The organism is Sphingosinicella sp. (assembly GCF_013911755.1).
Taxonomy (GTDB): Bacteria; Pseudomonadota; Alphaproteobacteria; order Sphingomonadales; family Sphingomonadaceae; genus Sphingosinicella.
In genome coordinates this window covers 1-54,729 of record NZ_JACESP010000010.1, presented here as the reverse complement: position 1 = coordinate 54,729, position 54,729 = coordinate 1, and the positions used below count along the sequence as shown (strand labels likewise).

The 54,729-nt window shown below is 65.1% G+C and carries 61 protein-coding genes (1 of these 61 only partly in view); 42 read left to right on the top strand and 19 right to left on the bottom strand.

Annotated features, from left to right (window positions below; genetic code table 11):
* Window positions 1-105, top strand: partial view of a histidinol-phosphatase gene (gene hisN, locus H2052_RS08840; protein WP_293780364.1) — the 3' portion only. The gene continues 666 nt to the left of window position 1, outside the view; only the last 105 of its 771 coding nucleotides appear in the window; its start codon lies beyond the left edge, outside the window; it ends in the stop codon at window positions 103-105.
* Here the strand turns inward: hisN and H2052_RS08835 are convergent.
* Window positions 102-2,045 (bottom strand): AsmA family protein, encoded by a 1,944-nt coding sequence (locus H2052_RS08835; RefSeq protein ID WP_293780361.1) that lies wholly within the window; start codon window positions 2,043-2,045, stop codon window positions 102-104. The genes hisN and H2052_RS08835 overlap by 4 nt on opposite strands.
* Window positions 2,046-2,176: 131 nt before the next feature.
* Between H2052_RS08835 and H2052_RS08830 the strand changes: the two genes are divergently transcribed.
* Entirely contained in the window at window positions 2,177-2,734 is a 558-nt protein-coding gene (locus tag H2052_RS08830) for a methylated-DNA--[protein]-cysteine S-methyltransferase (RefSeq protein ID WP_293780358.1), read from the top strand.
* Between the two features lie 2 nt (window positions 2,735-2,736).
* Here H2052_RS08830 and H2052_RS08825 read toward each other — a convergent pair whose 3' ends face one another.
* Complete coding sequence (locus H2052_RS08825; RefSeq protein ID WP_293780355.1) at window positions 2,737-3,360, bottom strand: LysE family translocator; 624 nt, start codon at window positions 3,358-3,360, stop codon at window positions 2,737-2,739.
* A gap of 50 nt (window positions 3,361-3,410) precedes the next feature.
* Entirely contained in the window at window positions 3,411-3,587 is a 177-nt protein-coding gene (locus tag H2052_RS08820; protein WP_293780352.1) for a hypothetical protein, read from the bottom strand.
* A gap of 170 nt (window positions 3,588-3,757) precedes the next feature.
* On the opposite strand from H2052_RS08820, the gene rpmI reads away from it, so the two are divergent.
* From rpmI to H2052_RS08785, 7 genes are all read left to right on the top strand, one after another.
* A complete protein-coding gene (rpmI, locus tag H2052_RS08815; protein WP_121050721.1) occupies window positions 3,758-3,964 on the top strand; it encodes a 50S ribosomal protein L35 in 207 nt (68 codons plus the stop codon).
* 11 nt (window positions 3,965-3,975) lie between these two features.
* Window positions 3,976-4,341 carry a 50S ribosomal protein L20 gene (gene rplT / locus H2052_RS08810; protein WP_293780343.1) on the top strand — a complete coding sequence of 122 codons (366 nt, stop codon included), beginning with the start codon at window positions 3,976-3,978 and terminating at the stop codon, window positions 4,339-4,341.
* An 85-nt stretch (window positions 4,342-4,426) separates the two neighbouring features.
* Entirely contained in the window at window positions 4,427-5,509 is a 1,083-nt protein-coding gene (gene pheS, locus H2052_RS08805) for a phenylalanine--tRNA ligase subunit alpha (RefSeq protein WP_293780340.1), read from the top strand.
* Window positions 5,506-7,878, top strand: a complete 2,373-nt coding sequence (gene pheT, locus H2052_RS08800) for a phenylalanine--tRNA ligase subunit beta (protein WP_293780337.1) — start codon at window positions 5,506-5,508, stop codon at window positions 7,876-7,878. Before pheS ends, pheT begins: the two co-directional genes overlap by 4 nt.
* Window positions 7,879-7,994: 116 nt before the next feature.
* On the top strand, window positions 7,995-10,304 hold the full coding sequence (locus tag H2052_RS08795) for an EAL domain-containing protein (protein ID WP_293780334.1): 2,310 nt from the start codon (window positions 7,995-7,997) through the stop codon (window positions 10,302-10,304).
* Between the two features lie 315 nt (window positions 10,305-10,619).
* Window positions 10,620-11,921, top strand: coding sequence for a cystathionine gamma-synthase family protein (locus tag H2052_RS08790; RefSeq protein ID WP_293780331.1), 1,302 nt, complete (start codon window positions 10,620-10,622; stop codon window positions 11,919-11,921).
* The gene (locus tag H2052_RS08785) at window positions 11,918-12,586 is read left to right on the top strand and encodes a haloacid dehalogenase-like hydrolase (RefSeq protein ID WP_293780328.1); all 669 of its coding nucleotides are present in this window, start codon (window positions 11,918-11,920) and stop codon (window positions 12,584-12,586) included. Before H2052_RS08790 ends, H2052_RS08785 begins: the two co-directional genes overlap by 4 nt.
* 30 nt (window positions 12,587-12,616) lie before the next feature.
* Here H2052_RS08785 and acnA read toward each other — a convergent pair whose 3' ends face one another.
* On the bottom strand, window positions 12,617-15,298 hold the full coding sequence (gene acnA, locus H2052_RS08780) for an aconitate hydratase AcnA (protein ID WP_293780325.1): 2,682 nt from the start codon (window positions 15,296-15,298) through the stop codon (window positions 12,617-12,619).
* A 267-nt stretch (window positions 15,299-15,565) separates the two neighbouring features.
* Between acnA and H2052_RS08775 the strand changes: the two genes are divergently transcribed.
* From H2052_RS08775 to yghU, 15 genes are all read left to right on the top strand, one after another.
* Window positions 15,566-17,218: an ATP-binding protein gene (locus H2052_RS08775; protein ID WP_293780322.1), complete on the top strand. Its 1,653-nt coding sequence runs from the start codon at window positions 15,566-15,568 to the stop codon at window positions 17,216-17,218.
* Window positions 17,215-17,511: a hypothetical protein gene (locus tag H2052_RS08770; RefSeq protein ID WP_293780319.1), complete on the top strand. Its 297-nt coding sequence runs from the start codon at window positions 17,215-17,217 to the stop codon at window positions 17,509-17,511. Before H2052_RS08775 ends, H2052_RS08770 begins: the two co-directional genes overlap by 4 nt.
* Window positions 17,512-17,716: 205 nt before the next feature.
* Window positions 17,717-17,923, top strand: coding sequence for a cold-shock protein (locus H2052_RS08765; protein ID WP_293780316.1), 207 nt, complete (start codon window positions 17,717-17,719; stop codon window positions 17,921-17,923).
* Window positions 17,924-18,226: 303 nt separating this feature from the next.
* Window positions 18,227-18,451, top strand: coding sequence for a hypothetical protein (locus tag H2052_RS08760; RefSeq protein WP_293780313.1), 225 nt, complete (start codon window positions 18,227-18,229; stop codon window positions 18,449-18,451).
* On the top strand, window positions 18,448-18,705 hold the full coding sequence (locus H2052_RS08755; RefSeq protein WP_293780310.1) for a hypothetical protein: 258 nt from the start codon (window positions 18,448-18,450) through the stop codon (window positions 18,703-18,705). The genes H2052_RS08760 and H2052_RS08755 overlap by 4 nt, the downstream gene beginning before the upstream one ends.
* A 133-nt stretch (window positions 18,706-18,838) precedes the next feature.
* Window positions 18,839-19,168, top strand: a complete 330-nt coding sequence (locus H2052_RS08750; protein WP_293780307.1) for a DUF1508 domain-containing protein — start codon at window positions 18,839-18,841, stop codon at window positions 19,166-19,168.
* Window positions 19,169-19,195: 27 nt separating this feature from the next.
* Window positions 19,196-19,477 (top strand): hypothetical protein, encoded by a 282-nt coding sequence (locus tag H2052_RS08745; RefSeq protein WP_293780304.1) that lies wholly within the window; start codon window positions 19,196-19,198, stop codon window positions 19,475-19,477.
* A gap of 65 nt (window positions 19,478-19,542) precedes the next feature.
* Window positions 19,543-21,612 carry a prolyl oligopeptidase family serine peptidase gene (locus H2052_RS08740; protein ID WP_293780301.1) on the top strand — a complete coding sequence of 690 codons (2,070 nt, stop codon included), beginning with the start codon at window positions 19,543-19,545 and terminating at the stop codon, window positions 21,610-21,612.
* A gap of 180 nt (window positions 21,613-21,792) precedes the next feature.
* Window positions 21,793-22,323, top strand: coding sequence for a PEP-CTERM sorting domain-containing protein (locus H2052_RS08735; protein WP_293780298.1), 531 nt, complete (start codon window positions 21,793-21,795; stop codon window positions 22,321-22,323).
* A 69-nt stretch (window positions 22,324-22,392) separates the two neighbouring features.
* Window positions 22,393-22,872: a hypothetical protein gene (locus H2052_RS08730; RefSeq protein WP_293780295.1), complete on the top strand. Its 480-nt coding sequence runs from the start codon at window positions 22,393-22,395 to the stop codon at window positions 22,870-22,872.
* Between the two features lie 33 nt (window positions 22,873-22,905).
* Window positions 22,906-23,463, top strand: coding sequence for a heme ABC exporter ATP-binding protein CcmA (ccmA, locus tag H2052_RS08725; RefSeq protein ID WP_293780292.1), 558 nt, complete (start codon window positions 22,906-22,908; stop codon window positions 23,461-23,463).
* Window positions 23,460-24,065: a heme exporter protein CcmB gene (locus H2052_RS08720; protein WP_293780289.1), complete on the top strand. Its 606-nt coding sequence runs from the start codon at window positions 23,460-23,462 to the stop codon at window positions 24,063-24,065. The genes ccmA and H2052_RS08720 overlap by 4 nt, the downstream gene beginning before the upstream one ends.
* Before the next feature lie 64 nt (window positions 24,066-24,129).
* The gene (locus H2052_RS08715; RefSeq protein ID WP_293780286.1) at window positions 24,130-24,312 is read left to right on the top strand and encodes a DUF1508 domain-containing protein; all 183 of its coding nucleotides are present in this window, start codon (window positions 24,130-24,132) and stop codon (window positions 24,310-24,312) included.
* A gap of 124 nt (window positions 24,313-24,436) precedes the next feature.
* Window positions 24,437-24,988 (top strand): cytochrome b, encoded by a 552-nt coding sequence (locus H2052_RS08710; RefSeq protein WP_293780283.1) that lies wholly within the window; start codon window positions 24,437-24,439, stop codon window positions 24,986-24,988.
* Between the two features lie 71 nt (window positions 24,989-25,059).
* Entirely contained in the window at window positions 25,060-25,935 is an 876-nt protein-coding gene (gene yghU / locus H2052_RS08705) for a glutathione-dependent disulfide-bond oxidoreductase (protein ID WP_293780280.1), read from the top strand.
* A gap of 3 nt (window positions 25,936-25,938) precedes the next feature.
* Here the strand turns inward: yghU and H2052_RS08700 are convergent, their stop codons facing one another.
* The 3 genes from H2052_RS08700 to H2052_RS08690 form a co-directional block, all read right to left on the bottom strand.
* Window positions 25,939-26,352: a CHRD domain-containing protein gene (locus H2052_RS08700; protein WP_293780277.1), complete on the bottom strand. Its 414-nt coding sequence runs from the start codon at window positions 26,350-26,352 to the stop codon at window positions 25,939-25,941.
* Window positions 26,353-26,434: 82 nt separating this feature from the next.
* The gene (locus H2052_RS08695) at window positions 26,435-26,926 is read right to left on the bottom strand and encodes an SRPBCC family protein (protein ID WP_293780274.1); all 492 of its coding nucleotides are present in this window, start codon (window positions 26,924-26,926) and stop codon (window positions 26,435-26,437) included.
* Complete coding sequence (locus tag H2052_RS08690; RefSeq protein WP_293780271.1) at window positions 26,923-27,294, bottom strand: metalloregulator ArsR/SmtB family transcription factor; 372 nt, start codon at window positions 27,292-27,294, stop codon at window positions 26,923-26,925. Before H2052_RS08690 ends, H2052_RS08695 begins: the two co-directional genes overlap by 4 nt.
* Before the next feature lie 159 nt (window positions 27,295-27,453).
* On the opposite strand from H2052_RS08690, the gene H2052_RS08685 reads away from it, so the two are divergent.
* Together H2052_RS08685 and H2052_RS08680 are read left to right on the top strand one after the other, a co-directional pair.
* On the top strand, window positions 27,454-28,560 hold the full coding sequence (locus H2052_RS08685; protein ID WP_293780268.1) for a DUF47 family protein: 1,107 nt from the start codon (window positions 27,454-27,456) through the stop codon (window positions 28,558-28,560).
* Between the two features lie 12 nt (window positions 28,561-28,572).
* Window positions 28,573-29,586, top strand: a complete 1,014-nt coding sequence (locus H2052_RS08680; protein WP_293780265.1) for an inorganic phosphate transporter — start codon at window positions 28,573-28,575, stop codon at window positions 29,584-29,586.
* 20 nt (window positions 29,587-29,606) lie between these two features.
* On the opposite strand, the gene H2052_RS08675 is transcribed toward H2052_RS08680, so the two are convergent.
* On the bottom strand, window positions 29,607-30,695 hold the full coding sequence (locus H2052_RS08675; RefSeq protein ID WP_293780262.1) for an amidohydrolase family protein: 1,089 nt from the start codon (window positions 30,693-30,695) through the stop codon (window positions 29,607-29,609).
* 130 nt (window positions 30,696-30,825) lie between these two features.
* On the opposite strand from H2052_RS08675, the gene H2052_RS08670 reads away from it, so the two are divergent.
* Window positions 30,826-31,410, top strand: a complete 585-nt coding sequence (locus tag H2052_RS08670; RefSeq protein WP_293780260.1) for a TetR/AcrR family transcriptional regulator — start codon at window positions 30,826-30,828, stop codon at window positions 31,408-31,410.
* Between the two features lie 4 nt (window positions 31,411-31,414).
* On the opposite strand, the gene H2052_RS08665 is transcribed toward H2052_RS08670, so the two are convergent.
* Genes H2052_RS08665 through H2052_RS08650 form a run of 4 tightly spaced genes read right to left on the bottom strand, consistent with a single transcriptional unit; the run spans window position 31,415 to window position 32,972 of the window.
* Window positions 31,415-32,032: a glutathione S-transferase family protein gene (locus H2052_RS08665; RefSeq protein ID WP_293780257.1), complete on the bottom strand. Its 618-nt coding sequence runs from the start codon at window positions 32,030-32,032 to the stop codon at window positions 31,415-31,417.
* 59 nt (window positions 32,033-32,091) lie between these two features.
* Window positions 32,092-32,256 (bottom strand): Flp family type IVb pilin, encoded by a 165-nt coding sequence (locus tag H2052_RS08660; protein WP_293780254.1) that lies wholly within the window; start codon window positions 32,254-32,256, stop codon window positions 32,092-32,094.
* 58 nt (window positions 32,257-32,314) lie between these two features.
* On the bottom strand, window positions 32,315-32,479 hold the full coding sequence (locus H2052_RS08655; RefSeq protein WP_293780251.1) for a hypothetical protein: 165 nt from the start codon (window positions 32,477-32,479) through the stop codon (window positions 32,315-32,317).
* A 55-nt stretch (window positions 32,480-32,534) separates the two neighbouring features.
* Window positions 32,535-32,972, bottom strand: coding sequence for an addiction module antidote protein (locus H2052_RS08650; protein WP_293780248.1), 438 nt, complete (start codon window positions 32,970-32,972; stop codon window positions 32,535-32,537).
* 106 nt (window positions 32,973-33,078) lie between these two features.
* Between H2052_RS08650 and H2052_RS08645 the strand changes: the two genes are divergently transcribed.
* Together H2052_RS08645 and H2052_RS08640 are read left to right on the top strand one after the other, a co-directional pair.
* Entirely contained in the window at window positions 33,079-35,259 is a 2,181-nt protein-coding gene (locus H2052_RS08645; RefSeq protein ID WP_366484358.1) for a TonB-dependent hemoglobin/transferrin/lactoferrin family receptor, read from the top strand.
* 17 nt (window positions 35,260-35,276) lie between these two features.
* Window positions 35,277-36,284 (top strand): DUF6607 family protein, encoded by a 1,008-nt coding sequence (locus H2052_RS08640; RefSeq protein WP_293780245.1) that lies wholly within the window; start codon window positions 35,277-35,279, stop codon window positions 36,282-36,284.
* Here the strand turns inward: H2052_RS08640 and H2052_RS08635 are convergent.
* Together H2052_RS08635 and H2052_RS08630 are read right to left on the bottom strand one after the other, a co-directional pair.
* On the bottom strand, window positions 36,271-37,542 hold the full coding sequence (locus H2052_RS08635; protein ID WP_293780242.1) for a DUF4010 domain-containing protein: 1,272 nt from the start codon (window positions 37,540-37,542) through the stop codon (window positions 36,271-36,273). The two genes, H2052_RS08640 and H2052_RS08635, sit on opposite strands and share 14 nt — an antisense overlap.
* Window positions 37,539-38,063: a DUF2061 domain-containing protein gene (locus tag H2052_RS08630; RefSeq protein WP_293780239.1), complete on the bottom strand. Its 525-nt coding sequence runs from the start codon at window positions 38,061-38,063 to the stop codon at window positions 37,539-37,541. Before H2052_RS08630 ends, H2052_RS08635 begins: the two co-directional genes overlap by 4 nt.
* Window positions 38,064-38,219: 156 nt before the next feature.
* On the opposite strand from H2052_RS08630, the gene H2052_RS08625 reads away from it, so the two are divergent.
* On the top strand, window positions 38,220-39,278 hold the full coding sequence (locus tag H2052_RS08625) for a hypothetical protein (RefSeq protein WP_293780236.1): 1,059 nt from the start codon (window positions 38,220-38,222) through the stop codon (window positions 39,276-39,278).
* A 42-nt stretch (window positions 39,279-39,320) separates the two neighbouring features.
* On the opposite strand, the gene H2052_RS08620 is transcribed toward H2052_RS08625, so the two are convergent.
* From H2052_RS08620 to H2052_RS08610, 3 genes are all read right to left on the bottom strand, one after another.
* Window positions 39,321-40,769 (bottom strand): DEAD/DEAH box helicase, encoded by a 1,449-nt coding sequence (locus H2052_RS08620; protein WP_293780233.1) that lies wholly within the window; start codon window positions 40,767-40,769, stop codon window positions 39,321-39,323.
* A gap of 291 nt (window positions 40,770-41,060) precedes the next feature.
* Window positions 41,061-41,663: a PEP-CTERM sorting domain-containing protein gene (locus H2052_RS08615; protein WP_293780230.1), complete on the bottom strand. Its 603-nt coding sequence runs from the start codon at window positions 41,661-41,663 to the stop codon at window positions 41,061-41,063.
* 154 nt (window positions 41,664-41,817) lie between these two features.
* Window positions 41,818-43,956 carry a M3 family metallopeptidase gene (locus tag H2052_RS08610; RefSeq protein ID WP_293780227.1) on the bottom strand — a complete coding sequence of 713 codons (2,139 nt, stop codon included), beginning with the start codon at window positions 43,954-43,956 and terminating at the stop codon, window positions 41,818-41,820.
* 169 nt (window positions 43,957-44,125) lie between these two features.
* On the opposite strand from H2052_RS08610, the gene H2052_RS08605 reads away from it, so the two are divergent.
* The 7 genes from H2052_RS08605 (at window position 44,126) to H2052_RS08575 (ending at window position 49,224) form a co-directional block, all read left to right on the top strand.
* The gene (locus H2052_RS08605; RefSeq protein WP_293780223.1) at window positions 44,126-44,848 is read left to right on the top strand and encodes a heme ABC transporter permease; all 723 of its coding nucleotides are present in this window, start codon (window positions 44,126-44,128) and stop codon (window positions 44,846-44,848) included.
* Window positions 44,845-44,979 carry a heme exporter protein CcmD gene (ccmD, locus tag H2052_RS08600; protein ID WP_293780220.1) on the top strand — a complete coding sequence of 45 codons (135 nt, stop codon included), beginning with the start codon at window positions 44,845-44,847 and terminating at the stop codon, window positions 44,977-44,979. The genes H2052_RS08605 and ccmD overlap by 4 nt, the downstream gene beginning before the upstream one ends.
* Window positions 44,976-45,434, top strand: a complete 459-nt coding sequence (gene ccmE, locus H2052_RS08595) for a cytochrome c maturation protein CcmE (RefSeq protein WP_293780217.1) — start codon at window positions 44,976-44,978, stop codon at window positions 45,432-45,434. Before ccmD ends, ccmE begins: the two co-directional genes overlap by 4 nt.
* Window positions 45,435-45,759: 325 nt before the next feature.
* Window positions 45,760-47,652, top strand: coding sequence for a heme lyase CcmF/NrfE family subunit (locus tag H2052_RS08590; RefSeq protein ID WP_293780214.1), 1,893 nt, complete (start codon window positions 45,760-45,762; stop codon window positions 47,650-47,652).
* Window positions 47,649-48,188, top strand: coding sequence for a DsbE family thiol:disulfide interchange protein (locus H2052_RS08585; RefSeq protein WP_293780210.1), 540 nt, complete (start codon window positions 47,649-47,651; stop codon window positions 48,186-48,188). Before H2052_RS08590 ends, H2052_RS08585 begins: the two co-directional genes overlap by 4 nt.
* Window positions 48,185-48,556, top strand: a complete 372-nt coding sequence (locus tag H2052_RS08580) for a cytochrome c-type biogenesis protein (RefSeq protein WP_293780208.1) — start codon at window positions 48,185-48,187, stop codon at window positions 48,554-48,556. The genes H2052_RS08585 and H2052_RS08580 overlap by 4 nt, the downstream gene beginning before the upstream one ends.
* Window positions 48,553-49,224 carry a hypothetical protein gene (locus H2052_RS08575; protein ID WP_293780206.1) on the top strand — a complete coding sequence of 224 codons (672 nt, stop codon included), beginning with the start codon at window positions 48,553-48,555 and terminating at the stop codon, window positions 49,222-49,224. Before H2052_RS08580 ends, H2052_RS08575 begins: the two co-directional genes overlap by 4 nt.
* A gap of 67 nt (window positions 49,225-49,291) precedes the next feature.
* On the opposite strand, the gene H2052_RS08570 is transcribed toward H2052_RS08575, so the two are convergent.
* The gene (locus tag H2052_RS08570) at window positions 49,292-49,450 is read right to left on the bottom strand and encodes a DUF465 domain-containing protein (protein WP_293780203.1); all 159 of its coding nucleotides are present in this window, start codon (window positions 49,448-49,450) and stop codon (window positions 49,292-49,294) included.
* A gap of 246 nt (window positions 49,451-49,696) precedes the next feature.
* Here H2052_RS08570 and H2052_RS08565 point away from each other — a divergent pair, with 246 nt between their 5' ends.
* The 3 genes from H2052_RS08565 to H2052_RS08555 all read left to right on the top strand — a co-directional run bounded on the left by H2052_RS08565 (window position 49,697) and on the right by H2052_RS08555 (window position 51,110).
* Window positions 49,697-49,894 (top strand): DUF465 domain-containing protein, encoded by a 198-nt coding sequence (locus tag H2052_RS08565; RefSeq protein WP_293780200.1) that lies wholly within the window; start codon window positions 49,697-49,699, stop codon window positions 49,892-49,894.
* A gap of 61 nt (window positions 49,895-49,955) precedes the next feature.
* The gene (locus tag H2052_RS08560; protein ID WP_293780197.1) at window positions 49,956-50,513 is read left to right on the top strand and encodes a tetratricopeptide repeat protein; all 558 of its coding nucleotides are present in this window, start codon (window positions 49,956-49,958) and stop codon (window positions 50,511-50,513) included.
* A 126-nt stretch (window positions 50,514-50,639) separates the two neighbouring features.
* Entirely contained in the window at window positions 50,640-51,110 is a 471-nt protein-coding gene (locus H2052_RS08555; RefSeq protein ID WP_293780194.1) for an Lrp/AsnC family transcriptional regulator, read from the top strand.
* On the opposite strand, the gene H2052_RS08550 is transcribed toward H2052_RS08555, so the two are convergent.
* Window positions 51,107-51,748, bottom strand: a complete 642-nt coding sequence (locus tag H2052_RS08550) for a TetR/AcrR family transcriptional regulator (protein ID WP_293780191.1) — start codon at window positions 51,746-51,748, stop codon at window positions 51,107-51,109. The genes H2052_RS08555 and H2052_RS08550 overlap by 4 nt on opposite strands.
* A 326-nt stretch (window positions 51,749-52,074) precedes the next feature.
* Between H2052_RS08550 and H2052_RS08545 the strand changes: the two genes are divergently transcribed.
* Window positions 52,075-53,484, top strand: a complete 1,410-nt coding sequence (locus H2052_RS08545) for an aldehyde dehydrogenase family protein (RefSeq protein ID WP_293780188.1) — start codon at window positions 52,075-52,077, stop codon at window positions 53,482-53,484.
* Window positions 53,481-54,729, top strand: a 1,249-nt coding sequence (gene paaK, locus H2052_RS08540) for a phenylacetate--CoA ligase PaaK (protein WP_293780185.1), incomplete at its 3' end; no start/stop codon positions are given. The genes H2052_RS08545 and paaK, both read left to right, overlap by 4 nt.

Genomic DNA, 54,729 nt, shown 5'->3' with positions numbered 1-54,729 from the left:
ACGGACTGGGAAGGCCGTCCCCTCGACCGAAACAGCAACGGCAGCGTCATCGCGCTGGGCGACCCATCGCTGCTTCCCGAAGTGTCGCGGCGCCTTCTGGGTTAGCTGTCCGACTTTGTCTTCTCGGCAGCCTTGTCTGCCGCCCGCACCGCCGCGCCGCTCGCCCCAGCCAGCACTGGCGCGCAGTCCGTGTCGTCCTCGTCGCCGAGGTCAATGAACGCGACAAGCGCGGCGAGCGGTGAGATCAGCGCCCCCAAGATGCCGCCTACCGCCGCGCGGCTCGCCAGTTCGCCCGAGATCGGGTTTACTGTCGGCGCCGCGAACCAACCGCCGACGCTGATCGGCGACTGGCCGGAAAATAGGCTGGGGTTCTTGGCATCGGCCTCCACCGCGAGGTTGAGGCTTTCGTCCTTGAAGCTGATGTGCCCGCCGCCGCGGATCACATTCTTGCGCGTATCGATGAAGATGGGATCGGCGCGTCCCACTCCGTCTTTCACCGTGAAGGCAATGAGCCCGCAGCGGATGCGCGCAGGTTCCTTCAGCTTGTCGCCGAGCGCGGCTTCCACGAAGTCGCCAATGTCGAGTTCGAGAAGCTCCGCATTGCGAATCCAGAAATCGCCCTGCGGCAGGACCACCGCGATGCGTCCGCTCGCCGATCCCAGCGATTCGCGCACGTCGTTGCCGTATCCGGTTAGATCCAGCCGGCCTTTCAGAACACCATTCGTTCCGGTGCTTTCGACATCGAAGCCGCGCAGCAGCTCGGCGATGCGGACGGGGGTCAGGCTGATGTCATAGCGCGTCACCACCGGCGACCGGCGGGCGTTGAGGTTGATATTCCCGGTCAGCGTGCCGCCCGCGAAATCGAACTGCACCGGTTTCAGCGTCAACAGCCGGTTATCGAGCCCGAGCGAGAGGCGAAGGTTTTGCAGCGGGATGGTGCCCGTGCGGACGTTCGCGGCGCGGTACGCGATGCGTGCGTCGAACCGGCTCAGCCCTTCGGCGTTCAGCGGCGCGTTCGGCAGCACGCGGGGCCGCCCGCCCTCAGTGGTGATCGCGCCCTTGCCGCCCATGCTCTCCAACCGTTCGGGCGGTATGCCGATCCAGGGGCCCGCATCCAGAATGTCGAGCGCGCGGCTCGCGAGGTCTGCCGCGATGAACAGTCGTTTGCCGCCGGTCCGCACGGTCATGCTGCCGGAAAGGTCGCTCTCGCCGAACGTTCCTGCGATCTTGGTCATGCGCCATTCGTTGCCCACGGGCCGCAGCTCGCCGCCCAGATCGAAGCGTCGCGTTTCGGGCACGGCGACGCCGAGCAGCAGGAAGGGCGTTGCAAGATTGCTGCCCTGGGCGCGGAGGTTCAGCACTGCGCCGTCCAGTTCCGTCGCGCCCGGCAGCATTCCCGCGACGTCGATGCGGCTGTCGCCCACGTCGATCCGCGCCGTCAGATCGTTGCGCCCGCCTCCCGCCGTGGCGTCCGGGCTCTCGAGGCGGCCCGTCACGCGGAACGCCTCGCCCATCGAGGTGCCGCCGCCCTTGAAGCCGATCGCCTCCCCGAACCGGCTCGAGCGCGCCGCGATTGGCGCAAAGGCGAGATCGGCGATCAGCCGCCGCGGCGGGTCACGATAGGCGAGCGTCGCGCCGGTGATGGCCGCGCGTCGGATTTCGGGAAGCCGGAAGGGCTCGCCGCGTGTTTCGCCGAAGGTCCAGCTGTTGCGCGCGCCCGCCTTGTCCCATTCCAGCGCGAAATGCGTATCTTCCAGCGTGGCTTGCCGGAACAGCATCTTGCCAAAGATCAGCCGCAGGATGTCGATCCGCAGGTCGATCAGCTTCGAATCGACAAAGCGCTCGCCTTCGGTCCAGTCCGGATTGTCGATAACCAGTCTTTCGGCGCGGAATTTGATGTGCGGGTTCGAATAAAGCTGGAAATCGCCGCCCACGCGCACCTCGCGCCCGACGATGCCGGTTGCGATCCGCTCGAAGGGGCGTTCGAGGAAGCGCCCCTTGGTGATGAACAAGACCAGCCATAGCAGGAACAGAATGCCGATCACCCACGCTACAACTTTCAGGGCGAGTTTCACCGGACCGGGAAACCGGTCCCATGTGTCGCGGCCGGATCGGCCCCAGGTCCGACCCCTTGTGCGGATGGACGACGTCTGCATGAGGGGGCTAACGTGCGGCGATGATCTCGCGTTCCCCTAGGCACACTCTTGCCGCCGCGGCAATCGGCACGCCGACCGGCGACATGCTCTGCGTCTGGGGCGCGGACGGCCGCGTGCGTGCGCTCGAATGGGCCGACAAGGACGATCGTTTTCAAACGTTGCTCGCCCGCTATCAGGGCGCGGATGTGGTGCTCGAAATGCAGGAAGCGGCGCCCGCGGTCGTGTCCCGTGCGCTCGCGGCCTACTTCGCGGGCGATTTCGCGGCGGCGGCAGGCGTCGAGGTCGATCCGGGCGGCACGGCGTTCCAGAAGGAGGCCTGGGCGGCGCTCAGGCGTATCCCGCCAGGCGAAACCCGTACCTATGCGGAGCAGGCCGCCGCCATCGGACGTCCGGCCGCCGTTCGGGCGGTCGGCGCGGCGAACGGCGCGAACCCCGTGGCGATCATCGTGCCCTGCCACCGCGTGATCGGTGCGGACGGCTCGCTCACCGGCTTCGGCGGCGGCATCGAACGCAAACGCTGGCTGCTCGCGCACGAAGGCGCGGCGGTGGCAGCCGTGCAGCCAGGGCTATTCGGATAGGCTCAGCCCTGCCGTGAAAGCGCCAGTTTCAGCCCGAACGCGATGAAGACGCCGCCGGTCAGCCGGTCCATCGTCTTTACAACGCGCGGCCGCGCAAGGAACCGGCCGAGCGGCACGGTCGCGGCGATCAGCACGGCGAACCACAAGGTGCCGAGCACGACATGCACGCCTGCAAGAAGGAACGAATACCCCGCGGGATCGACCCCGGTCGGGATGAACTGCGGCAGGAAGGTGATGTAGAAAACGCCGATCTTCGGGTTGAGAAGATTCGTGACGAGCCCCCGCGTGAAGGCCTCGCCCGCGCTGCCGTCGGTCGAGGCACTGCCCACGGCAAGCGCGCTGCGCGGTTTCAGGAGCAGGCCGACGCCGAGATAAAGAAGATACGCCGCGCCGGCCCATTTTACGATCATGAAGGCGGTTTCCGAGGCCGCAAGCAGTGCGCCGAGGCCGAGCGAGACGGCGCCGCCCCAGATCAGGCAGCCAAGCCCGATGCCGAGCGCTGCGAACGCCGCGCTGCGTGGACCGGTGGTGGCACTCCGCAGCACCATCGCCGTATCGACGCCGGGCGTCAGTGTCAGCACGGTCGCGGCGGCGGTGAAGGCGATCAGGGATTGCATGATGGTCATGCCGCGCATCTAGCGCGATTGACGATCCACGGGAATCGTTCCGTTGCGGCCTATTGGCCGGGAAATGGCTCGACGTGGATTTCGGCTGTGCGTCCGATGTAAAGCGCGCGGCGGCCGGAGAAGGATACGATGTAGCCCGCGCACCCGGCGGCAAGGCAGGTTCGGGCCGTGGTCTTCTGATGATCGTTCATCGTGTCTTCGTGGTGTTGAGTCGTTGCCGAGGTCATTCGGACACGCCTTTCTGCAAGCAGGTTTCGATCCTGTCATGCCTTTGCCGAACACGCAGGCTGCTCTTGCCCTTCTCGCGTGTCCCCGCTATAGCGCGCGCTTCGAAAACGTGACCGCCCGGCCAGTGTGGGCTGCCGAGGCGGTCTTATAGCGTTTCAAGGAGACGGAAATGCCCAAGCTCAAGACGAAGAGCGGCGTCAAGAAGCGGTTGAAGATCACCGCGACTGGCAAGCTCAAGCATGGTGTCGCCGGAAAGCGCCACCGGCTCATCAGCCATAATTCCAAGTATATCCGCCAAAACCGCGGCACCGACGTGCTGGCCGACTGCGAGACCAAGAAGGTCTTGAAGCAGTGGGCGCCTTACGGCCTGAAATAGGAGGATAACGCATGGCACGTGTCAAACGCGGCGTCACCACGCACGCCAAGCACAAGAAGATCCTGAAGGCAGCCAAGGGCTATTTCGGCCGCCGGAAGAACACCATCCGCATCGCGCGTCAGGCGGTCGAAAAGGCCGGCCAGTACGCTTATCGCGACCGGAAGGTGAAGAAGCGGAATTTCCGCGCACTCTGGATTCAGCGCATCAACGCCGCTGTCCGCGAAGAAGGCCTCACCTATGGCCGGTTCATGCACGGCCTGAAGCTGGCCGGCGTCGAGCTGGACCGCAAAGTGCTCGCCGATCTCGCCGTCCACGAGGGCGACGCGTTTAAGGTCATCGTCAAGCAGGCAGAAGCTGCGCTCGCGAAGGCCGCGTAACAAACGCGAACCAAAGCAATGGTAAGGCGCGGCGCTGCTTACGGCAGCGGCCGCGCCTTTTTCTTTTGAAAACCGGGGTTCAATGATGTCCGACCTTTCCGCCGAGCAGGGCGAGTGGCTCGCTAAAATCGCCGCCGCACCCGATGCCGCCGCCGTCGAGGCGCTGCGCGTCGCGGCACTCGGCAAATCGGGGGCGATCACGCAGAAGCTGAAGGCGCTGGGCGGCATGGACCCGGAAGCCCGGAAAGTCGCGGGCGCGGCGCTGAACGTGCTGCGCGAGGCGGTTTCGGACGCGCTTTCCGCGCGGAAAGCGGAGCTTGAGGCTGTCGAACTCGATGCCAAGCTCGCCGCCGAGGCGGTGGACGTCACGCTTCCCGTCGAGCCCGCCCGGTTTGGCACCGTGCATCCGGTCAGCCAAGTGATGGACGAACTTGCCGAAATCTTCGCCGATCTCGGCTTCGCGGTCGCGACCGGCCCGGAGATCGAGGACGACTGGCACAATTTCACCGCGCTCAATATCCCGGAATCGCACCCGGCGCGCGCGATGCACGATACGTTCTACTTCCCCGAACAGCTCGCGAAGGAAGGCCGCCGCTTCCTGCTGCGCACGCACACATCGCCCGTGCAGATCCGCACGATGATGAGCGAGCAGCCGCCGATCCGCATCATCGCGCCGGGCCGTGTCTACCGTTCGGATTCGGACGCCACGCACACGCCGATGTTCCACCAGCTCGAGGGGCTGGTAATCGACCGGAACATCCACATGGGGCACCTCAAGTGGACGCTGGAAACATTCATCAAGGCCTTCTTCGAGGTCGATGACGTGACGCTGCGCTTCCGCCCCAGCTACTTCCCGTTCACCGAACCCTCGGCTGAGGTCGATGTCGGCTGCTCTTGGGAAGGCGGCACGCTCAAGATCGGCGGTGAGGCCTCGTGGCTCGAAATCCTCGGTTCCGGCATGGTGCATCCGCGCGTCATCGCGGCGTGCGGGCTCGATCCCGCCGAATGGCAGGGCTTCGCTTTCGGGGCGGGGATCGACCGTCTGGCGATGCTCAAATACGGCATGACCGACCTTCGCGCCTTCTTCGACGGCGATGTGCGCTGGCTGAAGCACTACGGCTTCTCGCCCCTCGCCGTACCCACGCTTTCGGGAGGAGTCGGCGCATGAAGTTCACGCTTTCGTGGCTGAAGGACCACCTCGACACCGCCGCCACGCTAGACGAGATCGTGCTTGGCCTCACCCGCGTCGGGCTCGAGGTTGAAGGCGTCGATAACCCCGCGGATCGCCTCGCGCCGTTCCGCGTCGCGAAGGTGCTGGAAGCCGCGCCGCATCCGCAGGCCGACAAGCTCCAGGTCCTGAAGGTGGATACCGGCGCGGGCGAGCCCCTGCAGGTCGTCTGCGGCGCGCCCAATGCGCGCGCGGGCCTCTACGGCGTGTTCGCGGCGCCCGGTACGCACGTTCCCGGCATCGACGTGACCTTGAAGGTCGCTGCCATCCGCGGCGTCGAATCGCACGGCATGATGTGTTCGGAGCGCGAGCTTGAGCTTTCGGACGCACACACCGGCATCATCGACCTTCCCGGCGCGCCCGCAGTCGGCACGCCCTTTGCGCAAGTGCTCGGCCTCGATGATCCCGTTATCGAGGTCGCCGTCACGCCGAACCGGCAGGATTGCATGGGCGTGCGCGGCATTGCGCGCGACCTCGCCGCGCTCGGCCTCGGCACGCTGAAGCCGGGCACGGTCGAAGCCATCGAAGGTGGCTACGATTGCCCGATCGAAATCCGCACCGACGATCCCGAAGGCTGCCCTGCCTTCTTCGGCCGAGTCGTGCGCGGCGTGAAGAACGGCCCGTCCCCCGACTGGCTGCAGCGCCGCCTCACCGCGATCGGCCTGCGTCCGATCTCGGCGCTCGTCGACATCACCAACTTCATCACCTTCGATCGCGGCCGGCCCTTGCACGTCTACGATCTTGCGAAGCTCTCCGGCGCCATCGTCGCCCGCCGCGCGGCTGAAGGCGAGAGCGTGGTTGCACTCAACGGCAAGACCTACGCGCTCGATCCCGAAATGACCGTGATCGCCGACGACCGTGAGGTTCACGACATCGCGGGCATCATGGGCGGCGAGCATTCGGGTGTCGAGACCGAGACGACCGATATCCTCATCGAGTGCGCCTACTTCGAACCGGCGCGCATCGGCCAGACCGGCCGCGCCCTCGGCCTCACCTCGGATGCCCGCGCCCGCTTCGAACGCGGTGTCGACCCGGCCTTCCTAGAAGGCGGGCTCCAGCTCGCCACCCGCATGGTCCTCGACCTGTGCGGCGGTGATCCCAGCCGCGAACTCCGCGCGGGCCAGCCGCCCGAGGTCGCTCCCAAGGTGGACTACACGCCGGACCTCACCGAGCGCCTGACCGGCGTCGCGGTCGATCCGGCGAAGCAGGCAGAAATCCTCGCCGCCCTCGGCTTCGCGGTCGAGACCGGGGACACTTGGCGCGTCACCGCCCCGTCGTGGCGCCGCGATGTGGACGGCGCCGCCGACATCGTCGAGGAGGTCGTCCGCATCTCCGGCTTCGACGCGATTCCCTCAACACCGCTGCCGCGCGCCGAGGGCGTCGCGAAGCCCACGGCAACGCCCGCCCAGCTTACCGAGCGTACCTTCCGCCGTGCCGCCGCCGCGCGTGGTCTCGACGAGGCCGTGACGTGGAGCTTCATTGCGCCGCAGGAGGCCGAGCGCTTCGGCGGCGGCGTATTCATGCTGGAAAACCCGATCTCGGCCGACCTCGCGGTCATGCGGCCCTCGCTGCTCCCCGGCCTCATCGCCGCCGCACAGCGCAACAGCGATCGCGGCGCGGCCGCGATCCGTCTGTTCGAACTTGGCCGCCGCTATCTCGGCGAAGGCGAGCGGCTCACACTTGGCATCGTGCTGGCAGGCGCGAAGCAGGAGAAGGACTGGCGTGAAGGTGCGGCGAAGGGCTTTGACGTCTTCGACGCCAAGGCCGAGGTGCTGGCGCTGCTCGCCGCCGCCGGTGCGCCCGTGGAACGTGCCCAGGCCTTCACGGGTGCGAGCGCATGGTATCATCCGGGCCGCTCAGCGAAGCTCGGTCTTGGCCCCAAAACGATCCTTGCCGAGTTCGGTGAGCTTCACCCGCGCCTTGCCCGTGCCTTCGATCTTCAAGGCCGCGTCGCCGTCGCAGAGATCTTCCTCGACGCCATCCCTGCACCGCGCGGCAAGCGCAGCCGGCCCGTGTTCGCGCCGCCTGCGCTGCAGGCGGTGACGCGCGATTTCGCATTCGTTGCCGACAAAGCGCTTGCGGCGGACGCGCTGCTGCGCGCGGTGCAAAAGGCCGAGCCGAAGCGCATCGTGGCGGTTCGTCTGTTCGACCTGTTCGAAGGCGCAGGCATCGAACCGGGAAAACGCTCGCTCGCCGTGCGCGTAACGCTGCAGCCCGACGAGCGCAGCTTCACCGAAGAGGAACTCTCCGCGATTGCCGGTAAGATCGTCGCGTCGGCGCGCGCGGCTGGTGCCGAGCTTCGCGAATAGGCGTATCCGTTTCGCGGGTACCGGCCCACGGTGGAGGCCGGATTTGCGCGCTTTTTTGCCGTCCTCGCAGGGCATCTGGTAGCTTTTCTTAAGGTTCAGTCGGTAACCATGCCGACATGTCCCTGTCGCGCGCCCTCGAGCCGATCACGGCGCTTGCGCAAAAGCGCAAGCCTTTGCTGTGGCTGATGCTCGTGTCGGGCCTCATGGGGATTGCGGCTTTCATGGAACCGGCGGACCTTGCGCTTCTGACGCTGCGCAACAAGATCCGCGCCCAGCCGGTGAGCGGGGAGGTGGTCGTTGTCGGCATTGATGACGAGTCGATCGCGGCGAAGGGCCCCTGGCCGTGGAACCGTGCGCGCCTTGCCGCGCTGACCGATCGGCTCTTTGCGTCCGGTGCCGACCGGGTGTTCTTCGATCTTTATCTGCCGCCGCTCGATCCGGAGGGAGACCGCGCGTTTGCGAAGGTCATAGACCGGCATCCGGGCGCCGTGTTCCTGGCCAGCACGAACGATTACAGCGCCGATGGAAAGACGCGAGTCCTTGAGCCGTCGAGCCTTGGCGACACCGCCGAGGTGGTCTCGACGATGAAATTCCTGCGCTACTGGAACGGCATACCCGATCTTGCCTATCGGCAGGTGATCGGAGACCGGGTGCGCAGGTCGATGGAGACGGCGATCGCTGGCGTGGATGGGCCGCTGGGCGAGCGGTTTCCGGTCGACTATTCCTACACACTGGCATCGATCCCCTATGCGAGTGCGGCCGATGTTCTCGCCGGGCAGTCGGAACTCGACATCAAAGGCCGTACGGTCGTGGTGGGGCTCAATTCGAAAACGCTTTCGACACGCCTCGCGGTGCCGGGGCAGGGGCACGCCACGAGCGTTTTCGTCACGGTTCTCGGCGCGGAAACGTTGAAGGTCGGCCGGCCGACGGTTCTCGGCTGGTGGCCGCTGTGGCTCCTGGCTGCCGCTGTGTCCGCAGTGCTGCTTTACGGCAGCAATCGGTTCAAATGGATGCTCGGCGTGCCGGGCCTCGCCGCGCTTCTCATGCTGCCACTGGTCCTCGAACACGCGCACGTGTTCGTCGAAGTGGCGCCCGCGCTGTTGCTGGCCGGCGGCTCGCTCGTCGCCTTCGCGTGGCGGCAGGTGCTCGAACGTCGGCGAGAGCTTGGTCTCGTGCATCCCGTTTCGGGTCTCCCCACCGTCAACGCGATGCTACGCCGCGAGGATCTCGTCTCGTCGGAGCTTTTGGTCGCCGCGCGCGTGCGCCGCTTTGCGGACATCGTCAGCACGCTGCCCCCCGATTTCGAACACGAACTTACCAAGCTCATCGCTGCGCGCCTGTCGATCGGTACGACCGGGGCGCAGCTCTGGCATGGCGACGACGGCAATTTCGTTTGGCTCACCAACGCTTCGGAACTTGAACTGGTCGTGGACCAGTTCAAGGCGATGCAACTCATCTTCCGCAGCCCCATCAAAGTCGCCGAGCGCAGCTATGATGTGGATGTTGCCTTCGGGATCGACCGCGAAACCGCGCTGCCGATGTCGCACCGCCTCGCCAGTGCCCTTGCCGCCGCGCACGCGGCCAGCGAGGAAGGCGTCTGCTGGATGGTGCACGACCCGGCGACGGCGAAGGCCAAGGAATGGAAGTTGTCGCTGCTCGGTGAACTCGATGATGCGCTCGAAGCGGGCCACATCTGGGTTGCCTATCAGCCGCAGCTCGATCTCCGAACGGCGATGATCACCGGCGCAGAAGCGCTGGTGCGCTGGACACATCCGGTGCGGGGCCCCATCAGCCCGATGGATTTCGTGGAGGTTGCCGAGCGCAATGGCCGAATCGGCAAGGTCACAGCCTTCGTGCTCGATCGTGCCGGTGCCGTGACGCGCGATGTTTTGCGCCGCAATCCGGCGTTCCGGATGTCGGTCAACCTGTCGCCGAGCGAACTCTCGTCCCGCATGATCGTGGATGTCGTTCGGTCCATGCTCGCACGCTATCAGATCCCTGCGGATGCTCTCGTCCTCGAAATTACGGAGACGGCTGCAATCGCTGAGGGGGAAGCTGCGCTCGCAACACTCAACGAGCTTCGTGCGCTTGGCATCGGCATCGCCATCGATGATTACGGCACGGGCATGTCGACGCTGGAGTATCTGCGCAAGATTCCGGCGACCGAACTCAAGATCGATCGCCGTTTCACCAACGCACTTCTGAACGGTCCGGCCGATCGTGCAGTGATGGTGTCGACCGTCGAGCTTGCGCATATCCTGGGGCTGGAGGTCGTCGCGGAAGGGATCGAAACGCCCGAGCAGCTGTTTGCGCTCGCGCAGATTCACTGCGATCGCGGTCAGGGCTACCACATCGCCAGGCCGATGGAGGATGCCGACCTCAAGGAGATGATCGACTATCCCGCCAAGGTTAAGGCGAGTGGTTAATCTTAGCGGTTAATGCTTGTAAACCGTATTCGTTAAGCATAAATACCGGCATGGCAGGTTGCCATCACTGTGATGCCGGGGAACAAAAATGCGTACGAATGCAACTCGTAAGCCGACTCAGCCCGCGAAGGGTTTCTGGGACTGGCTGTTCGGCGGCAGCTACCTCTAGGCGCTGTGGCCACGGAGCGGCATTGCTGCCGCTCTCAACACGAAAAAGCCCCCGACTCGGGGGCTTTTTTATTACCGATGATCCGCCTGGTTCTGTCTGAGGGCGTATGCGTTGCAGACACGCTGGTAGAGGGATAGGTTGTGGACATGACAGACGCAGAACCGCCGCCGGCTCGCCGCCGTGCGATGAAGCCGCAGTCGCTGGAGCTTGGCGGGCGCCGGCTCCACCCCTCTACGCTCATGATGGGTTACGGCTACGACCCGACGCTGTCTGAGGGTGCGCTGAAGCCGCCGATCTTTCTGACCTCCACCTACGTTTTCGAAAGCGCAGCGGACGGCAAGCGGTTCTTCGAAGGTATCATCGGGCGGCGTCCCGGTGGTGCGGAGGGCCTGGTCTACGGCCGGTTCAATGGTCCCGATCAGGAGATCCTGGAGGACCGGCTCGCGCTGTGGGAAGGCGCGGAAGATGCGCTCGTTTTCTCGACCGGCATGTCGGCCATTACCACGGCGCTAATGGCCTATGTGCGGCCGGGCGACATTATCGTCCACTCCGCGCCGCTCTATGCCGCGACTGAAAAGCTGATCGATGCCGTGATCGGCAAGTTCTCGGTCGGCTGGATGGATTTTCGAGCGTCGGCTAGCCGCGAGGCGATTGAGGAGACGCTCCGCGCTGCGAAGGCGAAGGGGCGCGTCTCGGTGATCTATCTCGAAAGTCCAGCGAACCCCACGAACGATCTCGTCGATATCGAGGCGGTTGCTGCCGCACGGGATGCGGTGTTCGCGGAGGGCGAGACGCCGATCATCATGTGTGACAACACGTTTCTCGGCCCCGTCTTTCAGGCGCCGACGCGGCACGGCGCGGATATCTCGCTCTACTCGCTCACCAAGTATGTTGGCGGGCATTCCGATCTGGTGGGCGGGGCGTGCATCGGGACTAAGGCCGCGCTCGCGCCGATCCTAGCGCTGCGCAATACCATCGGGACGATCACGGATCCGCACACGTCGTGGATGCTGCTGCGCAGCCTTGAGACGGTGCAGCTTCGGATGGAGCGGGCGGAGGCGAATGCGCGGACGCTTTGCGCCTTCTTGCGCGATCATCCGAAGATCGAGCGGGTTGGGTATCTCGGGTTCCTCGAGCCGGGGAGTGCGCAGCGGGACATATACGACCGGCACTGTACGGGGTCGGGTTCGACCTTCTCGGTGATCGTGAAGGGCGGGGAGGCGGAGGCGTTTCGGTTGCTCGACAATCTGACGCTGGTGAAGCTGGCTGTCTCGCTCGGCGGGACGGAGAGCTTGGCGAGTCATCCGGCGGCGATGACGCATCTGTCGGTGCCTGACGCGCGGAAGGCGGAGCTGGGGATTAGTGACAATCTGGTTCGGGTGTCGATCGGGGTTGAGCATGTAGACGATCTAGTCGCGGACTTCAGGCAAGCGCTGGAGGCTGTTTGAGTAACCTAATACAGTATTCCGTTTTCGACATGGACAGGACGATCACGCGGGGCGGTTCCTATTCGCCCTGGCTGATCTACTGGGCGTGGCACGAGGCGCCGTGGCGGCTGCTGTTCCTGCCGGTGTCGCTGCTGGCGGGCGGGGCCTACGTCGCGGGTTTCGTCAGCCGGGGGCGGCTCAAAGAGATCAACCACCGGCTGCTGATGGGCCGGTGCGTGCCGATGGACCGGATCGCGCCGCGCGCCGAGGGCTTCGCGCGCTGGATGGTGCCGGGGCGCACGTTCCGGGGCGCGCAGGCGCGGATCGACGCGGAGAAGGCGGAAGGCCGCACCGTGGTGATCGCGACGGCATCCTATGCGTTTTATGTGCACGACATCGCGGCGCGGCTGGGCGTCGAGCACGTGGTCGGCACCAAATCCCGCCGCGACGCTTCGGGCGCGGTGCTGGCGAGGCTGGACGGCGAAAACTGCTACGACGGCGCGAAGCGCGACATGGTGACGGCTGCGCTGCCGCCGCGCGAGACGCTGCACGTGCGCTTCTTTTCAGACCACCACAGCGACGCGCCGATGTTCGAATGGGCGGACGAAGGCTTTGCGATCAACCCCACCCCGAAACTGCGCGCGCTTGCGGAGGTGCGCGGCTGGCAGGTGATCGAATGGGAGTAGGGCGGGCCTGAAACCCGCCCTCTCGTATCTTCAGGCGGCGAGGTTGCGCAGCACGTAGTGCAGGATGCCGCCGCTGCGGAAATATTCCAGCTCGTTGTTCGTATCGATGCGGCAGCGCGCGACGAACGAACCCGTGGTGCCGTCGGCACGCGTGAAGTTCACCGTGACCTCCTGACGCGGCTTGAGGTCCGCAACGCCATCGATGCTGAACAGCTCGTCGCCGGTGAGGCCGAGCGTTTCGGCGCTGTCGCTGCCCTGGAACTGGAGCGGCAGCACGCCCATGCCGACGAGGTTCGAGCGGTGAATACGCTCGTAGCTTTCCGCGATGACACAGCGCACGCCCAGCAGCGTGGTGCCCTTCGCGGCCCAGTCGCGCGAGGAGCCGGTGCCGTATTCCTTGCCCGCGAGAACGACGAGCGGCGTGCCTTCGGCCTTGTAGCGCATCGCCGCATCATAGATCGCAAGCTGTTCGCCCGAGGGGACGTGGCGGGTGACACCGCCCTCGACGCCGGGGAGCATCTTGTTGCGGATGCGGATGTTCGCGAACGTGCCGCGCATCATGACTTCGTGGTTGCCGCGGCGCGAGCCGTAGGAGTTGAAGTCGGCGCGGCTCACCTGATGCTCGGTGAGGTAGGTGCCGGCCGGGGAATCGGCCTTGATCGAACCCGCGGGCGAGATGTGATCGGTGGTGATCGAGTCGCCGAACACGGCGAGCGCGCGCGCGTTCACGATATCGACAAGCGGCTTCGGCGTCATCGTGAGGCCTTCGAAGTACGGCGGGTTCTGCACGTAGGTCGAGACCGACGAGAAGCTGTAGGTGCGCCCGCCCGTCACATCGATCGCCTGCCACTGCGCATCGCCCTTGAAGACGTGCGCGTAGCGGGCCTTGAACATGTCCGCATCGAGCGAGGACTCGACGGTGGCGCGCACCTCCTGATTGGTCGGCCAGATGTCCTTCAGGAACACCGGCGCGCCGTCCGACCCCGTGCCGATCGGCTCGACCGCGAGGTTCTTCCGCACCGTGCCCGCGAGCGCATAGGCGACGACGAGCGGCGGCGAGGCGAGATAGTTGGCGCGCACATCCTGCGAGACGCGGCCTTCGAAGTTGCGGTTGCCCGAAAGGACGGACGCGGCGACGATGTCGCCCTCGTTCACGGCCTTTGAAATCGGCGCGGGGAGCGGCCCCGAGTTGCCGATGCAGGTGGTGCAGCCATAGCCGACGAGATCGAAGCCGATGGCGTCGAGATCGGCCTGCAGCCCGGCCTTTTCGAGATAATCGGTGACGACCTGCGAGCCGGGCGCGAGGCTTGTCTTCACCCAGGGCTTGCGATCGAGGCCCTTCGCGCGCGCCTTCCGCGCCACGAGACCGGCGGCGACGAGCACGTCCGGGTTCGAGGTGTTGGTGCAGCTGGTGATCGCGGCGATGACGACGTCGCCGTGGCCGATATCGTGGTTCGCGCCATCAACCGAAACGCGCTTCTTCGGGTCCGCCACCTTGAAGCTGCCCGTAAGCTCGGCTTCGAAACCGGCGGCGAGATCTTCGAGGAGCACGCGGTCCTGCGGGCGGCGCGGGCCGGCGAGGCTGGGGCGCACTTCGGAAAGATCGAGGCCGAGCGTGTCGGTGAACACAGGGTCCGGCGTCGACGCATCGCGCCACATGCCCTGCGCCTTCGCATAGGCTTCCACCATTTCGCAGCGCCAGTCTTCACGGCCGGTGAAGCGCATGTAGCGGATGGTTTCGGCGTCGATCGGGAAGAAGCCGCAGGTGGCGCCGTATTCGGGCGCCATGTTGGCGATGGTGGCGCGGTCGGCGAGGCTGAGCGCATCGAGGCCGGGGCCGTAGAATTCGACGAAGCGGCCGACGACGCCCTTCTTGCGCAGCATCTGCGTGACGGTGAGCACGAGATCGGTGGCGGTGATGCCTTCGGCCATGCGGCCGGTGAGCTTGAAGCCGACGACTTCGGGGATGAGCATGGAGACGGGCTGGCCGAGCATCGCGGCTTCCGCCTCGATGCCGCCGACGCCCCAGCCGAGGACGCCGAGGCCGTTCACCATCGTGGTGTGCGAGTCGGTGCCGACGAGCGTATCGGGATAGGCCACCGTGGCGCCGCTCGCGTCTTCGGAGGTCCACACCGCCTGCGCCAGATATTCAAGGTTCACCTGGTGGCAGATGCCCGTTCCCGGCGGCACGACGCGGAAGTTGCGGAACGCCTGCGCGCCCCACTTCAGGAACTTGTAGCGTTCCATGTTGCGTTCGTACTCAAGCGCGACGTTCTGGCCGAAGGCCTTGGGCGTGCCGAACTCGTCCACCATCACCGAGTGATCGATGACGAGATCGACGGGGACGAGCGGATTGATCTTTTCCGCGTCCGCGCCGAGCTTCGCCATCGCATCGCGCATCGCGGCGAGATCGACGACGGCGGGAACGCCGGTGAAATCCTGCATCAGCACGCGCGCGGGGCGATACTGGATCTCGCGCTCGCCGAGGTTGGCGTTGAGGAAGGAGCGGAAGGCTTCAACGTCGCCTTCGGTGACGGTGTCGCCATCTTCGAAGCGCAGCATGTTTTCCAGCAGCACCTTCATGGAGAAGGGCAGCGCCGAGAAATCGCCGAAGCGCTCGGCGGCGGCGGGGATCGAATAATATGCGAATTCGCGGCCGCCGACATTCAGCGTGCGGCGGGTGTTCAGGCTGTCGCGTCCGGTGGCGGTCATCTTCACGATCCCCTTGTCTTGCCATTCAGGCCCGGCCGTACGCGCCTATTGCAGCGCAGCAACCGCCGGAGTCGGGGCTGCTTTAACGAAGGGGAGCGGGGTTGGGAAGGGGACGAAAGTCGCAGAGGGGCTTGTCAAAATGTTGACTGGACCGAACGGCGATAGCTCTCGAGATTTAGGTCCCCGCACCCGGTCAAACTTCGAGCGTTCCCTCTCGCGATATCTAACTACTCAGGCTAAGCCATCGTATCACGAGTGGGAATACGAATGACGATCCTAAGCCTACAGGCAAAACAGGACTTCCTCGAGAAGGATGCCAGCACCCGTGATCCTATCAAGGGGATCGCGGAGTTCGTCTGGAATGCGCTCGACGCCGACGCGACCGAGGTCCGGGTAGAGCTTAAAAAAAACGAACTCGGCGGGATCGTGGCGATCCGCATCATAGACAATGGGCATGGGATCGCACCGGAACGTGCGGATCATGATTTTAGCAACCTAGGCGCTTCTCACAAACGCACGACAGTAAAGACGAAAGCGCTTGAGCGAGCGGTACATGGCAAAGAAGGTCGTGGTCGGCTGAAGTTCTTCTCGCTCGCCCGGCGCGCGCGCTGGACGAGTGTGTCAGAAAAAAACGGAAAACGCTCTGCGTTGACGCTGACCATTCAGGCTAACAATCTGGAAAATTGTGATCGAGCCGACGCGATCGAAACCGAAGATGATATTGGAACAACAGTTGAACTATCGCCTCTGAAAGAGGCGTTAGATATTCTAGACAGCCCTGACGCATTCCGTCAATTCAGTACAATTTTCGCCCCTTACGTTCTACAGTATCCAGATGCACGAATATACTTTAACGGTTTCGAAGTTGATCCACGTATCACAATACATAAGACGCACGATATCCCGCAAAGTACTATTGTATGTCCAAATAGAATTATTGAAGATCTTCGTGTTAAGGTTATCGAGTGGAGTACGCCGACTGAAAGCCGCCAAATTTTCTTTGGTGGAGACAACGGAATCGTTCTTGGCTCACAGGCCGCTTACGTTACGGCGCCGAACTTTACCTACTCAGCCTATGCATATAGCTCTTTCTTCCGCGAGCTTGCAGACGCAAATCTCTTGGACCTTGAAGGCATTAACGATCCTGACTTTCTGCATGTTCTCGAACATATCCGATCGGATCTGAAGGACTATTTTCGGCAGCGACAGGCTGATCTTTCGAGGGGCTTGATCCAAGAGTTGAAGGACCAAGGGGCGTATCCATACGAGGGAGAGCCCAGCGACGAGGTGGAGAAACGTGAGCGTCAGGTCTTCGATATTGCGACTTATGCAGTATCGTCGCACTCGCGCGAGTTCGCTCGCGCTGACAGCTCATTGAAGTTGATGACGCTTACCTTTCTCAAGGAGGCGGTGAAGCACAACCCAGACGCACTTTCGACGATCCTCCGGGCAGTCGTCAATTTACCTAAGGCGCAGCAAAACGAGTTTTCTGAGTTGCTACAGCGTACTGAACTTGGAAACATCATATCGTCTTCGAGTCTAATCGCTGATCGTGTAGCGACGCTGTCCATTCTGCGCAGCATGGTTTTTGAACCCAAGTACCGCCAAACTGTGAAAGAGCGCGGCCATCTTGATGCGCTAGTTCGCGATAACACTTGGCTGTTTGGTGAGCAGTTTCATTTTACCTTGCCAGAGGCAGGACTTTCTCGAGTAATGGAACGTGTCGCCCATGATCTTGGTAGCAAAGGAAAAAAGGAAAAGGTCACCAAGCAAGATGGTAAACGCGGCCGAGTGGACCAGTTTCTCGGGCGGGTGGTACCGGGTCCTGAGCAGGGCAATCGTGAATATCTACTGATCGAACTGAAGCGCCCTTCTCTGAAGGTTGGTCGCAAAGAGCTTGTCAGGTTGAAGATTATATGAATGCCATGCGAACGCAGCCGGACTTCAGCCATACTAGTACCCGGTGGCATTTCTTTCTAATAACCAGCGAATATGATGACTCCGTTGAAGCGCGAATCAACCAGTCCGATCGGGCGCGTGGCGTAGCGCAAACGGGAAATAATTATACGCTTTGGGTCAAAACGTGGGCAGAGATCCTGCGGGAGAGTGATGCTCGCCACCAATTCATCCAAGATAAATTGAAAATTGAAGTATCAGATGTGGACATTGATGCGCGGATCAGCGAGCTGACCAAAGCTGTTATTAAAGGCTGAAGCAATGGAAGAGCCGCCTAATTTATATTAGGCATGCCTATCCCCCGACATTGTAAATTAACCCCACATGCGCTATATAGGTCTCGCTGACGTTGCGCGCGACGGATTGCGGCGCTCCGGCACCCCTTTTCAGAACACCGGCCTCTCGGCACCCGCCGCCATGTGGTGCGCGGGTACGATCACGATTTGAATACTGAGACACACTATGCCTATCGGCACCGTAAAATTCTTCAACGCCCAGAAGGGCTATGGCTTCATCGCGCCCGAAGGCTCCGGCGAAGACGCGTTCGTCCACATCACCGCCGTCCAGATGGCGGGCATGGAGACGCTCGATAAGGACCAGCGCGTCAGCTATGAGCTGGAGCGCGATCAGCGCGGCCGCACGAGTGCGGTCAGCCTGAAATCGGCCTGACAGCCCTTCACGGGTTCGGGAGGCCTGGCGAAACTCGCCGGGCCGCCCCACGACTGCGAAGCGAACACGCTTCAAGAACACAATGATGCCGCGATCAGCGCGGCCAAGACAAATGACAGATATGCAAACCCAAATGACAAACGGACGCCGGAACCCGGCGCGCCGCACAGCTTCTTCTTTGCCGAACACAGCGCCCCCCACGGGCACGCGGCGCGAGCCCTCCGGGCTGACGCGCCTGCAGCTTCGGCAGATCGTTTATGACCTGATCGGCTAAGCGCCGATCTTCCAGCGAAAGGGCTCCACATGAAAGACCAGACGGAATTCTATCAGGAGCGGATCGCAAGTGCCCAGCGTGCCATCACCGAGGCGGTGCTGACGAACGTGAGGCAACAGGCGATCCTGGCGCGCGACCGCTGGATCGAACTCGCACGGCAGCACACCAAAAACCTGCTGGAAGGCGAAAAGGTGCGGACCGCCAAGCTCGCCCGCGACGCGGAACGCGAGCTGGTGGCCGCCACCGAAGAATGACGGCGACTGAACGCCGGACGCTGGCCTTCGCGCGTGCCTTCACCCTGAGCGGGATCGACGGCACGCTGCCCGCGGGCGAATATCAGGTGGAGCTGGACACGGTTCTTCCCGCAGACGGCGGAGACCCCAAGGGCGTTTCCGCCTTTCTCTACGTGCGCCGCGGGGGGAAGGCCTATGCCTTTGAAGTCGATGCCGAAGAGCTCGACCGTATCCACAAGGCCGACCAGCAGAAAACCGTAAACCGGCCGAAATAACGGCCAGATCCCCAATTGGCGTTCGCCGCCAACCCGAAAATATGCTAGGAGTCGTCATCACCCGATTTCTGGCCGCAAGCGTCTCGTGACTGGGGGACTTCGTGCTCCCGCTTGCTCATCCAGGAGAAATCGTGTGCTTTCAAATGCAAATCGCGAAACATTTTCGCTGGCTTCATTCAGAGGCAGCGAACCGGATAACGACGACGCGGACGAAACCTATTCGGAACTGCGGCTGAACCTCGCACCCGTGTGCTATTTCGAAGTGTATTGCGGGGAAGAGAAAAGCCTCACCTCCACGATCCATTGCGGCGGAGACTGGCGCTGGCGTTTCTGCGCGCCCAGCGGGACGATCCTGGCGCAGGCCGCCGGGTATCGCAGCGAAACCGATTGCCGCGCCGCCGTCGACACACTCCGCTCGCGCGCTGCGGGCGCCAGGATCCGCGACGCCCTGCAATACGCCTGACCGCTCGCCACGCTTGAAGGGAAATTCATGGACCTGAACCGACTCCTCCGCCAGGAGCAGATCGCCATCATGCGGCGCGACGCCGCCATCGAACCCCGCCTGCTCGCGCAGTATGAGTCGGAAATCCACCGGCTGGCGCGCACGCTCGACACCCACGCCTATCCGCACCGCCACTTCCCGGACCGCCGCCAGCGCGCTAACGCGGCGAAACTCTCGCTCATGCGCTGGGACGACGATGGCGGGGCGATCGTCGCAAAGCCTGGAAAGGCATTTGCCAATCAGGTGCGCTCGGATAAGATCGGGACATAAAGCGCCCGAGGGGAGAATAGCGCCGCTGGCGCACGCCCCTTCGTTCAGCAGGAGGGCTCCCGGTCATGCGCGTTTCATCTTTCGTTTCCCGTTTCTTGCTTGCCGGCGCGGCGCTCGCTGCGGCGTCCGCTGCCTCTGCCGCCGACGACACGGCGTTCCTCGCCTTCCCGATGGCGACCGAAATCAGCGCATCGCGCGCGGGCGCTTTCGCGTGGACCGTGCAGCAGGGCGACAAGACGCAGCTCTTCGCTGCGCGCGGCGCGGGCTTCAAGCGCACGGCGCTCCACGCGCAAAGCGACGTGGACGGCACGCCGATCACCGGCATCCAGATTTCCCCCGACGGCGCTTACGTGGCATTCACGACGGGCTTTGCGGCGGGCGGGTATAACCCTGCGAGCCTGCTGACCCCACCGAAGGCGACGCTGTGGCTCGTCTCCAGCGCGGGCGGCGCGGCGCCGGTGAAGATCGGCGAGGGCGCTTCGCCGGAATTCACGCCGGACGGATCGCGGCTCGTCTATCGGAACGGCGCGGACCTCTGGGCCGTGGCCGTTGGTGCCGCTGATGCGAAGCCGGAAATGCTTGTGCGCGGCGGCGCGGCCTTCGCGCAGCGCGCGTGGGCGGCGGACGGCAAGAGCTTCTTCTTCGTGCAGGATCGCGGCGGCTGGTCCTTCCTCGGCCGCCATACGCTCGGCAGCGACCGCGTGGCGTGGCTGGTGACAGGCGCGGACCGGCTGAGCCACCCCGTGCTTTCGCCCGACGGCAAATCGGTCGCGTACCTGCGCTGGCCGGGGCGCGAGCATACGGTGACCTACGACAACCTCGAAAACCAGCCGGTCGCCGTGGAGACGGTGGCGGCGAGCGGCGGCAAGGCGCAGACGCTGTGGCAATCGGGACCGCGCGGGGGCTCCTACATCTCCGACGACGACGAAGGGCTGCTGCGCTGGTCCGACAGCAAGACCGTGGTGTTCCGCGCCGAGGAAGACGGCTGGGCGCGGCTCTATGCGGCGAGCGGCGGCAAGGTGCGTGCGCTGACGGGGGAGAAATGCGAAGTCGCGGAGAGCGAGCTTGCTGCGCCCGATACGCTGTTCGTCATCCACAACTGCCGCGATCTCGATACGCGCCAGGCCTCGCTCATCACCGTTTCCAGCGGGCGCGAACGCGCGGTGGAGACGAAAGACGTCGTGCTGGCGCTGGCGAGCGCGGCGGGCGACGGGCGGCATGTCGCGGTGACGGGGGCGGACGCCGACAATTCGGCGATGCTGCGGATCGTGGACAGCGCGACGGGCAAGGTGGCCTATGCGGAGACGCCCGCGGATTACGGCTACCGCCACAGCTTCGCCGCACCCGCGCCGCAGCAGGTGCGCCTTACCGCATCGGACGGAGAGAGCGTGCCGGGGCAACTGTTCCTGCCGAAAGGCAAGGGGCCGCACCCGGCGCTCGTCTACGTGCACGGCGGGCCGACGCGGCAGATGTTCCCGGCGTTCCACTTCAGCGGATATTACGCGAACGACTATGCGATGAACCGGCGGCTCGCGGAGATGGGCTATGTCGTGCTCGCGCTCAACTACCGCTCGGGCGTCGGCTATGGGCGCGATTTCCGCGAGGCGCCGGGGCGGGCGTGGCGCAAGGCGTCCGAATATAATGATGTGCTGGGCGCGGGGCGCTGGCTCGCCGCGCGCGCCGACGTGGACCCGAAGCGTATCGGCATCTGGGGCGGCTCCTACGGCGGGTTGCTCACCGGACATGCGCTGGCGCGCAATTCAGACGTGTTCGCGGCGGGCTCAGCGATCCACGGCGTGTTCGACTGGAGCTGGCCCTCGCCGGTGCCGGGGCATCTGAACCCCAGCGAGTTCTTCGGCGTGGGCGAGGCGGACAAGGCGGCGGCGCTCGCGGCATCGCCGCTTGGCGCGGTGGCGGGCTGGCGCTCGCCGGTGGTGTTGTTCAGCGGCGACAACGACATGAACGTCGACGTGCGCGAAACGGTGGACCTTGCGCAGAAGCTGCGGCGGCAGGGTGTCGACGTCCGCACAGTGCTGCTGCCCGGTGAGTCCCACGGGCTGATCCGCTTCTCGGCGTGGCAGCAGCTATGGCACGATCAGGCGGCGTTCTTTTCTGAAACGATTGGCAAACGCTGAATATTGTTACGGATTCGTTCTATTAACCATAAGTATTTTGAATTTATTCAGGAACATGAACGGCGAAGCGTCGGCGGTATTTACAGAGGGAATGCGCGTTAATCATTAAGATGGCGGAACTCCGCAACTGGCACGGTTCTTGAGTCGTCGGCTTCGAGATCTGAGACAGGAGTACCGAACATGAAACGCGCTTTCTTCCTTTCCGCCGCCGCCATGCTGATCGCGGGCAGCGCGAACGCCGCGCCGGTGAGCTTCAACTTCGAGCAGGACTATGACGACGGCGCCAGCGTCAGCGGCAGCTTCTCGGGCGAAGACCTGAACCTCGACGGCTTCCTGACCGCGAATGAGCTGACCGACTTTTCGGCGTTCTGGACCGGCGGCAGCGACGCGTGGCACGCCGAGGACTTCGCACTCGGCGGCATCGACAGCTTCGTCTACGACTTCGGCGAATATCTCACCGAAGTCGTGGTGTTCGGCACGGGCGGTGCGGACTGGGTGTTGAACGAATATTATACCGGCATCGAGGATCGCTTTTCGGGTGTCGCCGAAACGTGGAACGCGGTGCGCGTCTGGGCCGCTGCGGTTCCTGAAACCGCGACGGTGCTTCCGATTATCGAAACCCCGACCGCGGATGTGCCGGAGCCGGCGGCGCTTGCGCTGTTCGGGCTCGGCCTCGCCGGGCTTGCGCTTGGTCGCCGGCGTCGCACGTAGTCGATGCGGAATCGCAACGACCTCTCCGCTGTGGTACACTCCCGAAAAAGGGAAAACGGAGGGGTCGTAATGCGTAAGCGTGGTTTGGCGGCTGCGGCCTTGCTGGCGGTCGCCGGGTTCAGCGGATCGGCTGCGGCGCGCTGCGTGCTCCCGATCCTGGTGCAGCGGGATGCGGACGAAGCCGCGAAATACCTGCTGGCGAGCGAAGCTCTGGTGATCGACGGCATCGTGCGCGAGCTGCCGCGCGGCGACGGTACGCTGTTCCAGCGCATCGAGGTGATCCAGTATCTGAAGGGCAAGGGTGCGGAGTCAATCGACATCTGGCCCGGCCCCGGCAAGCCCACGCGGCACGAAATCCTGAACACCGACGACTGGGGTCGCATTGATGCCCCCGCCGGCTCCCGGGTGGTGACGGCGCTCCGGCAGACGCCTTATGGCTGGACCGTGGGCGAATGCGCCTATCAGGCGCTCGCCGTGCCGGGCGTCGAGGCCGCGCTGCGCGAGACGGGGGCCGTGCGCAGCAAGCCTGAAAAACCCAAGAAGAAGTAGCGCGCGCAGACGCGAGCCGTTAGGGCGGAAGGCATGGGGGACACGCTCATCCGCGCCGAAAATCTCGCCTGCGTGCGCGGCGGGCGTCTGCTGTTCGAAAATCTTTCGCTTGCCGTTGCTGCCGGAGAGGCGCTGCGCGTGACGGGGCCGAACGGCAGCGGCAAATCGAGCCTGCTGCGCTGCCTCGCCGGGCTGCTGCCGCCCGCGGCGGGGCGCATCGAACACCCGGCGAAAATCGCCTGGCTGGGGCATGAGAACGCTTTGAAGCCGGGACGCACGCTTGGGCAGGAACTCGGCTGGTGGGCGCGGATGGACGGGGCGCAGGCCCGGTTTGCGCTGGGGCTGGAAACGCTCGGCGACGTGCCGGTCAGGATGCTTTCGGCGGGGCAGAAACGACGCGCGGCGCTGGCGCGGGTCATCGCCTCGGGCGCGGATCTGTGGCTGCTCGACGAACCGGGCGCGGGGCTCGATGCGGCGAATGCGAAGGCCCTGTCGGCGGCGATCGGCGACCATCTTGCAGCGGGCGGAGGCGCGATCGTGGTGACGCACGGCGAGACCGATGTGCCCGGCGCGCGGGAGCTGGCGCTGTGAGCTTCTGGCGCCTTGTCTCGCGCGGCGTGGACATCGGCGCGGGCGGGCTCATTCCACTCGTCTTCTTCTTGATGGTTGCGAGCATGACCGCGTTTGCCATCGGTCCGGATGCCGCCCTGCTCGCGCGCGTCGGCGCGGGAAGCTTGTGGGTGGCGGCGCTGCTCGCGGCGCTGCTGCCGGTGGGGACGCTCGTCGCCGAGGACGTCGCCGACGGCACGATGGATCAGCTCCGCGTGCGCGGTATCGCGGTGGAAACCATCATGGCGGCGCGGCTCATCGCGCACTGGCTCGGCTTCGCGCCTGCGCTGCTCGTCGCGGCGGTGATCGGCGGGGCGATGCTGAACGCCGATGTGCCCGCGCTCGTCACGGGCCTTGCGCTCGGCACGCCCGCGCTCGCCGGGCTGGGGCTGGTGGCCGCCGCACTCGTCGCAGGTGCGCGCGGCGGGCCTGCGCTTGCCGGGCTCATCGTGCTGCCGCTCGCGCTTCCCGTGCTCATTTTCGGCAGCGCCGGAGAGCTGCGCCTGCTCGCGGCGTCGAGCCTCGTCGTTACCGCATTCGCGCCGTTCGCCGCGGCGGCTGCGCTCCGGCAGGGCGACGGCTGAATCGCCTTGCGCGTCAGACGCTTCCGGTTAGGCTGAGCCGCGTCAACGGGCAGGGAGAACGAGCATGGCGTACACGTTCGAAATCACCAAGGACAAGGCGGGCGAATACCGGGTCGCCTTCAAATATAATTCCGAAAAAATGTTCACGACCGAAGGCTATTCGAGCAAGGCAAGCGCGAAGAACGCCATCGAATCGATGAAGAAGAACGGCCCCGGCGCCGACGTGGTCGACAACTCGGACGGTTGAGGTCGGCCGCAGGATCGCACACGCCGCCAGACGATAGCCTGGTCGCGTTCCTCGCCCCGTCAGCGAAGTGTCAGCGGCTGCGTGCTAGCGCGGTGGTCGGTGGGCAGATCGAACGGGTGAGATCATGACGAACGGATCGGTTTCAGGCGCGCGCTATGGCAAGGCGATGGTCGCGCTGCATTGGGTTATGCTGCTTCTTCTGGCGGCCGTGTTCGCAACGATCGAGATGCGCGTGCTGTTCGAACGCGGCAGCGAGACGCGCGAGTTCGTGAAGTCGCTGCATTTCATGCTGGGGCTTTCGGTGCTGATCTTCGTCGCGCTCCGGATCGCGGCGCGCGTGACCGGCGGTACGCCTGCGATCGCCCCGCGTCCGCCGGTGTGGCAGACGGCAGCCGCGCACGCCGTGCACGCGGCGCTTTATCTTTTCATGATCGGGATGCCGATTGCGGGGTGGCTGATCCTGAGCGCAGAGGGAGAGCCGATCCCCTTCTTCGGGCTCGAGCTGCCGCCGCTCGTGTCGCCCAGCGAGGCGCTTGCCGAACAGGTCGAGGAAATCCACGAGACCGCCGGTGAGGTGGGCTATTACCTGATCGGCCTGCACGCCGCCGCGGCGCTGCTTCACCACTATGTGATGCGCGACAACACGCTCCTCAGGATGCTGCCGGGCCGGGGCTGACGCTTCGCCGGGGGTGGCGAACCGGTTCGTGCGTGCTTACCTGTGGTCTTCCGCAAGACAGGAGACCAGCGATGAGCGAACCGACCGGATATGTGCCCCCCGAGGTTTGGACATGGGATCGGGAGAGCGGCGGACGGTTCGCTTCGATCAATCGGCCGATCGCGGGGCCCACGCACGACAAGGTTCTGCCTGTGGGGAAGCATCCACTGCAGCTTTATTCGCTCGGCACGCCCAACGGGCAGAAGGTGACGATCCTGCTCGAAGAGCTGCTCGCGGCCGGATATTCGGGCGCCGAGTATGATGCGTGGCTGATCAACATTCTGGAAGGCGACCAGTTCGGATCCGGGTTTGTCGACGTGAACCCGAATTCGAAGATCCCCGCGCTTGTCGATCGGAGCGGCGCGGAACCCGTGCGCGTGTTCGAGAGCGGGGCGATCCTCGTCTATCTCGCGGAAAAATTCGGAGCGTTTCTGCCCACAAGCGGCGCGGCGCGGGCGGAGGCGCTGTCGTGGCTGTTCTGGCAGGTGGGGAGCGCGCCCTTCCTCGGCGGCGGCTTCGGGCATTTTTATGCCTATGCGCCGGTGAAGATCGAATATGCGATCAATCGCTATGCGATGGAGGTGAAGCGGCAGCTCGACGTGCTGAACCGGCGGCTGGCGGAGCACGAATATATCGCGGGCGCGGACTATACGATTGCCGACATGGCGATCTGGCCCTGGTACGGCGGTCTCTTGCGCGGCGAGCTTTATGGCGAGGCCGCGACGTTCCTTTCCACCCACGAATATGAACACGTGCAGCGCTGGACCAAGCAGCTGGCCGCGCGAACGGGCGTGCGGCGTGGGCGGATCGTGAACCGCGCCACCGGGCCGCTCGAGGAACAACTCCGCGAGCGGCACGATGCCAGTGATTTTGAAACGAAGACCGCCGACAAGCTGGCGGCGCAGTAGCCGCTAGCGGAGCTGGCCGCGCAGCGCGCCCTTCGGATGCGAGGCGTTGTGGACGTTGACGTAATAGTCGGCGGGCTTTGCGAGAATCGCCGCGACGACATCCGCCTCGGCCTTGGCGCAGCCCTTCGACGTTCCCTCCGCAGGGGCATCGAGCGTGACGACGGGCGGGCCGGCGACGCCCTTGGCGCCCTTGTGGATATGCGCCATCGTGGCGGTATCGATGCCGCTGACGGCGAGCGTGTAGCAGACTTCGGGCTTCGCGCCGTCGATCGTGACACTCGCGGTGCCCTTGCCGTCAGGGTCGCCCGGGCCCGGAACCTCGGCGGCGCCGGTCAGATGAAGCTGCATCGTGACGGGCGCGGCCGCAGCCGGTGTGATGACAATTGCGGCGCCCAGAAGTGCCAGAGCCGTTCGCATCGCGTTTCTCCTCGTGTTGTCCGCCGCCCGGAACGGGCGGCGACTCCCTGTTCGCCGAAACGCTTCCGGGCGCCGCTGGTTCCTAGTGCATCGACGCCTTGATGTGCGCGACAAGCTGGTCGACGACAGTGCCCCAGCCGTCGTGGAAGCCCATCTCCTCGTGCTGCTTGCGCGTCTCCTCGTTGCCGTGGATGGCGATGGCGGTGTAGCGCGTGCCGGTCGCGGTCGGCTCCAGAAGGAGCGCGGCGGTGAAGAACGGCTTCGGCGAAGGGCGGAAACCGGGGAGCAGCGTGTCCGTGAAAACGAGGCGCTTGTTCGGCACGACTTCGAGATAGCAGCCGCTGTTCGGGAACTCATCCCCCTCGGGCGAGCGCATCACGGTGTTGAACCGGCCGCCGGGGCGCAGGTCGATCTCGCATGAACTCACCGACCACGGCTTCGGGCAGAACCACTCCTTGATGCTCTCGGGGCTGGTCCACGCCTCCCACACGAGCTCGACGGGAACGTCGATCTCGCGGTCGAGCACGAGGTCGAGCGTGGGATCGGGAGTGAACGGGAACAGGTTGGACGTCATTCGGATCTCTCCTTCTTCATTTTCAGCAGATAGGCATCGAGCCGGTCCAGCCTGCGCTCCCACATGGTGCGCTGCCTGCCCAGCCAGTCTTCGGCGACCTGAAGCCGTTCGGGGGCGAGTTCATAGGTTCTGACCCGCCCTTCCTTTTTCGAACGCACCAGCCCAGCGCCTTCGAGCACCCGGAGGTGCGCGACGAACGAGGGCAGCGCCATCCGGTAGTCCGCCGCGAGATCGCTGACCGAGGCGGACTTCGCGCTCAACCGTTCGAGTACGCTGCGGCGCGTCGGGTCCGACAGTGCGCGGAAGATGCCGTCGATCACCGCAGGCGGTGGCGGCGGCGGCGGCGCGGTGTGCATTCCCGGGATCATCAAAGCTCCTTTCGAGGGTGTGCATAGGGCATCGAAATACTTAGGTCAAATCCTAAGTGTTTGTGTCACGCTTGCACGGGTTAAAAAATCTGTCATCAGACCGTCACAAAACTGTCGCTGCCGCAGCCTCGGAGACATTTCATTCGTCAGATCGCCGCCTTGCCCTATCGATCGGAGGGACCCGCGATCGATGCGCCCGTGCGCATCCTTCTCGTCACCTCGCGGAGCAGCCGGCGCTGGGTGATCCCCAAGGGCAATGTCACCAAGGGAATGGCGCCGCACGCCGCTGCCGCCGACGAGGCGGAGGAAGAGGCGGGCGTGCGCGGCGCGGTGTGCCCGACGCCGCTCGGTTCCTATCGCTACCGCAAGCGGCGCAGCAACGGCGCGTCGCTGATGGTGGACGTCGACGTCTTCCCGCTCGCGGTGACGCGCGAACTGGAGAACTGGAAGGAGCAGGGCGAGCGCGAACGGCGCTGGTTCACGCTTGCCGAAGCCGCCGACGCGGTGGAGGAGAGTGACCTCAGCGATCTCATCCGCTCCTTCGGCGCATCCGAATTCAATGCCGCCGCCCGCCGCACCGGGATGCTGACGGCCGTGGCCCACAAATCGAGGATCCCCCACATGTTTGCCTGGTTCCAGCGTCTGCTTCCCAAGACGGGCAACTTCTTCGAGCTGTTCGAGGCGCACGCGATGACCGTGGTTGCGGCGGCGGACGCGCTGGCGCGGCTCCTTGAAAACGGTTCGTCGGCCGAGGATCATATCCGCGAGGTGATGGAACGCGAGCACGACGCCGACGACATCATTCGCGAGGTGCTGCACACGGTGCGCCGCACCTTCCTGACGCCGTTCGACCGTGGTGCGATCACCAGCCTGATCGGCGCGATGGACGACGCCATCGACGAGATGCAGGCAACGGTGGCGGCGATCTCGCTCTATGAGGTGAACGACTTCGAGCAGGAAATGCGCGACATGACCGCGATCATCGTGGACGGCGCACGCCTCGTTGCCGAGGCGATGCCGCTGCTGCGCGACGTGGCACGAAACGGCCAGCGGCTTCACGAACTCACCGAGCGCCTGGTGCGCATGGAAGGCCATGCCGACGAGATTCACGCGATCGGCGTGAAGAAGGCGTTCAAGGATTACGGCGCCAGCGATACGCTGCGCTTCATCGTCTCGCGCGAAGTCTACAAGCATCTCGAGCGGATCGTCGACGCGCTCGAGGATGTCGCGAACGAGATCGACGGCATCGTCATCGATCACGCCTGACGACACGAAACGATGCACGAACTCGCGTTTCCGCTGCTTGTCGGCCTCATCCTCATCGCGCTGGCGTTCGATTTTCTGAACGGGCTCCATGACGCGGCGAATTCGATCGCCACGGTGGTCGCGACCCGCCTGCTCGGGCCGGTGCAGGCGGTGGCCTTCGCGGCAGTGTTCAACTTCGCCGCCTATTTCCTCAGCCTGATCTTCCCCGAACTGCACAAGGTCGCCGAAACGATCGGCAAGGGCCTGATCGACAAGGATATGGTGACGCCCGCCGTCGTGTTCGGCGCGCTCATCGGCGCGATGTTCTGGAACGTCGTCACGTGGCTGAAGGGCATTCCGTCCTCGTCGAGCCACGCGCTCGTCGGCGGCATCATCGGTGCGGGCGTGGCGCACGCGGGCATGTCCGGCATCGAATGGAGCGGGCTCAACAAGACGCTGATCGCGATCGTGCTCTCGCCGCTGCTCGGCATGATCCTTTCGATGTTCGTCATGCTCGCAACGAGCTGGGCGATGAAGGACGCGACCGCGCGGGGGGCGGAACGCGGCTTCCGCTATCTGCACCTCGCCTCGTCCGCCGCCTATTCGATCAGCCACGGCCTCAACGACGCGCAGAAGACGATGGGGATCATCACCGTGCTGCTCTATTCGACCGGCTATCTGCAGGGCGAATTCCACGTGCCGCACTGGGTGGCGATCAGCTGCTACGTCGCGATCGCGCTCGGCACGCTTTCGGGCGGCTGGAAGATCATCGAAACGATGGGATCGCGCATCACCAAGCTCTCGCAGCACCAGGGTTTCAGCGCGTCGGCAGGCGGATCGGTGATGCTGTTCACCGCCTCGCTTCTCGGCATCCCGGTCTCCACGACGCACACGATCACCGGCTGCATCGTCGGCGCCGGCACCGCCCGCCGCGCCTCCGCCGTGCGCTGGGGCGTCGCGCAGAACGTGGTGATGGCGTGGCTCATCACCATTCCCGCATCAGCGGCGGTGGGGGCGATTTTCTATATGATCACGCGGTTGTTTTAGGGGCGGGAGGGGCCCGCTGGTCAGTCTTTGGCGACTTCCAGCCTATAGCCCCGCCACTTCTCGTCCAGATACGGCGCCACGTTCTCGCAAAGCACTGCCCACTCGGCGTCGGTTACCGGAAGCGCCTTCCGCTCGGCGGCGAAATATTCAGCCGGGGGCGTGAGTGCGGGCCAGTCGCTGGCGAGGACGAAGCGGTCGAGGCCGATCTTGCGCATCTGGGCGACGTAGGCGGCGCGCCATTCGTCGGCGGTGCGGCTTTCAATGCTGTCTTTGGGAACGCCGGGGAGCTTCGAAAGATCGAGCTGGGCGACGGCAGAGATATCGAGCACGAGGTTGGCGGTGCCCGGCGCCTTGCGCTCTATCGCCTCGCCATAGAGGCGAAGTGCTTCCAGGGTTGCGGCATCGATGCCGCCGAAGCTGCCGCCGTGCGCGATCTGCACGGGGAGATCGCCCGCCTCTGACAGCACCGTGTCGATGAACGTTGAGATGTTCGCATTCGTGAATGGCGCCGCGCCGCGCAGGTGGACGACGAGCGGCATCCGCGCCTTGCTGGCAGCCGCGACGAAGGCGGCCAGCGTTTTGACCTGATCGGGCTTGCCGAGATCGAGGCCGCTGTTGCCGAGGTGGAGCTTCACGCCCGAAGCGCCGGGCTGGTGCGCCCAGTATTCGAGTTCACCGAGCGCGTTATCGAGAAACGGATTGATGCCGACGAACGCGACGAGACGGCCGTTCGACGCCAGCGCCTGATCGACGTTGAAGCGGTTTTCGGCGCGCATCCGCCGGGCCATTTCCTCCGGTGCGAGCGGGATGGCGGAGAAGCCGAACATATAGCCGGCAGACAGCAGCACGCCCCGCCGGATGCCCGCGCGATCAAGCTCCTGCACGGCATCGCTGCCCATGCGTATCTTGAAGATGTCGCCGGAAAGACCCTCAAAGGCGCCGGGCATCGCCTTCTGAATTTCGTCCAGCCAATCCGTGATCAGCGCGCTCTGGATATGCATATGATGGTCGGCGCGCGGGGCCGGCTCCGCAAGCGCACCGGCGCCGAACAAAAGTGTCGCTGCGAGCACCATGCCGCTTCCCGCCCGTATGCGCCTTGTCCCGATCATGATACCGCTTCCTCGCATAATGAATTGATATTCATTCAACGCTGCGCAAAGCATCGTCAAGCTATAATGAATTTCTGTTCATTATAATATGTGCGCATTACCAGCACGGGAACGGACACGCAGGAGAGTTATGCCGAAGCGGGACTCTGCCCATATGGCAGCGCAGCGTGAGCGTATTCTGCAGGCAGCGCTTGCGTGCATCGGCGCCCACGGCGTGGAAGGAACGTCGATCGAACACATCCGCAAGGCCGCAGGGCTGAGCGCGGGAACGATCTACCGTTACTTCGCGAGCAAGGAAGAACTCGTCGTCGCTGTGCTCGAGCATTTTTCGACGCACGAGACAGCGGTGCCGGCTCCGAGGGACTGGGCCGAATATCTTGCGGGGCTGATGAAGGAAAAGCGACCGACCGGGCTCAGCTCCGCCGAACTGGACAGCGCCATGCTTCACCTCATGGCGGCGGCGCTTTCGGCGGATTATCTGCGCGCGGCGATCCGGCCCGTGATCGAACGCAACCTCGCCGAGCAGCGGCAGATGGTGGAGGCGCTGGTGAAGGCGAGCGGGACCGAAATCGCCGGAACGCCCGAACAGATGGTACGGACCATCGCGGCGGTCGGCATCGGCATGTCGTGGCTCGCGGCGCTTTCGGGCCAATCGGCCGAGGATGCGGCGGAAGAGGCGGCCGGGATCATCGAACGCCTCTTCAAACCGCGATAGCGTCCTAGCCCTGCTTCGGCATGTCCGCGTCGTCGAGTTCGGTGGCGCGCAGATGCGCGGGGCGGGATTCGAGGCGCTTCCAGTAGGCTTCGAACGCGGGGCGTTTTTCCAGCGTGCCGAACTGCATGCCCCAGCTGATGTGAGAGCCGATATAGACGTCGGCGGCGGTAAAGGTGTCGCCCGCGACATACGGCGCTGCGGAGACGGCCTTTTCGAGCGTATCGACGACGAGGCCGTAGGTGCCGTAGCCAACCATCATCTGCTTGTCGGCGGGGACCTCGACGCCGAGCGTGCGGTCCGCGATCGCGGCTTCGAGCGGACCTGCCGCGAAGAACAGCCAGCGGTAGTAGCTGCCGCGATCCTTCGGCGCGGGGGCGAGATTCGCCTGCGGGAAGGCGTCGGCAAGATAGGCGCAGATCGCGGCGCACTCGGTGACGACCGTGTCGCCGTGGCGGATCGCGGGCACCTTGCCCATTGGATTGATGGCGAGATATTCGGGGGCCTTCATCGTGGTCCCGTATTCCAGGATTTCGGTGCGGTAATCCGCGCCTGCCTCCTCCAGCATCCAGCGCGCGATGCGGCCGCGCGACATCGGGTTCGTGTAGAGCACGAGATCGGTCATCGTCCTTCCCCTTCGAATCGGAACGAAGGGAACATATCAGGAACAATTGCGCGTGTCGATCAGCCTGTCATGGCATTGGTGATGCTGCTGAACACATCGACCAGCGAGAGGCCGAGCGTCTGAAAGGCGATGATCGCGGCGAGCGATATAAGCGCGGCGACGAGCGCGTACTCGATGGCGGTCGCGCCCCTGCGGCTGACGAGAAGACGGCGAAAGATACGCATCGATCCGCTCCACTGCTTTTGCAGGCACAAGGTATCGGGCGCGCGGGTTGCCGAAGTGTTACCCGCCCTTCATCGCGCGGGTCGCGGTCTCGAGAATATCGACGACGAAATAGCCGAGCACGGCGGCGACGACCACGATGATCAGGATGGTAACGACGAGGCGGCGCGTGTTGCTCCGCTTCGCCGCGGCCGGACGTCCACCGATCTGGCTATGATCCTGCATTCCGCCTCTCCCCCCAAAGGCGGCGATCCTAAAGCGGAAGGGACGGCGCTGACAACTACGGCTGGCGCGTGCAGGCCGGCGCTGTCGCGCGCGGCGGGAGCGCGCGGGCGAAGGCGCTGAGCGCCGCATAGGTCGCGTCGCGCGCCTCGGCGTCCAGCATTTCACGGCAGGCGGTGTCGAAGCGCGGCCGGTCGTTTGCCGCCGCCGCCGCCGTCATTGCCGAAAGTGCCATCTCGTCAGGCCCCAGCCCCCGGCAGCAGGGCGGGCTGATCAGGAAACAATCCGGCCAGTGATCGCCGACGATCTGCACGGCATTGAGCAACTGCGTCGCAGCGAGGGGGCTGCCGAGGCGTTCGGAGAGCGCGTCCCGCGGGTCGTGGCCGGCACGCTGGCATATCACCACCAGTCGCGTGCCCATCACCATGTGCGTCGGGGTGCGCGCGAGATCGCGCAGATCGGGTTTTCTGAGCAGGTCCTCAAGCGGGTTCGTCATTCGGGCTCCATAAATTGCACATGCGTCTCATTGACAAGTATCGAGAATCGATTCTAATGAGAATCAATTGCATTATCAACAGTGGCATTTGTTTTTGGGGGTAGCAGTGATTTCAACTTCGCGGGCCGCGCTGGCGGCTGCTCTTTGCTATGGAATGTCCGTGGGTGCGGCGCAGGCGGCGGAGGACGCGGCGGCGCTCGATGACGGCACGATCACGGTGACGGCGACGCGCAGCCCGATCTCGATCGATGATGCGCCGGCGGTGGTGACCGTGATCGACGAACAGCGCATTGCCGACGCGCTCGTCACCGACATCAAGGATCTCGTGCGCTTCGAACCGGGCGTTTCGGTGCGCCGCGCGCCCGCACGCTTCGGCGCCGCGCTCGGCACCACGGGCCGTGCGGGCAACGAGGGCTTCACGATCCGCGGCATCGGCGGCAACCGCGTGCTCATCCAGGTGGACGGCGTGCGCGTGCCCGACGGTTTCAGCTTCGGTGCGCAGGGCGTGGGGCGCGGCGACTATGTCGACATCGGACTTGTGAAATCGGTGGAGATTCTGCGCGGTCCGGCCTCGGCCCTTTACGGGAGCGACGGGCTTTCGGGCGCGGTGAGTTTCGTGACGAGCAATCCTTCGGACATTCTGAAGGACGGCGAGAGTGTCGGCGGGCTGGTGCGCGGCGGCTATAGTTCGGCGGACGAGGAGTTCGGCGAGACGGCGATCCTTGCCGCACGCGGCGGCGCGGTCTCCGGCATGATCGCCTACACGCGGCGCGACTACAAGGAACTCGACAACAAGGGCACCGACGACCGGCTGGGATCGCTGCGTACGACGCCGAACCCGCAGGATGGCAAATCCGACGCACTGCTCGGGCGGCTGGTGTGGGAACCGGGCGGCGGACACACGGTGCGCCTGACGGGGGAATACGTCGACACGTCGCTCTATGCGAACGTGCTTTCGGGGCGGAGCGCCACGGTCGAGCGGCTGGAGGCGTGGGACACGGGGAAGCGCGTTCGCGCCGCCGCCGACTGGACGTGGGCGGGCGCAGGCGCAATCGATTATGCGCGCGTCGGCGCCTACTGGCAGGACGCTAAGGACCGGCAATATACCGAGGAGGATCGCACCCCGGCTGCGGATCGCACCCGGCTCAACACGTTCGACAACCGCGTGATCGGGGCCTCGGCGGAATTCCGCGCGGGCTTCTCGACGGGCGCGATCGAACACCGCGTCAGCTTCGGCGGCGACATCAGCGAAACGCGGCAAAAGGGCGTGCGCGGCGGCACGGTGCCGCCGTTCGGCGAAACCTATCCGACGCGGGCGTTCCCGGTGACCGACTACACGCTCGCCGGCCTGTATGTGGGCGACGAGATCAGCTTCGCGGACGGCGTCGTGACGCTGTTCCCGGCGCTGCGCTTCGATCACTACAAACTCTCGCCCAAGGACGATCCGCTGCTGCCGGGGTTCGCGGGCGCGGGGCAAAGCGATTCCCGCGTGTCGCCAAAGGTCGGCGCGGTTGTGAAGCTGAGCGAGGCGGTGCGGTTGTTCGGTAACTATGGCCGCGGCTTCAAGGCGCCCGAACCGAGCCAGGTGAACCAGTTTTTCTCGAACCTCGCATCGGGCTACACCTCGATCCCCAACCCGAATCTTGGGCCGGAAAAGAGCGAGAGCATCGAAGGCGGTTTCCGTGTGACGAGCGAGGCCGTGCGCTTCGAGGCGAGCGTGTTTCACGCCAAGTTCGATGATTTCATCCTGCAGAAGATGGTGAGTGGAAGCTTCACGCCCGCGGACCCTGCGATCTACCAGTTCGTCAACGTGAACGCGGCGAAGGTGGACGGTGCGGAAGCGAAGCTTGAGGTGAAGCGGGGCGGCTTCACCGGTACGCTTTCCGTCAGCTACGCCGATGGCACGCTGACCAATGAGGACGGCGTCAAGTCGCCGCTCGACACGATCGACCCGCTGAAGGTGGTTGCCGGGCTCGGCTATCGCGAGACGGGCGGCCGGTTCGGCGGACAAGTGATCGCGACGTTCGGCGCGCAGAAATCGATCAAGGATGCCGAAGGCGCGTGCAGCAGCGCCTGCTGGCGGCCGGGCGACTTCCTGATCTTCGACGCGACCGCGTTCGTGCGGATCGGCGAGGCGATCACGCTGCGCGCGGGCATCTTCAACATCACCGACAGGAAATACGCCTGGTGGAGCGACGTACGCGGCGTCGCCGACAGCTCCGCGATCAAGGACGCCTACACCCAGCCCGGACGCAACGCGAGCGTCTCCGCGACGTTCCGCTTTTAAACCCAAGGATGAAAGCCATGAAACCGATCTACCAGACCCTCGGCGCGAGCCTCTTCGCGCTCGCCATCGCCGTTTCGCCCGCGCTCGCCGACAAGCCCGTGGCGGAGCGCACCGCCGCCGCCGAGAAGGCGTCATTCGACGCCGACCGGGCCGACATTCTGGCGATGGCGGGGAACTACCGCGTGCGTTTCGAAATGCAGGAATCGACGCCGTGGACGACCGACTACACGCCGCTCGAACCCAAAAGATCGGGTGGGCACGAGGTGGTGCGCGTGATCGAGGATACCGGCCGCCGCATCGTGCTGCAGCATTTGCTGGTTGTGGAGGACGAGAACGACAAGCCCTTCATCATCAAGCACTGGCGGCAGGACTGGGATTACGAGCCTGCGAAGGTTCTGGTTTACGCAGGCGACGGCAACTGGGTGTGGGAAGATGTGCCCGAGCGGATGCGCGCGGGCCGCTGGTCGCAGACCGTGTGGCAGGTGGACGACAGCCCGCGCTATGCCGGGTGGGGGCAGTGGGAGACGCAGGCGGGCATCCGCCGCTGGCGTTCCAACTGGACATGGCGGCCGCTTGCGCGGCGCGACGCGGTACGAAACCCGGTGTACGACCGCTACTTCTCGATCAATCGCCACCAGCCGACACCCACGGGCTGGATCCACTGGCAGGACAACACCAAGATGGCCGAGGAGAACGGCAAGCTGCGCCCGATCGTGCAGGAATATGTGCTGAACACCTACACGAAGTTCGACGGCTACAACGTGAAGGCGGCAGACGATTACTGGGCGAAGACGAAGGCATATTGGGCAGCGGTGCGCAGGCTTTGGGATGAGGTCGCGGCGAAGCGTGGCGGCATCCATGTCGCCGAGAAGGCCGACACCGGCACCGTCATTTCCGGGCGTCTGCTGGAAATCGCCGACGAAGTGAACAGCGGCAAGCTGAAGGAGGCGGCAGCGATCAGCGAGGCGCGGAAGCTCATCACCGAGGCGACGGCTGAGCCGCCGCAGGTCGCTACCCGGCAATAACCAGCGCAGCAAGGCCCGCGCCGCCGGCCGCGAAGCTGAACATCAGCGTCGCGGCCGCCGCCCAGCCTTTGCGCCAGCCGGCGAGGGCGATGCAGATCGCGGCCTTGAACGCGGTGTTGAGCAGCACGGGGATGCCGAGCACGGCGCCCGCCGTGACGGGATCGAGACTGCCTGCGGGCAGCGCGCCGAGCGTGACGGTGGCGGCATCGACGTCGAAGGTGCCGGTGAGCGCGATGATGACGCCGAGGCCGGCGTCGCCGAAGCGCGCCTCCGCCCAGCGCGCGAACAGCGAAGCGCCCGCGATGAGCGCGGCGAAGCCGAGCGCGGGGAGAATGTCGAACGGGTTCGCAGAGGTCATCGGCGCTGCGCGCGAGGGCGTGTGGAGATTGTGGCGCATGACGAATGCTGAGGCGGCGAGCGCGGCGAGTCCTCCCGGCACGACGATCCACGCCAGCGTCGGCGCGACGAAGCCGGCGACGGCGGCGGCAAGGATGAGCGTGCGCGCCATCATCACCGCGCCTGCAAGCGCGATGCCTGCAATGGCCGGAGCGGGCGGATCGTCGCCCGCAGCGAGGCGGCGGGCGAGGGCGGCGGTGGCGGCGGTCGACGAAACGAGCGCGCCTGCCGCCGCCGTGGCGAGCGTGCCGCGCACCTCGCCGAAGCGCCGGGCCGCGACGTAGCCGACAAACGACAGCCCCGAGACGAGCACGACGACGAACCAGATGTTGCGCGGATTCCATGCATTATAGGGGCCGTAGGCGGCGTCAGGCAGAAGCGGCCAGACAACGATGGAAATGAGCGCGAAGCGCGCCACCGCCTTCACCTCGGCGGCGGTGAGGCCGCGGATCCACGCGTGCAGTTCCTCGCGCATCGCGAGCAGCAGCACCATCACCCCGGCCGAGACGGAGGCGAGGAGCACGTTGCCCGTGGTGGCAAGGAGGCCGAGCCCGAGCGTGATGAGCGCTGCGATCGTCGTGGTGGCGCTGACGCTCGCATTGCTGTCCTTCGCCATGTCGCGGACATAGCCGACAACAAGCGCCAGCGCGGCGGCGGCGACGAGCAGCACGGCCGGAAGCCGCGCTTCCGAAAGCATGATACCGGCAAGGCCGCCGAGCAGCCCGAGCAGCCCAAAAGTGCGGAAACCGGCGACGCGGCCGCCGGCGGGTTCGCCTCGCGCGCTCCAGCCGCGCTCTACGCCGACGAGCAGGCCGAGCGCGAGCGCAATGCCGAGATCGGCGAGCGGGGCGAGGTCGGTCACGTGTGTCTGTCCTCTCCGCGCCCATAGGGAATGCGGTCCCACACGCGCTCGTGGAAGATGTAGAGGATCAGTTTCGTCGCCACCTCGCCGCCGCCGATGGTGAGCGCCGTGAGCGGATGCCCGGTAAAGAGCAGTGCGAGGAGCGCGGTATCGAGGCTGGCGAGGACGCGCCAACTTGCGGCCTTCGAGCCGCTGCGGCGCAAACCTTCGATGCGTCGCCCGTGCCGGTCGGTCCGCACCGCCCAATGCATTCGCGACCAGAGCCGTTCGTGCAGGAAATAAAGCAGCGTCTTCGTGATCACCTCGGCTACCGCGATGTAGCCCGCTGTGTGCAGATTATCCGCCTGCGTCGCGGTTTCGCGCGCGCCGAGCAGCGGCGCGAGGAAGGTGAGAACGAGGAACGACAGGATCAGCGTGTCTAGCGTGCCGACGAAGCGCCACGAGACCGCCTTCGCGAGGCTACGGGCGCGGCTCTCGTGCGCATGGACGGGCGTGTTCGCGCTGTTTTCCCTTACCGCCATCGCATTCCCGTAACCGCCTGCACCCAACGGCCCACTAGCATAGCGCCGCGACGCAGAAAGCACGAAAATCCCGACACAAGGCTTCGGCAAGGGGTGGATACACCGTTACGCGCTTGTTATGGCTGGGAAACGACGCGGCATTCGAGGGAGTGGAGCATGTCAGACTCGCGCATCGGTATCGTCAAGCGGATCATCTGGCCGGCGAAGGCATCGCTCTTCGCGATCATCGGCGGGGCAGTGGGGCTCTTCGGCGATCTTGTGAACTTCTTCGCGGAATTTCTATCCGCCGACGTGCTCGTGCTGATTTTTGCGGTGATCACCGGCATCGCGGCGCTGCTCTGCCTGCAGCGCGCGTTCATCGTGAACGCAGCGGACGAAGGCGCCGTGGAAGCGGTTGTGCAGTGCGCACCGTGCGACGCGTTTCGCTTCGGCCTGTTCGCGACTGCGGCGTTCCTTTTGCTGATGCTGGTGGGGCAGGGCCAGTCCGCGACCGAGGCTGTCGGGCGACAGCTCGGGCTCATCAAGGAAGATACTGCGGTGATCCGCGATCAGGTGGGCGACCTTCATGCGATGGCGCAGCCGCAGATGATTATCGATGATCCCGAATCGGCCGCGGACCATTTCAACAACGCCTGGATCTATCACATGATGCAGCGCAATCCGGCGAAGGCCTTCGCCGAGATGCAGGCGCTGTATGCCGAATATGCGCCGAAGAAGCTGGACGCCGCGCAGCTGTATTTCGACGCGGGCAATGCGGTTACCGGCCGCACCAAGCTGGTGGAGGACATGCAGGCGCTGGCGCGGAAAACCGGCGATGTCTCGCTGATGGTGGTCGCCGCGCGCGCTGCGCCGAGTGGCGAAGCAGGCGATGCGATGGCCGCGGAGGCGCAGAAGCTGGATCCCGACTATCCGTTCGCGTGGTGGGACATCATGCGGCCGAAGCCCGTCCGCATCCCCGACATGAACCAGCGCGGCGCGGCGGCGCAGCGCGACCGGCTGATCGCCGAGCGCGATCTGATCGAGAAGTTCCGCGCGCTTTACAGCGCCCACCCCGCGCAGCACTGGTTTTTCCTGCCGCAGTACGCAGGCGACATGGAAGGCGTGGCGCGCCAGCAATCCGAAAGCATGGCCAATAACATCGCGAGCTATGACGATATTGCGAGCGGACGGCTCGCGCAGCGCGTGCGCGAGGATTATCAGAACAGAAACCGATAGGGTTTTTGGTCCCTCTCCCCGATGGGGAGAGGGAAGGTTGGGTTAGCGGCCCTGGCGGCGTTGGCCGCCGCCCGGATTGCCGCGACCGCCAGCGTTGCCGCCGCCGTGGGCGGGCTTCGCCGAATATTTCGGCTTGGGCGCGCCGAAATGACGGCGCTGGCCGTCGGCGCCTTCGCGGCGCTCGCCACCGGAGCGTTCACCCCCGGAGCGCTCGCCGCGATGGGCGGGCGCGCCGCGATGACCGCCGTCGCGGCGGCCGTCACGACGCTCGCCGTGCGAGAAGCCGCGCTGGTCGCCGCTGTTGCCGTCGGTGCGAGCGACCGGCTTCGCGAGCGCGGCGGCGCGGGTGAGGAAATTCTCAGGCAACGGCATCGGTTCCAGCTTCTGACGGACCAGCCGTTCGATGTCGCGCAGGTAGCTTCGCTCGTCACCGTCCGATACCAGTGCGATGGCGATGCCCTCGCGGCCGGCGCGCGCTGTGCGGCCGATACGATGGACATACTGCTCCGGCACGTTCGGCAGCTCGAAGTTGAACACGTGGCTGACACCCGGCACGTCGATGCCGCGCGCGGCGATGTCGGTGGCGACGAGGATCTTGACCTCGCCCGAGCGGAACAGGCCGAGCGCGCGCTCGCGCTGCGGCTGCGACTTGTTGCCGTGGATCGCTTCGGCGGCGATGCCCGCACCCTTCAGGTGGCGGACGACGCGGTCAGCGCCGTGCTTGGTGCGCGAGAAGACAAGGCCGCGATCCATGTCCGCGCCCAGATCCTGGAGCATGATCGTGAGAAGCGCCTGCTTTTCGGACGCGTTCACGTGGATGACATGCTGCGCGACACGCTCGGCGGTTGTCGCCTGCGGCTTCACCTCCACCTTCTGGGGGTTGGTGAGGAACTGCGCGGCAAGCTCCGCGATCGCGGGCGGCATGGTCGCCGAGAAGAACAGCGACTGGCGCTTCTTCGGCAGAATGCGGACGATGCGGCGCAGCGCGTGGATGAAGCCGAGGTCGAGCATCTGGTCGGCTTCATCGAGCACGAACACCTCGACCTGCGAGAGATCGAGCGCGTTCTGATCGACGAGATCGATGAGACGGCCGGGCGTGGCGACGAGGATGTCGACGCCGCGCTGCAGCGCGCGCACCTGGCGCCCGATCGGCACGCCGCCGAACGCCGTGGTGATGGTGAGACGCAGGAACTTGCCGTAGGTGCGGAAGGATTCGGCGATCTGGCTGGCAAGCTCGCGCGTCGGCGCCAGCACCAGCATCCGCGCGGCGCGCGACTTCAGCGGCTTGTACGTCTGCGACAGGTAATCGAGCGAGGGCAGCGCGAACGCCGCGGTCTTGCCCGTGCCGGTCTGCGCGATGCCGAGGAGATCGTGACCCTGCTTCAGGATCGGGATCGCCTGACGCTGGATCGGCGTCGGGACGGTGTAGTTCGCTTCGGTGAGCGCCTTTTCGATGCGCTCGCCAAGGCCGAACTGGAGAAAATCGGTCATTTCAGTCTTTCAATAAACGGACCCATGCCGCGCTGCCGGAATTGGCGCGCGGACGCGGGTGCGGTGTCGTGACGACCCGCGTGACGAGGGGAAGCCGGTGGGCCGAACCGTCTGAAGACGCGCGCTCAATTCCCGAAAGAAGCGATCACGCCGGGCGCGTCAGGGCCTTGCGGCCGACGTTCGGTCACGGCGGCATGTGGCGGAAAAATGTGGCGGCGTCAAGGCGCTGCGCCAAAACGAAGACGGGCGCCCGTTGCCGGACGCCCGTTTTGCGTGACGAAGATCGTGAGTTCAGCCGCGGCGGCGGCGCGCCATGCCGAGACCCATCAAGCCAAGGCCGAAGAGGCCGAGCATCGCGGGTTCCGGAACGTCGACCGGGGGCGGCGTTTCCGGGTTGTAGCGCTTCACGATCGAGTAGTGCGAAACGTCCTTCGATGTGCTGGCGCCCGGCAGGTCGAACGGCGGATCGGTAAACGGGGTGGACCAGCCGCCCGACGAGAACTCTTCGTTGAAGAGGAACCCGGTGAGGTGCGTGCTGTTTCCGCTCTTGAACACGATCATGTAATCGTAAGCGGCGAAATCGACGCCGTTGATCGTCCACGTGCCCGAACCACCCGCGCCGTCCGCGAGATTGATCTGCGTCTGGCCGTTGTCCGTCCAGTCGCTGAAGCCATAGAAGGCTGAGATGTTGATGTTGGTGAGGTTTGCGACCGTGCTGTTGCCCGTCGCATCATCGTACTGACAGGCGTCAACTGCCGTTTGGCTGCCGTTGAAAACTTTGGACGTGCCGTCCGCAATGTGTGCGGCGGGGCAGGTCACGAGGGTAGCGCTGGCGGGGGCGCTGAAAGCGGCCATTGTGCCAAGCGCGGCAGCGGAAAGCAGAAACTTGTTCATCGTTTGTCTCCTGCCGGGGGCGTTGTACTTCTGCCATCCCGGTTCACATGCGAAACAAAGCAACCCTCATGCCAAATGCTGCATCTTGCGGAAATCCAATGGTTGCGAGTGATTTTCAATAACTTTCGTAAAAATCTCCGACACTTTTGGCCCCTCAGTCGGTTGGGAAGCCCCGGTTCCTCAGCAGTGCCTCGACCTGCGGATCGCGGCCGCGGAACGCGCGGTAGGCTTCGGCGCGGTCGATGGCGTCGCCGGTTGCAAGGATGATGTCCTTGAACCGCTTCGCGGTCGCCGCATCCCACGGATCGCCCGCCTCCTCGAACGCCGCCCACGCGTCCGCCGCCATCACGTCCGACCAGAGGTAGGAGTAATAGCCCGCCGAATACGCGTCCGACGAGAACAGGTGGCCGAATTGCGGCAAGCGGTGCCGCATCACGATTTCGCGCGGCATCCCGATCTCGCCGAGGATGGTCTTTTCAGCCTGCGCTGGATCGATTTTGCCCGACGGGTCCATGTGGATCTTCATGTCGACGATGGCCGAGCCGAGGAACTCGACCGTCTCGAAGCCCTGGTTGAAGGTTTCCGCGGCCTTCAGCTTGTCGATCAGCGCCTGCGGCATCTTCGCGCCGGTCTTGTAGTGGCGCGCATAGGTATCGAGGATATCGGGCGTCAGCACCCAGTTCTCGTGCACCTGGCTCGGGAACTCCACGAAATCGCGCGGCGTGCCGCCGAGCGAGGGATAGGTGGTGTCGTTGGCGAGCGCGTGGAGCGCGTGGCCGAATTCGTGGAACAATGTACGCGCGTCATCAAGGCTGATCAGCACCGGCTCGCCCGGCGCGCCCTTCGTGAAGTTGTTGTTGTTGGAGACGATCGCGTCACGCTGGCGCCCGCCGAGCTTGTCCTGCCCGCGATAGGTGCTCTGCCAGGCGCCGGAACGCTTGTACTGGCGGGCGAAATCGTCGCGGTAGAGATAGCCGACGTGCGTGCCGTCCGCCGTGTTCGTGACGTGATAGACACGCACGTCCGGGTGGAACGTGGGCAGCGTGCCGGTGATTTCCTTGAAGCTGTAGCCGTAGAGCTTGCCCGCCATGTGGTAGGAGGCGGCGATCATGTTCTCGAGCTCGAAGTAGTTCTTGAACTCGTTCTGATCGAGGTCGTAGCGCGCCTTGCGGACCTTCTCCATGTAGTAGCGGTAGTCCCACGGCTCGATGGTGATCTTCGCGCCCTCGCTGTCCGCGAGCTTCTGCATGTCGGCGACTTCCTCGGCGACCCGCGCCCGGGCGGCGGGCCAGACGCGCATCAGGAGGTCGAGGCCCTTCTGCGGGTCTTTCGCCATCGTGTCCGACATGCGCCAGTGCGCGTGGCTCGGGTAGCCGAGCAGCTTTGCACGGTCGGCGCGCAGCTTCACGATCTTGCGGATATCGTCGTGCGTGTTGCTGGCGTTCGCATTGTCGCCGCGCATGATGAAGGCGCGCCACACCTTCTCGCGCAGCGCGCGATTGCTGGAGAAGGTGAGGAACGGATCGACCGCCGAACGCGTGTTGACGACGACATAGCCCGGCAGCTTGCGTTCCGTGGCGGCGGCCTTGTAGCCGGCGACGAGCGCAGGCGGCAGACCGCCCAGATCGCCCTCGCCAAGCGTGACCCACGTGTCTTCGTCCGCCTGCACCTTGTTGCTGAAATCGTTGAAGAGCGTGGCGAGCTGCTGGTTGAGCTTGCCGAGTTCGGCCTGCTTTTCGGGCGGCTGGCTGGCGCCGCTGCGCACGAAATTCTCGTAGCTCTTTTCAACGAGGCGCTTCTGTTCGGCATTGAGGCCGCTCGTCTCGCGCGCGTCGTAAACCGCCTTCACGCGCTCGAAGAGCTTGCGGTTGAAGTTGACCTTGTCTTCCACCGCCGAAAATTGGGGCAGAAGCTCCGCCGAAACGGCTTGATGCGCGGGATCGTTCTTGCTCCAGCTCATCACGAAGAACAGCGTGGCGAGGCGGTTCAGCGCTTCGCCGCTCTTTTCGAGGGCTTCGAGCGTGTTCGCGAAGGTGGGCGGGGCGGGGTTGTTCGCGATGGCATCGACTTCGGCGAGCATCTGCGCCGAGGCTTTGTCGAACGCCGGCTTGAACAGAGGCGTCTCCACCTTGTCCCACGGCGGCACGCCGCCGTTCGGGCCGGCCCAGTCGGCGAGCAGCGCATCGACGGCGGCGCTCGATACGGCTGCAGGGGGCGGGGTTTCGGCGGAAGCGGGGGCGGCAATGGTCATGGCGAGCGCGGCGGCGCCGGCGAGAAGGCAGGAACGAAGCATGGAACTCTCCAATGGAGGATTGCCGCCGCGTGCTTATGCATCATCCGGATTTGACCTGTGACAATGCGCTCGCTTGGCCGGACGGCAGACATGCCGCCATAATTGACGCCTGCATTCGCCGAGCGCAAGCGCTGGCGGCGAGTGAAAACAGTGCTTATGAGACAGGCTGATGCATCGGTTCGCCAATCCTGCCCGGTTCCTGAAGCTCGCCCGCCCGTTGACGGCGGCGGCGCTCGTGCTTGGTTTCGCGCTTACGGCGGCGGGCCTGTGGTGGGGCGCGTTCCACGCACCGCCCGATTATCTGCAGGGCGAAAGCGTGCGCATCATGTACCTGCATGTGCCGACCGCTTGGATTTCGATGGGGAGCTATCTCGGGCTCGGCATCGCGGGAATCACCATCCTCGTGTGGAAGCATCCGCTCGCCGAAGTGGCGCTGGAGGCGCTGGCGCCTGTCGGTGCGGTCTATGCGGGCGTCTGCCTGCTCACCGGATCGATCTGGGGGCGCCCGACGTGGGGTACATGGTGGGTGTGGGACGGGCGGCTGACCTCGATGCTGGTGCTGTTCTTCCTCTTCCTCGGCGTTGTCGCGCTGGCGGGTGCGTTCGACGAGCGCAGCCGGGGGGCGCGGGCAGCGGCGGTGCTCGCCATTGTCGGGCTCGTCAACCTGCCGATCATCAAGTTTTCGGTGGAATGGTGGAACACGCTGCACCAATCCGCCTCGATCACGCTCAAGGGGTCCAGTATTCACCCGGACATGCTCTATCCGCTGCTGACGAGTGCCGCGGGGCTCGGCCTGCTGATGGCGGCGGCAGTGCTGATGCGGATGCGCGCGATCATCGCCGAGCAGCGCATCGCCGCCCGCCGAGCCCGGCTTGCGGGAGACGCAGCATGAACGCGCTTCCTTTCGTGATCGCAGCTTATGCGGCCGGCGTCATCGGCATCGGCGGCGTGCTCGCATGGAGCTGGCTTTCGATGCGCCGCGCCGAAAAGGCGGCGGACGCGCTGCGGGGAGAGCGGCGATGAAACCCAAACACCAACGGCTCGCGCTCGCGGGCGCAGCAGTGGCGGCGCTCGGCATCGCGGCGGCGCTGGCGCTTCCCGCGCTGCAGGATCAGGCGGCGTATTTCTATGCGCCTGCCGACGTCGTGGCGAAGGGTGTGGCGCCGGGGCAGGCGATCCGGCTCGGCGGGCTGGTCGAAAAAGGCTCGCTGACGCGCAGCGCGGACGGGCTCACCATCCATTTCCGCGTTACCGACCGGCTGGAATCGGTGCCGGTGGACTACACAGGCATCGTGCCGGACCTGTTCCGCGAAGGGCAGGGTATGATCGCCGACGGCCGCTTCGACGCGGACGGGACGTTCAAGGCCGAAACGCTGCTCGCCAAGCACGACGAGAACTACATGCCGCCCGAGGTGGCGAAGGCGGTGGAGAGGGCCGAGGCGGCGGCGAAGGCGCGGCCTGAAAAACCGGCGCCCTAGAGTTCTTCGCCTTACAGCTGCATCGTTCGGCCCCTCGGCAGGTGGCACCCGCCGGCAATGACGGTCCAGATCATTTCGAACCCGGCGTCGGGCGGTTTTTCGCGGGGCCATGGATGCGCGGTTCACGTGGTACTGAGGTTCCCGTGCAGGCGGACGGCGATACGTTGCCGCACTCCCCACCACGATCTGCATTCACGACGGCGTGATTTTCTGCGCCTAAGGGCATTCTGCCGCCGCAGGCGTGACGAAAGCGCGCAAGCGGGCTGCATTGCGCGCGCGCCGGTGCTAAGGCGCTGGCAATGAGAATTCCGGGGCGGCGCCAACAGTGATTCCCGAGATCGGTCATGCAGCCTTGTGGCTGGCCGCAGGGCTTGCGCTCGCGCAGGCACTTGCCGGATTCCGCGCTGATGGCGGGCGCATCGCCGTGCCAGCCGCGCTGCTGCAGGGGGCACTCTGTGCGGTTGCCTTCGCGGCGCTGACGTGGGCATTCGTGAAATCCGATTTCTCGGTCGCGCTCGTTGCGGGCAACAGCCACACCGCGAAGCCCGAACTCTACAAATGGACGGGCGTGTGGGCGAACCATGAAGGCTCGATGCTTTTGTGGGTGTCCGTGCTCGCCGTGTTTGGCGCGCTCGCTGCGATCCGCGCGAAGGGGCTGGGCGAGCGGTTCCGCACGGTGATGCTCTCCGCGCAGGGGTTCATCGCTCTTGGCTTCTACGCCTATCTGCTGATCGCCTCGAACCCGTTCGCGCGCATCGTTCCCGCGCCGATCGAGGGCTCGGGATTGAACCCGCTGCTGCAGGACCCCGGCCTCGCGTTCCACCCGCCGCTCCTCTACATCGGCTATGTCGGGCTTTCGGTGACGTTCTCCTTCGCAGTGGCGGCGCTGGTGCTCAACCGGGTTACGCCGGAATGGGCGCGCGCGGTGAAGCCGTGGGTGCTCGGCGCGTGGAGCTTCCTGACCGCGGGCATCACGCTCGGCAGCTTCTGGGCCTATTACGAACTCGGCTGGGGCGGCTGGTGGTTCTGGGATCCGGTGGAGAACGCCTCGCTGATGCCGTGGCTGGCGGCGACGGCGCTGTTCCATTCGGTCGGCGTGCTCGCGGCGCGCGGCGCGCTCAAGAACTGGACGCTGCTGCTCGCGGTGGTCGCCTTCTCACTCAGCATGGTCGGCACGTTCATCGTGCGCTCGGGGCTCCTCACGTCGGTGCACGCGTTCGCGGTCGATCCGGAGCGGGGCGTGTTCCTGCTGATCCTGCTGGCGATCTACGTGGGCGGCGCACTGACGCTCTATGCGCTGCGCGCAGGCACCGTCACGGCGGGCGCGCCGTTCCGGCCGGTGAGCCGCGAGGGTAGCCTTGTCGTCAACAACCTCATCCTGTCGGCGGTGCTCGGCGTCGTGTTCCTCGGCACGCTTTATCCGCTGCTGCTTGAAGCCGCGACGGGCGAGCAGGTCTCGGTCGGTCCGCCGTATTTCCAGACCGCACTGCTGCCGCTGCTGCTGCCGCTCGTCGCGCTGATGGCGGCGGGGCCGCTGATGCGCTGGCGGGCGATGGACTGGGCAGGGCTCGGCCGACGACTTGTTCCGGCGCTGGTGCTCGGTGTCGCGGCGATCGGCGTTGCGCTGGCGCTCGGGATGCGAAGCCCGCTCGCGCTGGCGGGTGTCGCGCTTTCGGCTTGGCTCGCGGCGGCGAGCGTGATGATCTTCCGCGGACGGAAACTGAAGCGCATCCGGCGTATCCCGGCGAGCGTGTGGGGCACGGCGCTCGCGCACCTCGGTATCGCCGTCACCACGCTCGGCATCGCGGTGAGCGGCGCGGGGACGATCGAGACGCTGGCGAACCTTGCGCCGGGCGGTCGACTGAGCGCGGGGCCGTATACAGCGCAGGTCGACGATATCACGCCTGCGGCGGGGCCGAACTACACCGCGATCCGCGCCATGCTGAGCGTGACCGGACCGGATGCTACCACGGTGCTTGCGCCCGAACGGCGCACGTTCGTGAGCCCGGGCAACGAGACGACGGAAACCGACATCTGGCCACGCCTCACCGGAAACCTCTACGCCGTGCTCGGCCCCGGCGACGGTAGCGGGCGCTGGCAGGTGCGGCTGGTGTGGCAGCCGATGATCGCGCTCATCTGGATCGGCGGCATGATGGCCGCATTCGGTGGACTCATCGCGATGATGCAGGGCCGCAGGCGGCGGGAGGACACGGAATGACCGCAAGACGCATTGCGCTGATCGTGCCGCTCCTCATGTTCCTCGGCTTCGTGGCGCTTGCCGTTTACCGCATGGGCGCGCCGCAGCAGCGCGTGGTCGTATCGAAGATGGTGGGGAAGCCGGTGCCCGCGATGGACCTCGTCGGCATGGACGAACTGCACCCCGGCCTCAACGACGGCGACCTTCGACAAGGGACGGTGACGCTCGTGAACCTGTTCGCGAGCTGGTGCGCGCCATGCCGCGTGGAGGCGCCGCAGCTGAAGGCACTCGCCGACAAGGGCGTGGTGATCCACGGCATCGCGGTGCGCGACACGCCGGAGAACATCACGGCGTTCCTGAAGGATCACGGCGACCCGTTCCGCCGCATCGGCATGGACCCGAACAGCAAGGCGGTGCTGAACCTCGGCGCGTCGGGCCTGCCCGAGACGTTCCTGATCGACGGCAAGGGCATCATCCGCAAGCAATACATCGGGCAGATACGCCCCGAGCAGGTGGCCGAGATTCTGAAGGATATCGAGGAGGCGAAGGGCTCATGAAGGCGCTGCTGCCGCTCGCCTTTCTGGCGCTCACGGCCGCCGCGGAGGCGCCGGCGCTGCCGCCCGCGCAGGAGGCGGCGGCGCGTGCGCTGATGCACGAGCTGCGCTGCCTCGTCTGCCAGCACCAGTCGATCGCCGACAGCGACGCCGACATGGCGGCGGACATGCGCGCGGTCGTGCGCGAGCGGATCGCGGCGGGCGAGACTCCCGAACAGGTGAAATCGTATCTCGTCAGCCGCTACGGCGACTACGTGACCTTCGACCCGCCGAAGACGGGCGCCAATCTCGTGCTTTGGGCGGCGCCGCTGCTGTTCCTTGCGATCGGCGCTGTCGCCGTTTGGCGGCTCTACCGGAGGAAAGGCGCATGAGCGGCTGGATCGCCATCGCCGTGCTGACGCTGCTGACCGGTGCGGTGCTGTGGCGGATGAAGATGCCGCTGCTGCCGGTGGGATTTGCGCTCGCCGTGGGGCTTGCGGGTTATCTGCTGACGAGCAACCCGGCGCTGCCGAGCAAGCCGGCGCCGCCGCGTGCGATCGATGCCGACTCCGCGCCGCAGCTTGAAGCCGCACGCCGGCGGCTTCTGCAGAACACGGGTGATGTCGGCGCATGGCTGATGTTCGCCGATATCCTCAGCCGTCAGGGCAAAACGGAGCAGGCGATCGAGGGGCTTAGTCTCGCCGCGAAGGCGATGCCGGACGTCCCCGACCTATGGGTTGGCCTCGGCAACGCGCTGACGCGTCATGCCGGCGGCTTCATCACGCCCGCTGCGCGGCTGGCGTTCGGGCGGGCGTCGGCGATCGACCCCGCGCATCCTGGTCCACCCTATTTCCTCGGCCTCGCATGGCTGCAGGCGGGCGAGCCCGACGAAGCGCTCAAGGTCTGGCAGGATCTATACGCGCGCAGCCCGAAGGATGCGCCCTACCGGCCCGAACTCGAACGGCTCATGCGCGGCGCGCGCGCCATGATGGCTGCGGGCATCGACGGCGGCCGCTTTCCGGGCGCCGACGACAATGCGCCGGCGCTCGAACAGCGTTGAGCCAGGTCAGCAACAGTTTAGACAGCGATTCACGCTTCAGGTTGAATCAACCTGAAGCGATCGCGGTCTAGCGGATGCCGGAGATGACCTCCTTGAGCCTCAGCTTTTCTTTTTTCCATTGTGCGATGAGGATTTCGTCGGGCAGCGGTCGGTGGACTTCCTGATCAATCTGGCTTTCAAGGTTTGCGTGTTTTTCCGAAAGCGCAGCCAGGTGTGCGTCGACCATAGTCCGATCTCCTTTGCTCTGAAGTGCATCAGGATGAGCGAGTGGAACACATTTCGAAACGCTTGTCAGCGGGGAAGAGATGAAGCGCGCATTTACCACAATCTGTGGTGAGACAGGGTCGGTTCGTCCCCAGAATTTGGGCGATATGCCGGCCGCGCGTCAAAACGACTCGCAGCTGTCGCGCGCGCGCTTATGGTAGCGCCATGACCAGACGACTCGCGAACCGGTGGCCGGAGTGCAGACATCGTGGATGAAAGCGACGTGAGGGCCCGCCTCGAGTCGCTGCTCGAGGAACACCGCGATCTGGATGCCGCCATCGATGCCATCCGCATCCTGCCGGGCAGCGACCAGCTCCAGCTCGCCCGGATGAAGAAACGCAAGCTGCGGCTGAAGGACGAAATCGAAAGTCTGCGGGATCAACTGCTGCCGGACATCATCGCCTAGGATCGAAGGCCTTTCGGGTGTAGACTGCGCCGCATCGTTTCCCTGACAGGGAGGTGGTGCCATGACGAAGAGATATTGGTTCGCGGCCATTCTGGCCGTGCTTCCTGCCGCCGGGGGCGCTGATGCGGCTGTGACCATCCTCGGCGACGGCTATGCCCGCAAATGCTACGAGGCGGCCGAGTTCAACCGGGCCGGGCGCGCCGCGTTTACGGACTGCGACTTTGCGCTGAAGTTCGACAAGCTTTCCAGTTCCGAGCGGGCGGCGACGCATGTGAACCGCGGGGTCCTGTTCATGCAGGGCCGCGATTATGCGAACGCGATCGCCGACTACGACACGGCGCTCGGCATCGATGGCGATCTTGCCGAAGCCTATGTGAACAAGGGGATCGCAGTGTTGCATCGCGGCGGCAGCGAGACGGTCGCGGTCGATCTGCTGTCGCGGGGCATCGCGTTGACGCCCAGCCGCCCCGAGGTCGCGCTTTATGCGCGCGGCGTCGCACACGAAAAGCTCGGCCGGGTGCGCGAGGCTTACGACGATTATCGGCAGGCGGCAGCGCTGAAGCCCGACTGGGCCGAGCCGGCGAAGGAGCTGACGCGCTTCAAGGTGATCGAGCAATAAGGAGCGCATCCACGGCGCTGCCGCGGTGCGAAAGACGATGCGCAAGTTGTGTCGCGCACAAGGTTGCGTCGGAACACAGGGCGGCTAGAGATATTCTGGAACGAATCCTAGGATTTTGACCAGATTATGAAATTCGATTCCAAAGACAGGGCGATCCTTGAAATCCTGCAATGCGACGCGACGCTCTCGATTCAGGAGATCGGGGAGCGGGTCGCGCTGTCGGCGAACCCGTGTTGGCGCCGCATCCGGCAGATGGAGGAGGCCGGAATCATCGAGCGCCGTGTCGCGGTGGTGAACGCGCCGGCGCTGGGCCTTGCGATGACGGTGTTCGTTTCGATCCGCATCTCGTCGCACGACAAGGCGTGGCTTGAGCGGTTCGCCGCGGCGATCCGCGCGATCCCCGAGATCGTGGAATGCCACCGGATGAGCGGCGATGTCGACTATCTGCTGAAAATGCTGGTGCGCGATATCCAGCACTACGACCGCGTCTATCAGCAGCTGATCAGCGAGGTGCCGGGGTTGTCGGACGTCAGCTCCACCTTTTCGATGGAGCAGATGAAGGCGACGCCTGTTCCGGTGAGCGGGATGCCCGCCTAGGCCGCTGCGTCCGTTTCGCCGGCGCGCGCGAGGCGGGTCGGCAGGTAGGCGCGCAGGTAAGAAATCATTGCGAGCTTCGCTTCGGCGAGCGCTTCATCGGTGACGCGATCGTGATCGGCGACCGACAGCGAGAAGAACACGTCGGAAATCAGAAGCGCCTTGAAGAACAGTTCGCGTGAATCAGCAAGGCCGGGGAGGATGAACTGGCGACGCACGGCGGTCCAGAGTGCGGTGCCGAACCGAAAATCTTCCTTGCAGCCGGCGTGCTTGATTTCGGGGGGCGTGTGAGGCCCGAGCATCAGCTGGCGCGCCGCGCGGTTGCTGTTGAAGGCTTTCTGGTGATGCGCAAGCGACAGTTCGATGAGCGTTTCCCACTCGTCGACCTCGGGAAGCATCAGATCTTCGGCGGCCTGCACGATGGCAAGGGTGCGCACGAGCTCTTTCCACAGATCGCCGATCTCGGGGAAGAAATGATAGGCCGATGAGGCCGGGATGCCCGCGACCTCGGCAACCGCAATCATGCCGATCTGATCGATGTTCTGCGTGTCGAGCATGGCGCGCGCCGCTTCGAGGAGTTCGGCTCGCCGCACCCGGCCGCGCGCCTGTGTCGCCTTTCGCGCGGGCGGCCTGCTTTTCACGTTGATGTTCATCTGCCCCGTTTCCATCGTTTTCAGGATGTTGACAACCCCCCTGTTTTCATCAATAGTCGAAGAAATTCGATTTAAGTGCGAATGAGGGACGGGGATGGGTGCACGGCGGGCAGGGCGCGCATAACATCGTATTTTTCCTAAATAATTATATCCGATGCGCATGGCGAGACGCGATTTGAATTCTCGGCGCATTGGGTCAATGAAATATTAACTCGAAGATATACGGGTTAGTGTTCGAGTTCCTGAACGGGGCCACTGTAAGGTTCCGATCGTGAACGCGTGCATCCCGTACGAAATGATCCCGGAGCGATTGAATGCCGCAAAGCTATAATTTGGTGATTGATGGCCGGACTGCCCAGGCCAGCCGTCATTTTGACGTGACCAATCCAGCGAATGGAACAGTGTTCGCACATTGTCCCGCGGCGACCGCGGCCGATCTGGATGCAGCGGTCGCAGCGGCGCGGCGCGCGTTCCCGGGCTGGGCGGCAACGCCGGATGCGCAGCGCAAGGCGGCGGTGAACGCGATGGCGGACATCATCGAGGCGAACCTGGCGGAGCTTGCCGAGCTTGTGACGCTGGAGCAGGGCAAGCCGCTTGGCGGCATGGGTTCACAGTGGGAAATCGGCGGCGCGGCGGCGTGGACGCGGTACACCGCAAGCCTCGACCTGCCCGTGGAGACGATTCAGGACGACGCTGCCGGCAAGGTGACGCTGCACCGGAAACCGATCGGCGTTGTCGGTTCGATCACGCCGTGGAACTTCCCCGTGATGATCGCGATCTGGCACATCATGCCGGCGATCCGTGCGGGCAACACTGTGGTGCTGAAGCCTTCGCCCTACACGCCGATCGCGACGCTGCGGCTCGCCGAGCTACTGCAGGCGGCGCTGCCGCCGGGGGTGCTGAATGCGGTGGCAGGCGAGGACGAAATCGGCCGCGCGATGTCCGTGCACCCGGGGATCGACAAGATCGTGTTCACCGGATCGACGCGCACGGGCAAGCGCGTGATGGCGAGTGCGGCGGACACATTGAAGAGGCTGACGCTCGAGCTCGGCGGCAACGACGCGGCGATTGTGTTGCCCGATACCGATCTCGACGCGGCGACCGAGAAACTGTTCTGGGGCGCGTTCATCAACAACGGCCAGACCTGCGCGGCGATCAAGCGGCTCTACGTGCACGATTCGATCTACGACGAGGTGTGCAAGCGGCTCGTCGCGTATGCGGCGAACGTGAAGGTCGGCGACGGGCGCAATGCGGACAGCGTGCTCGGCACGGTGCAGAACCGGATGCAGTTCGACCGCGTGCGCACGCTGGTGGACGCCGCGATTGCGGACGGTGCGCAGGCACTGTGCGGCGGCGCGCCGATGGAAGGCGAAGGCCTGTTCTACCCGGTGACGATCCTTGCCGAGGCGAAGGACGGCATGGCCATCGTCGACGAGGAACAGTTTGGGCCGGCACTGCCGATCATCCGCTACAGCGATGTGGAGGATGCGCTTGCCCGCGCCAACGACAACCCGAGCGGTCTTGGCGGTTCGATATGGTCGGGCGACATCGACAAGGCCGCGGCACTTGCGAGCCGTCTCGAATGCGGCAGTGCATGGATCAACAGCCACAGCATGGTTCGTCCGGACGCCCCCTTCGGCGGGGTGAAGCAATCGGGCATCGGCGTCGAATTCGGCGCACTCGGCCTTGCCGAGTTCACGACTGTGCAGGTGATCCATCGGTGAGCGGAATCGGCCTCGACGCGATAGAGCACGCGTCGCGAGACGAGCTATCGGCGTTGCAGCTGGAGCGTCTGCGCGGGAGCCTTGCGCATGCGTATGCGGGGAACCCGGCGTACCGGGCGAAGTTCGACGCGGCGGGGGTGCATCCTGACGACCTGAAGTCACTCGGTGACCTTTCGAAGTTCCCGTTCACGACGAAGGCGGATCTGCGCGACGCGTACCCGTTCGGCTTCTTCGCAGTGCCGCAGGAAAAGCTCTCCCGCATCCACGCCTCGTCGGGGACGACGGGGAAGGCCACCGTGGTGGGCTACACGAAAGCCGACATCGACACGTGGTCGGGCCTCGTCGCGCGGTCGATCCACGCGGCGGGTGGTCGCCCGGGGATGAAGGTGCACGTCGCCTATGGCTACGGCCTCTTCACCGGCGGTCTCGGCGCGCACTACGGGGCGGAGGCGCTGGGCTGCACGGTGATCCCGATGTCGGGCGGGCAGACCGAGAAGCAGGTGCAGCTGATCACCGACTTCGCGCCTGAGATAATCATGGTGACGCCGAGCTACATGCTGGCGATCCTCGACGAGTTCCGGCGGCAGGGCATCGACCCGGCGAAGTGTTCGCTGAAGACGGGCATCTTCGGCGCCGAGCCGTGGACCGAGGCGATGCGCGCCGAGATCGAGAGCGCGTTCGCGATCGATGCCGTCGACATCTACGGCCTCTCCGAGGTGATGGGCCCCGGCGTGGCGCAGGAGTGCGTGGAGACGAAGGACGGTCTCACGATCTGGGAGGATCATTTCTACCCCGAGGTGATCGACCCAGAGACGGGCGCGGTGCTTCCCGATGGTGAAGAGGGCGAGCTCGTGTTCACCTCGCTCACCAAGGAGGCGATGCCGATCGTGCGCTACCGCACGCGCGACCTCACCCGGCTTCTCCCCGGCACGGCGCGCAGCATGCGCCGCATGGCGAAGATTACCGGCCGGTCGGACGACATGATGATCATCCGGGGCGTGAACGTGTTCCCGAGCCAGATCGAAGAGCACATCCTGTCCGTCCCCGCACTCGCGCCGCACTTCCTGATCGAACTCACCCGCCCGGACCGGATGGACATGGTGCGACTCTCGGTCGAGGCGCGCGAGGACACCGACGCGGCAACCCACGCCGAACACGCCTACACGCTCGCCCACCGCATCAAGACCATGGTCGGCATCAGCGTGAAGATCGACGTTCAGCCTGCGGGGTCGCTCCCGCGGTCAC

Excerpts from the sequence above, each read along its gene's own strand:
- H2052_RS08820 (WP_293780352.1), bottom strand. The coding sequence starts at position 3,587 with ATGACCTCGGCAACGACTCAACACCACGAAGACACGATGAACGATCAT.
- H2052_RS08665 (WP_293780257.1), bottom strand. The coding sequence starts at position 32,032 with ATGACCGATCTCGTGCTCTACACGAACCCGATGTCGCGCGGCCGCATC.
- H2052_RS08700 (WP_293780277.1), bottom strand. The coding sequence starts at position 26,352 with ATGCGAACGGCTCTGGCACTTCTGGGCGCCGCAATTGTCATCACACCG.
- H2052_RS08825 (WP_293780355.1), bottom strand. The coding sequence starts at position 3,360 with ATGACCATCATGCAATCCCTGATCGCCTTCACCGCCGCCGCGACCGTG.
- acnA (WP_293780325.1), bottom strand. The coding sequence starts at position 15,298 with ATGACCGCCACCGGACGCGACAGCCTGAACACCCGCCGCACGCTGAAT.
- H2052_RS08730 (WP_293780295.1), top strand. The coding sequence starts at position 22,393 with ATGCGTAAGCGTGGTTTGGCGGCTGCGGCCTTGCTGGCGGTCGCCGGG.
- yghU (WP_293780280.1), top strand. The coding sequence starts at position 25,060 with ATGAGCGAACCGACCGGATATGTGCCCCCCGAGGTTTGGACATGGGAT.
- H2052_RS08615 (WP_293780230.1), bottom strand. The coding sequence starts at position 41,663 with ATGAACAAGTTTCTGCTTTCCGCTGCCGCGCTTGGCACAATGGCCGCT.
- H2052_RS08610 (WP_293780227.1), bottom strand. The coding sequence starts at position 43,956 with ATGCTTCGTTCCTGCCTTCTCGCCGGCGCCGCCGCGCTCGCCATGACC.
- ccmE (WP_293780217.1), top strand. The coding sequence starts at position 44,976 with ATGAAACCCAAACACCAACGGCTCGCGCTCGCGGGCGCAGCAGTGGCG.
- pheS (WP_293780340.1), top strand. The coding sequence starts at position 4,427 with ATGTCCGACCTTTCCGCCGAGCAGGGCGAGTGGCTCGCTAAAATCGCC.
- H2052_RS08735 (WP_293780298.1), top strand. The coding sequence starts at position 21,793 with ATGAAACGCGCTTTCTTCCTTTCCGCCGCCGCCATGCTGATCGCGGGC.
- H2052_RS08620 (WP_293780233.1), bottom strand. The coding sequence starts at position 40,769 with ATGACCGATTTTCTCCAGTTCGGCCTTGGCGAGCGCATCGAAAAGGCG.
- H2052_RS08650 (WP_293780248.1), bottom strand. The coding sequence starts at position 32,972 with ATGACGAACCCGCTTGAGGACCTGCTCAGAAAACCCGATCTGCGCGAT.
- H2052_RS08660 (WP_293780254.1), bottom strand. The coding sequence starts at position 32,256 with ATGCGTATCTTTCGCCGTCTTCTCGTCAGCCGCAGGGGCGCGACCGCC.
- H2052_RS08755 (WP_293780310.1), top strand. The coding sequence starts at position 18,448 with ATGACGGCGACTGAACGCCGGACGCTGGCCTTCGCGCGTGCCTTCACC.
- H2052_RS08580 (WP_293780208.1), top strand. The coding sequence starts at position 48,185 with ATGAAGGCGCTGCTGCCGCTCGCCTTTCTGGCGCTCACGGCCGCCGCG.
- H2052_RS08760 (WP_293780313.1), top strand. The coding sequence starts at position 18,227 with ATGAAAGACCAGACGGAATTCTATCAGGAGCGGATCGCAAGTGCCCAG.
- H2052_RS08560 (WP_293780197.1), top strand. The coding sequence starts at position 49,956 with ATGACGAAGAGATATTGGTTCGCGGCCATTCTGGCCGTGCTTCCTGCC.
- H2052_RS08670 (WP_293780260.1), top strand. The coding sequence starts at position 30,826 with ATGCCGAAGCGGGACTCTGCCCATATGGCAGCGCAGCGTGAGCGTATT.
- H2052_RS08740 (WP_293780301.1), top strand. The coding sequence starts at position 19,543 with ATGCGCGTTTCATCTTTCGTTTCCCGTTTCTTGCTTGCCGGCGCGGCG.
- H2052_RS08630 (WP_293780239.1), bottom strand. The coding sequence starts at position 38,063 with ATGGCGGTAAGGGAAAACAGCGCGAACACGCCCGTCCATGCGCACGAG.
- H2052_RS08555 (WP_293780194.1), top strand. The coding sequence starts at position 50,640 with ATGAAATTCGATTCCAAAGACAGGGCGATCCTTGAAATCCTGCAATGC.
- H2052_RS08585 (WP_293780210.1), top strand. The coding sequence starts at position 47,649 with ATGACCGCAAGACGCATTGCGCTGATCGTGCCGCTCCTCATGTTCCTC.
- H2052_RS08655 (WP_293780251.1), bottom strand. The coding sequence starts at position 32,479 with ATGCAGGATCATAGCCAGATCGGTGGACGTCCGGCCGCGGCGAAGCGG.
- H2052_RS08675 (WP_293780262.1), bottom strand. The coding sequence starts at position 30,695 with ATGATCGGGACAAGGCGCATACGGGCGGGAAGCGGCATGGTGCTCGCA.
- ccmA (WP_293780292.1), top strand. The coding sequence starts at position 22,906 with ATGGGGGACACGCTCATCCGCGCCGAAAATCTCGCCTGCGTGCGCGGC.
- H2052_RS08745 (WP_293780304.1), top strand. The coding sequence starts at position 19,196 with ATGGACCTGAACCGACTCCTCCGCCAGGAGCAGATCGCCATCATGCGG.
- H2052_RS08770 (WP_293780319.1), top strand. The coding sequence starts at position 17,215 with ATGAATGCCATGCGAACGCAGCCGGACTTCAGCCATACTAGTACCCGG.
- H2052_RS08765 (WP_293780316.1), top strand. The coding sequence starts at position 17,717 with ATGCCTATCGGCACCGTAAAATTCTTCAACGCCCAGAAGGGCTATGGC.
- H2052_RS08605 (WP_293780223.1), top strand. The coding sequence starts at position 44,126 with ATGCATCGGTTCGCCAATCCTGCCCGGTTCCTGAAGCTCGCCCGCCCG.
- H2052_RS08625 (WP_293780236.1), top strand. The coding sequence starts at position 38,220 with ATGTCAGACTCGCGCATCGGTATCGTCAAGCGGATCATCTGGCCGGCG.
- H2052_RS08695 (WP_293780274.1), bottom strand. The coding sequence starts at position 26,926 with ATGACGTCCAACCTGTTCCCGTTCACTCCCGATCCCACGCTCGACCTC.
- H2052_RS08680 (WP_293780265.1), top strand. The coding sequence starts at position 28,573 with ATGCACGAACTCGCGTTTCCGCTGCTTGTCGGCCTCATCCTCATCGCG.
- H2052_RS08790 (WP_293780331.1), top strand. The coding sequence starts at position 10,620 with ATGACAGACGCAGAACCGCCGCCGGCTCGCCGCCGTGCGATGAAGCCG.
- H2052_RS08775 (WP_293780322.1), top strand. The coding sequence starts at position 15,566 with ATGACGATCCTAAGCCTACAGGCAAAACAGGACTTCCTCGAGAAGGAT.
- rplT (WP_293780343.1), top strand. The coding sequence starts at position 3,976 with ATGGCACGTGTCAAACGCGGCGTCACCACGCACGCCAAGCACAAGAAG.
- ccmD (WP_293780220.1), top strand. The coding sequence starts at position 44,845 with ATGAACGCGCTTCCTTTCGTGATCGCAGCTTATGCGGCCGGCGTCATC.
- H2052_RS08715 (WP_293780286.1), top strand. The coding sequence starts at position 24,130 with ATGGCGTACACGTTCGAAATCACCAAGGACAAGGCGGGCGAATACCGG.
- H2052_RS08830 (WP_293780358.1), top strand. The coding sequence starts at position 2,177 with ATGATCTCGCGTTCCCCTAGGCACACTCTTGCCGCCGCGGCAATCGGC.
- H2052_RS08570 (WP_293780203.1), bottom strand. The coding sequence starts at position 49,450 with ATGGTCGACGCACACCTGGCTGCGCTTTCGGAAAAACACGCAAACCTT.
- H2052_RS08795 (WP_293780334.1), top strand. The coding sequence starts at position 7,995 with ATGTCCCTGTCGCGCGCCCTCGAGCCGATCACGGCGCTTGCGCAAAAG.
- H2052_RS08545 (WP_293780188.1), top strand. The coding sequence starts at position 52,075 with ATGCCGCAAAGCTATAATTTGGTGATTGATGGCCGGACTGCCCAGGCC.
- H2052_RS08640 (WP_293780245.1), top strand. The coding sequence starts at position 35,277 with ATGAAACCGATCTACCAGACCCTCGGCGCGAGCCTCTTCGCGCTCGCC.
- H2052_RS08690 (WP_293780271.1), bottom strand. The coding sequence starts at position 27,294 with ATGATCCCGGGAATGCACACCGCGCCGCCGCCGCCGCCACCGCCTGCG.
- pheT (WP_293780337.1), top strand. The coding sequence starts at position 5,506 with ATGAAGTTCACGCTTTCGTGGCTGAAGGACCACCTCGACACCGCCGCC.
- rpmI (WP_121050721.1), top strand. The coding sequence starts at position 3,758 with ATGCCCAAGCTCAAGACGAAGAGCGGCGTCAAGAAGCGGTTGAAGATC.
- H2052_RS08575 (WP_293780206.1), top strand. The coding sequence starts at position 48,553 with ATGAGCGGCTGGATCGCCATCGCCGTGCTGACGCTGCTGACCGGTGCG.
- H2052_RS08710 (WP_293780283.1), top strand. The coding sequence starts at position 24,437 with ATGACGAACGGATCGGTTTCAGGCGCGCGCTATGGCAAGGCGATGGTC.